General features: G+C 67.9%; 57 protein-coding genes (2 of these 57 only partly in view). 21 read left to right on the plus strand and 36 right to left on the minus strand.

The genetic code is table 11. The annotated features are described in order from the left end of the window. The 5 genes from AC1DW4_RS06535 to AC1DW4_RS06555 all read right to left on the minus strand — a co-directional run. Nucleotides 1–68 carry the 5' portion of a phasin gene (locus tag AC1DW4_RS06535; protein WP_477016441.1) on the minus strand. It extends 436 nt beyond the left edge of the window, so only the first 68 of its 504 coding nucleotides appear in the window; it begins with the start codon at nt 66–68; its stop codon lies off the left edge, out of view. Nucleotides 69–92: 24 nt separating this feature from the next. Then, nucleotides 93–845 (minus strand): creatininase family protein, encoded by a 753-nt coding sequence (locus AC1DW4_RS06540; RefSeq protein WP_477016442.1) that lies wholly within the window; start codon nt 843–845, stop codon nt 93–95. Nucleotides 846–945: 100 nt separating this feature from the next. Beyond that, the gene (locus AC1DW4_RS06545; RefSeq protein ID WP_477016443.1) at nt 946–1,542 is read right to left on the minus strand and encodes a TetR/AcrR family transcriptional regulator; all 597 of its coding nucleotides are present in this window, start codon (nt 1,540–1,542) and stop codon (nt 946–948) included. Next, a complete protein-coding gene (locus tag AC1DW4_RS06550; RefSeq protein ID WP_477016444.1) occupies nt 1,542–3,140 on the minus strand; it encodes a DHA2 family efflux MFS transporter permease subunit in 1,599 nt (532 codons plus the stop codon). The genes AC1DW4_RS06545 and AC1DW4_RS06550 overlap by 1 nt, the downstream gene beginning before the upstream one ends. Then, a complete protein-coding gene (locus tag AC1DW4_RS06555) occupies nt 3,137–4,249 on the minus strand; it encodes an HlyD family secretion protein (RefSeq protein WP_477016445.1) in 1,113 nt (370 codons plus the stop codon). Before AC1DW4_RS06555 ends, AC1DW4_RS06550 begins: the two co-directional genes overlap by 4 nt. Before the next feature lie 135 nt (nt 4,250–4,384). Here AC1DW4_RS06555 and AC1DW4_RS06560 point away from each other — a divergent pair, with 135 nt between their 5' ends. Next, nucleotides 4,385–5,674 carry a flavin monoamine oxidase family protein gene (locus AC1DW4_RS06560; RefSeq protein WP_477016446.1) on the plus strand — a complete coding sequence of 430 codons (1,290 nt, stop codon included), beginning with the start codon at nt 4,385–4,387 and terminating at the stop codon, nt 5,672–5,674. 41 nt (nt 5,675–5,715) lie between these two features. Further along, nucleotides 5,716–6,468 (plus strand): endonuclease III, encoded by a 753-nt coding sequence (gene nth / locus AC1DW4_RS06565; RefSeq protein WP_477016916.1) that lies wholly within the window; start codon nt 5,716–5,718, stop codon nt 6,466–6,468. Here nth and AC1DW4_RS06570 read toward each other — a convergent pair. After that, entirely contained in the window at nt 6,399–7,205 is an 807-nt protein-coding gene (locus tag AC1DW4_RS06570; protein ID WP_477016447.1) for an ATP-grasp domain-containing protein, read from the minus strand. The genes nth and AC1DW4_RS06570 overlap by 70 nt on opposite strands. Before the next feature lie 62 nt (nt 7,206–7,267). Next, complete coding sequence (locus AC1DW4_RS06575; protein ID WP_477016448.1) at nt 7,268–7,972, minus strand: DUF3108 domain-containing protein; 705 nt, start codon at nt 7,970–7,972, stop codon at nt 7,268–7,270. A 110-nt stretch (nt 7,973–8,082) separates the two neighbouring features. Between AC1DW4_RS06575 and AC1DW4_RS06580 the strand changes: the two genes are divergently transcribed. Then, nucleotides 8,083–9,090 (plus strand): adenosine kinase, encoded by a 1,008-nt coding sequence (locus AC1DW4_RS06580; RefSeq protein WP_477016449.1) that lies wholly within the window; start codon nt 8,083–8,085, stop codon nt 9,088–9,090. Here AC1DW4_RS06580 and AC1DW4_RS06585 read toward each other — a convergent pair. From AC1DW4_RS06585 to AC1DW4_RS06600, 4 genes are all read right to left on the minus strand, one after another. Then, a complete protein-coding gene (locus AC1DW4_RS06585) occupies nt 9,087–9,665 on the minus strand; it encodes a Smr/MutS family protein (protein ID WP_477016450.1) in 579 nt (192 codons plus the stop codon). The genes AC1DW4_RS06580 and AC1DW4_RS06585 overlap by 4 nt on opposite strands. A 4-nt stretch (nt 9,666–9,669) precedes the next feature. After that, nucleotides 9,670–9,909, minus strand: coding sequence for a helix-turn-helix domain-containing protein (locus AC1DW4_RS06590; protein ID WP_477016451.1), 240 nt, complete (start codon nt 9,907–9,909; stop codon nt 9,670–9,672). Between the two features lie 114 nt (nt 9,910–10,023). Continuing rightward, nucleotides 10,024–10,584: a DUF2975 domain-containing protein gene (locus tag AC1DW4_RS06595; RefSeq protein ID WP_477016452.1), complete on the minus strand. Its 561-nt coding sequence runs from the start codon at nt 10,582–10,584 to the stop codon at nt 10,024–10,026. Between the two features lie 58 nt (nt 10,585–10,642). Then, nucleotides 10,643–10,780 carry a hypothetical protein gene (locus tag AC1DW4_RS06600; RefSeq protein WP_477016453.1) on the minus strand — a complete coding sequence of 46 codons (138 nt, stop codon included), beginning with the start codon at nt 10,778–10,780 and terminating at the stop codon, nt 10,643–10,645. 490 nt (nt 10,781–11,270) lie between these two features. Here AC1DW4_RS06600 and rdgB point away from each other — a divergent pair, with 490 nt between their 5' ends. From rdgB to AC1DW4_RS06625, 5 genes are read left to right on the plus strand one after another with little or no spacing between them, the layout of a single operon-like run. After that, on the plus strand, nt 11,271–11,873 hold the full coding sequence (rdgB, locus tag AC1DW4_RS06605) for an RdgB/HAM1 family non-canonical purine NTP pyrophosphatase (RefSeq protein ID WP_477016454.1): 603 nt from the start codon (nt 11,271–11,273) through the stop codon (nt 11,871–11,873). Then, nucleotides 11,866–13,017, plus strand: a complete 1,152-nt coding sequence (gene hemW, locus AC1DW4_RS06610; RefSeq protein ID WP_477016455.1) for a radical SAM family heme chaperone HemW — start codon at nt 11,866–11,868, stop codon at nt 13,015–13,017. The genes rdgB and hemW overlap by 8 nt, the downstream gene beginning before the upstream one ends. 43 nt (nt 13,018–13,060) lie before the next feature. Next, nucleotides 13,061–13,936, plus strand: coding sequence for a 16S rRNA (cytidine(1402)-2'-O)-methyltransferase (gene rsmI, locus AC1DW4_RS06615; protein ID WP_477016456.1), 876 nt, complete (start codon nt 13,061–13,063; stop codon nt 13,934–13,936). Continuing rightward, the gene (locus tag AC1DW4_RS06620) at nt 13,933–14,340 is read left to right on the plus strand and encodes a YraN family protein (protein WP_477016457.1); all 408 of its coding nucleotides are present in this window, start codon (nt 13,933–13,935) and stop codon (nt 14,338–14,340) included. The genes rsmI and AC1DW4_RS06620 overlap by 4 nt, the downstream gene beginning before the upstream one ends. Before the next feature lie 38 nt (nt 14,341–14,378). Further along, the gene (locus AC1DW4_RS06625) at nt 14,379–15,194 is read left to right on the plus strand and encodes a SirB1 family protein (RefSeq protein ID WP_477016458.1); all 816 of its coding nucleotides are present in this window, start codon (nt 14,379–14,381) and stop codon (nt 15,192–15,194) included. A 4-nt stretch (nt 15,195–15,198) separates the two neighbouring features. On the opposite strand, the gene AC1DW4_RS06630 is transcribed toward AC1DW4_RS06625, so the two are convergent. From AC1DW4_RS06630 to sdhC, 6 genes are read right to left on the minus strand one after another with little or no spacing between them, the layout of a single operon-like run. After that, nucleotides 15,199–15,525: a PilZ domain-containing protein gene (locus AC1DW4_RS06630; protein WP_477016459.1), complete on the minus strand. Its 327-nt coding sequence runs from the start codon at nt 15,523–15,525 to the stop codon at nt 15,199–15,201. A gap of 53 nt (nt 15,526–15,578) precedes the next feature. Next, nucleotides 15,579–15,899, minus strand: coding sequence for a 2Fe-2S iron-sulfur cluster-binding protein (locus AC1DW4_RS06635; RefSeq protein WP_477016460.1), 321 nt, complete (start codon nt 15,897–15,899; stop codon nt 15,579–15,581). Nucleotide 15,900: 1 nt separating this feature from the next. Further along, nucleotides 15,901–16,698 carry a succinate dehydrogenase iron-sulfur subunit gene (locus tag AC1DW4_RS06640; protein WP_477016461.1) on the minus strand — a complete coding sequence of 266 codons (798 nt, stop codon included), beginning with the start codon at nt 16,696–16,698 and terminating at the stop codon, nt 15,901–15,903. Between the two features lie 7 nt (nt 16,699–16,705). After that, nucleotides 16,706–18,490, minus strand: a complete 1,785-nt coding sequence (gene sdhA / locus AC1DW4_RS06645; protein ID WP_477016462.1) for a succinate dehydrogenase flavoprotein subunit — start codon at nt 18,488–18,490, stop codon at nt 16,706–16,708. Between the two features lie 6 nt (nt 18,491–18,496). After that, the gene (sdhD, locus tag AC1DW4_RS06650) at nt 18,497–18,901 is read right to left on the minus strand and encodes a succinate dehydrogenase, hydrophobic membrane anchor protein (RefSeq protein WP_477016463.1); all 405 of its coding nucleotides are present in this window, start codon (nt 18,899–18,901) and stop codon (nt 18,497–18,499) included. Continuing rightward, a complete protein-coding gene (gene sdhC, locus AC1DW4_RS06655) occupies nt 18,898–19,332 on the minus strand; it encodes a succinate dehydrogenase, cytochrome b556 subunit (protein ID WP_477016464.1) in 435 nt (144 codons plus the stop codon). Before sdhC ends, sdhD begins: the two co-directional genes overlap by 4 nt. Before the next feature lie 212 nt (nt 19,333–19,544). Between sdhC and AC1DW4_RS06660 the strand changes: the two genes are divergently transcribed. Continuing rightward, on the plus strand, nt 19,545–20,108 hold the full coding sequence (locus tag AC1DW4_RS06660) for a hypothetical protein (protein ID WP_477016465.1): 564 nt from the start codon (nt 19,545–19,547) through the stop codon (nt 20,106–20,108). Here AC1DW4_RS06660 and AC1DW4_RS06665 read toward each other — a convergent pair. Beyond that, complete coding sequence (locus AC1DW4_RS06665) at nt 20,105–20,518, minus strand: HIT domain-containing protein (RefSeq protein ID WP_477016466.1); 414 nt, start codon at nt 20,516–20,518, stop codon at nt 20,105–20,107. The two genes, AC1DW4_RS06660 and AC1DW4_RS06665, sit on opposite strands and share 4 nt — an antisense overlap. A gap of 1 nt (nt 20,519) precedes the next feature. Then, nucleotides 20,520–21,422 carry an SIMPL domain-containing protein gene (locus tag AC1DW4_RS06670; protein WP_477016467.1) on the minus strand — a complete coding sequence of 301 codons (903 nt, stop codon included), beginning with the start codon at nt 21,420–21,422 and terminating at the stop codon, nt 20,520–20,522. 189 nt (nt 21,423–21,611) lie between these two features. Between AC1DW4_RS06670 and mdh the strand changes: the two genes are divergently transcribed. Beyond that, nucleotides 21,612–22,574, plus strand: coding sequence for a malate dehydrogenase (mdh, locus tag AC1DW4_RS06675; RefSeq protein WP_477016468.1), 963 nt, complete (start codon nt 21,612–21,614; stop codon nt 22,572–22,574). Between the two features lie 87 nt (nt 22,575–22,661). Here mdh and AC1DW4_RS06680 read toward each other — a convergent pair whose 3' ends face one another. Together AC1DW4_RS06680 and zapE are read right to left on the minus strand one after the other, a co-directional pair. Then, a complete protein-coding gene (locus tag AC1DW4_RS06680; protein WP_477016469.1) occupies nt 22,662–23,183 on the minus strand; it encodes a YbjN domain-containing protein in 522 nt (173 codons plus the stop codon). Nucleotides 23,184–23,242: 59 nt separating this feature from the next. Continuing rightward, nucleotides 23,243–24,349 carry a cell division protein ZapE gene (zapE, locus tag AC1DW4_RS06685; RefSeq protein WP_477016470.1) on the minus strand — a complete coding sequence of 369 codons (1,107 nt, stop codon included), beginning with the start codon at nt 24,347–24,349 and terminating at the stop codon, nt 23,243–23,245. A 219-nt stretch (nt 24,350–24,568) separates the two neighbouring features. Between zapE and AC1DW4_RS06690 the strand changes: the two genes are divergently transcribed. From AC1DW4_RS06690 to AC1DW4_RS06700, 3 genes are read left to right on the plus strand one after another with little or no spacing between them, the layout of a single operon-like run. Next, nucleotides 24,569–25,615, plus strand: coding sequence for an aspartate-semialdehyde dehydrogenase (locus AC1DW4_RS06690; RefSeq protein ID WP_477016471.1), 1,047 nt, complete (start codon nt 24,569–24,571; stop codon nt 25,613–25,615). Nucleotides 25,616–25,619: 4 nt separating this feature from the next. Continuing rightward, a complete protein-coding gene (rarD, locus tag AC1DW4_RS06695; protein ID WP_477016472.1) occupies nt 25,620–26,540 on the plus strand; it encodes an EamA family transporter RarD in 921 nt (306 codons plus the stop codon). Nucleotides 26,541–26,550: 10 nt separating this feature from the next. Next, entirely contained in the window at nt 26,551–28,020 is a 1,470-nt protein-coding gene (locus AC1DW4_RS06700; protein WP_477016473.1) for an MFS transporter, read from the plus strand. Here the strand turns inward: AC1DW4_RS06700 and AC1DW4_RS06705 are convergent. Further along, nucleotides 28,005–29,153, minus strand: a complete 1,149-nt coding sequence (locus AC1DW4_RS06705) for a serine hydrolase domain-containing protein (RefSeq protein ID WP_477016474.1) — start codon at nt 29,151–29,153, stop codon at nt 28,005–28,007. The two genes, AC1DW4_RS06700 and AC1DW4_RS06705, sit on opposite strands and share 16 nt — an antisense overlap. After that, on the minus strand, nt 29,150–30,385 hold the full coding sequence (locus AC1DW4_RS06710; RefSeq protein WP_477016475.1) for a BaiN/RdsA family NAD(P)/FAD-dependent oxidoreductase: 1,236 nt from the start codon (nt 30,383–30,385) through the stop codon (nt 29,150–29,152). The genes AC1DW4_RS06705 and AC1DW4_RS06710 overlap by 4 nt, the downstream gene beginning before the upstream one ends. A gap of 65 nt (nt 30,386–30,450) precedes the next feature. Here AC1DW4_RS06710 and greA point away from each other — a divergent pair, with 65 nt between their 5' ends. Then, on the plus strand, nt 30,451–30,927 hold the full coding sequence (gene greA, locus AC1DW4_RS06715) for a transcription elongation factor GreA (protein WP_477016476.1): 477 nt from the start codon (nt 30,451–30,453) through the stop codon (nt 30,925–30,927). A 105-nt stretch (nt 30,928–31,032) separates the two neighbouring features. Next, nucleotides 31,033–31,197 (plus strand): hypothetical protein, encoded by a 165-nt coding sequence (locus tag AC1DW4_RS06720; RefSeq protein ID WP_477016477.1) that lies wholly within the window; start codon nt 31,033–31,035, stop codon nt 31,195–31,197. Between the two features lie 12 nt (nt 31,198–31,209). On the opposite strand, the gene AC1DW4_RS06725 is transcribed toward AC1DW4_RS06720, so the two are convergent. The 6 genes from AC1DW4_RS06725 to AC1DW4_RS06750 form a co-directional block, all read right to left on the minus strand. Continuing rightward, on the minus strand, nt 31,210–31,887 hold the full coding sequence (locus AC1DW4_RS06725; RefSeq protein WP_477016478.1) for a hypothetical protein: 678 nt from the start codon (nt 31,885–31,887) through the stop codon (nt 31,210–31,212). 145 nt (nt 31,888–32,032) lie between these two features. Beyond that, nucleotides 32,033–32,785 carry a DUF1223 domain-containing protein gene (locus tag AC1DW4_RS06730; RefSeq protein WP_477016479.1) on the minus strand — a complete coding sequence of 251 codons (753 nt, stop codon included), beginning with the start codon at nt 32,783–32,785 and terminating at the stop codon, nt 32,033–32,035. A gap of 55 nt (nt 32,786–32,840) precedes the next feature. Then, on the minus strand, nt 32,841–35,009 hold the full coding sequence (locus AC1DW4_RS06735; protein WP_477016480.1) for a prolyl oligopeptidase family serine peptidase: 2,169 nt from the start codon (nt 35,007–35,009) through the stop codon (nt 32,841–32,843). Nucleotides 35,010–35,015: 6 nt separating this feature from the next. Next, entirely contained in the window at nt 35,016–37,193 is a 2,178-nt protein-coding gene (locus AC1DW4_RS06740) for a prolyl oligopeptidase family serine peptidase (protein WP_477016481.1), read from the minus strand. Nucleotides 37,194–37,262: 69 nt separating this feature from the next. Continuing rightward, complete coding sequence (locus AC1DW4_RS06745) at nt 37,263–38,054, minus strand: potassium channel family protein (protein WP_477016482.1); 792 nt, start codon at nt 38,052–38,054, stop codon at nt 37,263–37,265. A gap of 57 nt (nt 38,055–38,111) precedes the next feature. After that, nucleotides 38,112–38,510 carry a host attachment family protein gene (locus AC1DW4_RS06750; RefSeq protein WP_477016483.1) on the minus strand — a complete coding sequence of 133 codons (399 nt, stop codon included), beginning with the start codon at nt 38,508–38,510 and terminating at the stop codon, nt 38,112–38,114. A gap of 111 nt (nt 38,511–38,621) precedes the next feature. On the opposite strand from AC1DW4_RS06750, the gene dapF reads away from it, so the two are divergent. Then, a complete protein-coding gene (gene dapF, locus AC1DW4_RS06755; RefSeq protein ID WP_477016484.1) occupies nt 38,622–39,455 on the plus strand; it encodes a diaminopimelate epimerase in 834 nt (277 codons plus the stop codon). 47 nt (nt 39,456–39,502) lie between these two features. On the opposite strand, the gene AC1DW4_RS06760 is transcribed toward dapF, so the two are convergent. Continuing rightward, nucleotides 39,503–39,724 (minus strand): DUF1674 domain-containing protein, encoded by a 222-nt coding sequence (locus AC1DW4_RS06760; protein ID WP_477016485.1) that lies wholly within the window; start codon nt 39,722–39,724, stop codon nt 39,503–39,505. 150 nt (nt 39,725–39,874) lie between these two features. Here AC1DW4_RS06760 and AC1DW4_RS06765 point away from each other — a divergent pair, with 150 nt between their 5' ends. The 5 genes from AC1DW4_RS06765 to AC1DW4_RS06785 all read left to right on the plus strand — a co-directional run bounded on the left by AC1DW4_RS06765 (nt 39,875) and on the right by AC1DW4_RS06785 (nt 43,756). Continuing rightward, complete coding sequence (locus AC1DW4_RS06765; protein WP_477016486.1) at nt 39,875–41,110, plus strand: argininosuccinate synthase; 1,236 nt, start codon at nt 39,875–39,877, stop codon at nt 41,108–41,110. 70 nt (nt 41,111–41,180) lie between these two features. Then, complete coding sequence (locus tag AC1DW4_RS06770; protein WP_477016487.1) at nt 41,181–41,642, plus strand: hypothetical protein; 462 nt, start codon at nt 41,181–41,183, stop codon at nt 41,640–41,642. 79 nt (nt 41,643–41,721) lie between these two features. Next, nucleotides 41,722–42,249 carry a hypothetical protein gene (locus AC1DW4_RS06775; protein WP_477016488.1) on the plus strand — a complete coding sequence of 176 codons (528 nt, stop codon included), beginning with the start codon at nt 41,722–41,724 and terminating at the stop codon, nt 42,247–42,249. Nucleotides 42,250–42,299: 50 nt separating this feature from the next. Then, on the plus strand, nt 42,300–42,566 hold the full coding sequence (locus AC1DW4_RS06780) for a DUF6356 family protein (RefSeq protein ID WP_477016489.1): 267 nt from the start codon (nt 42,300–42,302) through the stop codon (nt 42,564–42,566). An 8-nt stretch (nt 42,567–42,574) separates the two neighbouring features. Beyond that, nucleotides 42,575–43,756: a CaiB/BaiF CoA transferase family protein gene (locus AC1DW4_RS06785; protein WP_477016490.1), complete on the plus strand. Its 1,182-nt coding sequence runs from the start codon at nt 42,575–42,577 to the stop codon at nt 43,754–43,756. Here the strand turns inward: AC1DW4_RS06785 and odhB are convergent. From odhB to AC1DW4_RS06815, 6 genes are all read right to left on the minus strand, one after another. After that, nucleotides 43,753–45,009, minus strand: a complete 1,257-nt coding sequence (gene odhB, locus AC1DW4_RS06790) for a 2-oxoglutarate dehydrogenase complex dihydrolipoyllysine-residue succinyltransferase (protein ID WP_477016491.1) — start codon at nt 45,007–45,009, stop codon at nt 43,753–43,755. The genes AC1DW4_RS06785 and odhB overlap by 4 nt on opposite strands. 104 nt (nt 45,010–45,113) lie before the next feature. Beyond that, entirely contained in the window at nt 45,114–48,107 is a 2,994-nt protein-coding gene (locus AC1DW4_RS06795; RefSeq protein WP_477016492.1) for a 2-oxoglutarate dehydrogenase E1 component, read from the minus strand. 292 nt (nt 48,108–48,399) lie between these two features. Then, nucleotides 48,400–49,302, minus strand: a complete 903-nt coding sequence (sucD, locus tag AC1DW4_RS06800) for a succinate--CoA ligase subunit alpha (protein ID WP_477016493.1) — start codon at nt 49,300–49,302, stop codon at nt 48,400–48,402. A gap of 58 nt (nt 49,303–49,360) precedes the next feature. Continuing rightward, on the minus strand, nt 49,361–50,551 hold the full coding sequence (sucC, locus tag AC1DW4_RS06805) for an ADP-forming succinate--CoA ligase subunit beta (protein ID WP_477016494.1): 1,191 nt from the start codon (nt 50,549–50,551) through the stop codon (nt 49,361–49,363). 78 nt (nt 50,552–50,629) lie between these two features. Beyond that, nucleotides 50,630–51,955 carry a spinster family MFS transporter gene (locus AC1DW4_RS06810; RefSeq protein ID WP_477016495.1) on the minus strand — a complete coding sequence of 442 codons (1,326 nt, stop codon included), beginning with the start codon at nt 51,953–51,955 and terminating at the stop codon, nt 50,630–50,632. Nucleotides 51,956–52,113: 158 nt separating this feature from the next. Continuing rightward, a protein-coding gene (locus AC1DW4_RS06815; RefSeq protein WP_477016496.1) for a TonB-dependent receptor crosses the window boundary here: on the minus strand, nt 52,114–54,174 show its 3' portion. It continues 192 nt past the right edge of the window; only the last 2,061 of its 2,253 coding nucleotides appear in the window; the start codon falls outside the window, past its right edge — the gene reads right to left on this strand; it ends in the stop codon at nt 52,114–52,116.

Consider the following 54,174-nt stretch of genomic DNA (forward strand, 5'->3'; position numbering starts at 1 on the left):
TCACCGGCCGAACGGGCATTGCTGGCCGCGTGCTTGCCGTCGCGGATGGTTTTGTCGAGCAGGGTCATGGGGACGGGATTGGGCCGGTTTCGTCAGGCGGGCAAGGGTTCATTAGCGAAGGCGGCGACGTCCTTCAGCAGGGCGGGGATGGCCGCGTCGATGATCCGCCGGCCCTTTTCGGGGCTGGCCTGACCGGGATCCGAGCCGATGCGGCCGTCGGGGAAGCGGGCGCGATAGTCGGCGGCGTCGCGGATGGGGCCGGATGGGGCGATCCTGGGCGAATATTCGGCCGTCTTGATGCGGTCGGGATAGGCGGCCTGGGTCACCGCGATCTCGGACGGGGTGGCGTGCATGCCGTGGCCGGTCGGGAACAGGCCGTTGCAGACGCCCATGACGCCGGGAAGGTCCCACCAGTTCCTGAGCTTCAGCACATAGGGGCACGGTTCGTCGAGGAAGCTCCACTCCGCATAGAGCTCCGAGAACGTCGCCTCGATCGTGGCGACGTTCCCGCCGTGGCCGTTCAGGAAATAGATCCGCTCGAAGCCATGGCGGCTGAGCGAACTGACCCAGTCGGTGATCGCGGCCATGAAGGTCGAGGGACGCAGGGAGATCGTGCCGGCAAAGGCCAGATGGTGCTGGGCCATGCCGATGTTGAAGGTGGGCGCGACGACCAGGCCGTCGTCGGTCTTTTCGGCGGCGTGGGCGATGATCTCGGGGCACAGCCAATCGGTGCCGAGCAGGCCGGTCGGGCCATGTTGCTCGTTCGAGCCGATGGGGATGACGACGGTCTTCGTCGACTTCAGGCGCGCGTCGATCTCGGGCCAGGCGGAAAAGGCGATCAGCATGAAGACGTCCTTGTATGGCGCTATCGCTCGCGCCGCGGGCGCTCGCTGCTTGAGCGCGGCGTGTCACGGGATTCTAGCGCGACGGCGAGGCGTGGAGAAGTCAGACCGCGAAAGCCCGCAGGAAGCGCTGGGCCGTCTCGCGGGCACGGGCCGGGATGTCGATCGGACGGGGCTCGTCGATGCCCAGGATGCCGCGCAGGTGACCGTGGCCCATGGTCATGCCGCTGAACATCTCGGCCGCGCCCTCGGGGTCGGGTACGCGGATCAGGCCCAGCCGGTCCTGCTCGGCCAGCCACAGCGCCAGGCGGCGCAGGCTCTCGCCCGGACCGGCGTGATAGACGGCGTCGGCCAGGTCGGGCGCGTGCGGCGACATCAGGGCCACGCCCCGCATGGAACTTCGGCCGTCGGCGGTGCACAGCTTGTTCAGCATCGCCTCGGCCAGGGCGGTCAGCACGGTCTGGGGATCGCCCCCCGCACGCAGCGGCGCGGTGATCAGGTCCGATCGCCGCTCGGCCAGAGCCCGGCCAATGTCCACCTTGGAGCCGTAGCGGTTGTAGAGCGTCTGTTTCGACACGCCCGCCCGCCGCGCGATCGCGTCCATGGAGGCGGCCCCACCCCTTTCGGCGAACAGGTCCGAAGCGGCGTCCAGAATGGCCTCGGACTTGCGTTCGTCGATCTGGCCGGCGACCCGGGCCATCAGTGGGCGTCCGCCGGCGGCGGCGTGCCGGTGCCGGGCTTCACCGGCTTGGACAACAGGGTGACGCAGGCGGCGAGCGCGCATCCCATGGCCAGAATGGTGAAGGCATCGCCGAAGGCCAGAGTCGTCGCCTGGCGATGCAGGATCCCATACATCGCCTTCATCGCCGCGCCCTCCGGGTCGATCGAACCAGACATGCGCGCGGCGATGCCCGTCAGCATGTCCTGCATGCCGGTGCTGGTCACGCTGATCCGGCTGGTCAGCTCGCCCATGTGAATGGCGGTGTTGGTGGTCAGGGACGTGTTCAGATAGGCCAGGCCGAAGGCGCCGCCGACGTTCCGGAACAGATTCACCAGGCCCGACGCGTTCTTCACCATGTGCGGCGGCATGGTCGACATGGTCACCTGCTGGGCCGCGATCATGGCCAGCATGACACCCGAGCCGCGCAGGGCCTGGACGCCCGCGAACTGCCAGAAGCCCCATTCGGTGGTGACGGCATGCGCCTCCCACATGCCCCAGGCGGCCATCATGAAGCCGCCGAACATCAGGATGCGCAGATCCAGCACGCGCACCAGCCGGCCGGCGAAGGGACCCGTGGCGAACATGGCCAGGCCCGACACGACCATGGTGGTGCCCACCTCGGCCGGCGAATAGTCCCGCACCCGCGCCAGGAACAGCGGAAGCAGGAAGGTGCCGCCGAACAGGGCCGCGCCCACTGTGAAGGTCATGAAGGTGCCGACCAGGAAGTTCCGGTTGTTGAAGGCCCGAAGCTCGACCACCGGATTGTAGTAGCTGAGCGAGCGCCAGACGAACGCAGGGCCGCACAGCGCCGCCACCACCGTCAGCAGCAGGATCTGGTCATCGGCGAACCAGCTGTTCTTGGAACCTTCCTCGAGCACGAACTGCATGCTCATCAGGAAGGTGGCCATCAGGCCCAGGCCCAGCCAGTCGAAGCCCTTTGACAGGCTGGGGTCGCCCTTGTCGAAGTTGGCGTAGCGCCAGACCAGGAAGAAGGACAAAAGGCCGAACGGCACGTTGATGAAGAACAGCCAGCGCCAGCTCAGCGCCTCGGTCAGGTGTCCGCCCAGCGTCGGCCCGATGGTGGGGGCCAGGGTCACGATCAGGCCGATGAAGACCGAGGCGGTGACGCGCTTGGACGGCGGAAAGGCGGTGAAGGCGACCGCGAAGACGGTCGGGATCATGGCCCCGCCGACGAAGCCCTGAATGGCCCGGAACAGGATCATCACCTCGACCGAGGAGGACAATCCGGTCGCCACGCTCATGATGACGAAGCCGCCGCAGCTGATCAGGAAGACCCTCTGGGTGCCCCACAGACGCGACAGGTATCCCGACAGCGGGATCATCACGACCTCGGGAATCAGATAGGCGGTCTGGATCCAGCTGATCTCGTCGGCGGATGCGCCGATGCCGGACTGGATCTGGGGCAGGGAGGCCGAGACGATCTGGATGTCCAGAATGGCCATGAACTGGCCGATCACCATCCCGGCGAACCCCAGGATCAGGAAGGTCCAGTTGACCTTCGGCTCCGCCGTAGCGGGCGCGGCCAGCCGGGCGCCGTCCAATGCGGCGGCGGTCATCGGGCGACCGTGGTTCCGGCGTCGGCAAGCCGCGTGGGCCCCGAAGCGGCCTCTGCGAAGCTGACGCCGCCCGCGCTCTTCAGATCGACCTTGACCTCGACCGACAGGCCGGGGCGAAGCGCGGCGCCGCCGTTGGCGCGCGACACCAGGATGCGGACCGGGACGCGCTGGGTGATCTTGGTGAAGTTGCCGGTTGCGTTCTCGACCGGGATCAGGGCGAACTCGGCACCCGTGGCGGGCGCGAAGCTCTCGATGCGGCCGGTCAGGTCCTGATCGGGGAAGGCGTCGGCCGAGATATGGACGGTCTGGCCCAGACGCAGGCGACCCAGCTGGGTCTCCTTGAAGTTGGCGACGACATAGGTATCGCCCAGCGGCACCAGCGACAGCATCTGGCCGCCGGGACGGACATACTGGCCAGCGCGCACGCCGCGCGCGCCGACGACCCCGGCGACGGGCGCGCGGATGATGGTGCGATCCAGATTGGTGCGGGCCAGCTCGACGGCTGCGCGGGCCTGTTCGACTGCGGCCAGGCTCTGGCTACGGGTCGAGCCGAGCACGCCGGCGGTGCGCTGTTCGGCGACCAGTGCGGCCTGGGCCTCCGCGACGGACGCGGCGGCGGTCTGCGCCCCGGCCCGTTCGGTCTCGATGCGCTGCTGCGACACCCAGCCCTGACTCTGAAGGGTCGAATATCGCTGGACCTGCGCCTGGGCCAGATTGGCCTGGGCGCGGGCCTGGGCGACCCCGGCGGCGCGCGAGGCGATCATGGCCTGTTCCTGGGCCGCGCGCGCATCGACATTGTCGACCGCCGCCAGCAGGGCCGCCAGATTGGCCTCGGCCTGGGCCAGCTTGGCCTTGGCGTCCGCGTCATCCAGCCGCACGAGGACCTGACCCTGCTCGACTCGCTGGTTGTCCGTGACCAGCACCTCGGACACATAGCCGTCGATCTGGGGGCTGACGAGGGTGGTGTCGGCCTGGACGAAGGCGTTGTCGGTGGTTTCCCACCGCTGCTTGTTGGTCCACCACAGACCGCCGCCGATGACCAGACCGACGACCACGACGGCCCCCAGGATCAGAGGCAGGCGTTTCTTGATGCTGGGGGCGAGGGCCATGGAGCGATATCTCTGAACGGACGGACGAAAACGTGTTCGGGGAGGAACGGGCGTAAAATGGACTGTATCGTCCAAAAATCAATAAGCGGTTGTCGTGTTCCGTGAACACGTCATGTTTCCGGGCATTCCAGCCCCATGAGGTCTCCCATCCGCCTGCCATCCTCCATCGACGTCGCCGTGATCGGCGCGGGTCCGGCCGGGCTGTCGACGGCGCGCCGTCTGACGGCCGCCGGGGTCGAATGCGTGGTGCTGGAAGCCCGCGACCGGATTGGCGGGCGGGCGCATACGGTCCAGCGCGAGGGCCATGGCCTGGACCTCGGCTGCGGCTGGCTGCATTCGGCGGACGCGAACGTGCTGGCGGCAAAGGGTCGCGCCCTGGGCTTCACCATCGACGAGACGCCGCCGCCCTGGCGCCAGCAGGCCTTCAACCTGGGCCTGACGCCCGACGAGCAGAAACAGTTCGGAGAGGCCTATGCCGCCTTCGACGAGCGGGTCGCGCGCGCGGCCGAGGGCGGCCAGGACCGCCCGGCCTCGGACCTGTTCGTCCCCGGAGAGCGCTGGAACGGCCGGATGGATGCGATCTCTGGCGCGCTAAACGGGGCGAAGTTCGCCGAGGTCTCGACCCTCGACTACGACGCCTACGAGGACACGGGCGTGAATTGGCGGGTGGTCGAGGGCTACGGCACCCTGGTCGCCGCGCTGGGGGCAGACGTGCCCGTGGTGATGAACTGCCCGGTCGAGCGGATCGACCGGTCGGGGCCCCTGCTGAAGATCGACACGGCGCGCGGGCGGATCGAGGCGAGGGCGGTGATCCTGACCCTGCCGACCTCGGTGATCGCCTCCGAGGCGGTGCGGTTCGATCCGCCCCTGCCCGACCTGATCGAGGCGGCGGCGGGGGCACCCCTGGGGCTGGCGTCCAAGCTGCACATGGCGGTGGACGGGGCCGACGATTTTCCCAAGGACAGCCAGTTGTGGGGCAGGACCGACACGTCCCAGACCGGCGGCTACCACCTGCGCCCCTTCGGCCGGCCGATGATCGAGGGCTATTTCGGCGGTGACCTCGCCTGGGGGCTGGAGGCCGAGGGGCCGGAAGCCTTTTTCGACTTCGCCGCGACCGAACTGGCCGACCTGCTGGGCTCCAGCTTCCGGCGGCGGTTGACCCCGCTGGCGACCTCGATGTGGGGGGCCGAGCCGTTCTCGATGGGGGCCTATTCCCACGTCCTGCCGGGCCAAGGCGATCCCGAGACCGGCGCGCGGGCCCGGCTGCGCCAGCCGATCGAGAACCGCATTTTCATTGCGGGCGAGGCGACGTCGCGGGGCTTCTACGGCACCGCCCACGGGGCCTGGGAAGAGGGGGAGCGCGCGGCGGTAGAGGCGATGACGGCCCTGGGGATCGACCCGCGTCTGTCCGGCGAGGCTGCGTGAAGGCACCCGTCCGCCCGTCCGCCCGAAAGCCCGGCGGCATCATGACCGGCGCGCCGATCCCCGTCTTCGCCTGGCCGCCGGACGAAGACCGGGTCGAAGCCATCTTCGAGCGCCTGGCCAGGGTCATGCCGGAGCCGAAGACCGAACTGACGTTTCAGGACCCCTTCACCCTGGTGGTCGCCGTCGCCCTGTCGGCCCAGGCCACGGACGTATCGGTCAACAAGGCCACCGAAAAGCTGTTCGCCGTCGCCGACACGCCCGCGAAGATGCTGGCGCTGGGAGAGGAGGGGCTGGTCCCCTACATCGCCTCGATCGGCCTGTATCGCGGCAAGGCCCGGAACGTCATCGCCCTGTCCCGGCTCATCCTGGAGCAGCACGGCGGGGTGACGCCGCTGAACCGCGCGGACCTGCAGGCCCTGCCGGGGGTGGGGCGAAAGACGGCCAGCGTGGTGCTGAACGAACTGGGGATCGAGCCCGCCATCGCGGTGGACACCCATGTGTTTCGCGTCTCGCACCGGCTGGGCCTGGCCAACGCCGCGACGGCCGACAAGGTCGAGGACCAGCTGCACAAGATCGTGCCCGAAGCCTTCCTGCCCAAGGCTCACCACTGGCTGATCCTGCACGGCCGCTATGCCTGCACGGCCAGGAAGCCGGACTGCGCCGGGTGCGTGATCTCGGACCTGTGCCCCGCGCGGGGTCTGATGGCCGCGACCGGCGAGGCGGCTCAGCCGTCCAGCCGCGCCCGCACCGCCTCGGCGAAGCGCAAACCCCGGTCGGGGGCTTCGGACAGGTAGAAGTCCGGTTCGATCAGCTCGGCCTCCATCAGCAGCCACTGCCCCGCGTGCTCGACCACGTCGATGCGGGCGTAGAGCAGCGGCTCCTCGATCGCCGTCAGCACACGGTCGGCCAGAGCCAGGGCCTGGACCGGAGGATGGGCGATCACCTCGTAGCGGCCGCCGAACTGGGACTGGATGCGGAAGTCGCCGGGCGCGGCGGTCTTCAGCACGGCGTGGCTCAGCTGTCTGCCGAAGAACAGCAGCGACAGCTCGCCCCCCGTGGCGAGGTCGGGCAGGAAGGGCTGGATCATGGCGGAGCCCTGCGGCGCATCGACCAGAGGTTCGCCGCGACCGATCTTCAACGTCCTCCACGCCCCGCCGGAAACCGTCGGCTTGACGATCAGAGTGTCGGTCGCGAAGCGATCGAAGGCGGCTTCGACCTCGGTCTGGTTGACGCGGTCGGTCCAGGCCGTCGGCGGGATGGCGATGCCCACCGCCTCCAGACGCCGCAGATAGGCCTTGTCGGAGTTCCACCTGAGGACGCTGGCCGGATTGGCCAGACGCACGGCCGCCTCGGCCCAGGTCGTGGTCGCTTCAAGCCACAGATCGTGATGCTGGTGATAGCCCCAGGCCAGCAGCGGCAAGACCAGGGGGTAATCGCACAGCCCCGAACCATCCCGAGCATGATCGGGCCAGGCCATCGGGCGCGTCGTGACCCCCTTCAGCGCCAGGGCGGCGGACAGCCGCTCCAGCACCAGGGGCCAGTGCGGGCCATAGGTGCCGTCGTCGGCGGCGGGGGTCAGGACGGCGATTTCGGTCAGGGCGTGGTTTCCAGCGAGGAGCAGTCCCCGCCCAATACCTGCGACCCCGGCCCGGCGCGATAGCCCAGTTCGCGATTGCCGGATGTCGAAATCAGATAGGTCACACGGCTTTGCTCGTCGGGGCCCGCATCGACCGTCCAGGCCGGGATGTCGCCGTCCGGCGTCCGGACTGTCTCGCGGCCGGTAACGCGGATCGTGAAGGTGCCGAACCCCTTGTCGTATTGCCAGTACGGCAGCGTAAAGGACGCCCCCTCGGCCAGGGGCAGGGCCGCGAAGGTCAGACCGAACAGATTGCCCTCCCACACCGGCCCGGTCAGAGGCACGTCGATGGGGGTGGAGACGCCGTTCTCGATCGTCTCGCCCGTGATCCGCTCGGGGCCATAGGTCGCGCGCACATGCACCTGGCCCTGGCGGGTGTTGACCAGCGAGATCGGACGCAGATCGACCGCGTCCAGCACGAAAGCGTCCTTCATGTCGAAGCGGCCGCCGTTGACGGACTGATGCACGACCACCCTCAGGACCGCTCGCCCATCGATCGTGTCCCGTTCGGTGGTCTGCCAGGTCACGCCGATGGGGGTCGGCGTGCCGTCACGGTTCAGGCTCAGGGTGTAGCATTTGGCCTCCTCGCTCAGCCGCCCACCGTCGGGCAGGGCCGTTGGAAGTGCGGTCTGAAGCGCGAGGGCGGCGACGAGGCTGAGCATGGCGATCTCCTGCGGGGACGCAATGTCTTGCCAGAGGCGACGGGCGGGACAAGTGAACCTTCGGTAACCAGCCTCTGGCGCAGCGACGTTCGGCCCGCTAAGGGGCCGTCATGACCCAGAATGCCTCCACCTATGACGTCTGCGCCGTCGGTAACGCCATCGTCGATGTCCTCAGCCCCTGCGACGACGCCTTCCTGGCTGCGCAATCATTGACGCCGGGCTCGATGCAGCTGGTCGACGAGACCCAGAGCGCGGCCCTGTACGATGCCATGGCGGCGGGGGTGGAGGCCTCGGGCGGTTCGGCCGGCAATACGGTCGCGGGTGTCGGCAGCTACGGCGGGCGTGCGGCCTATGTCGGCAAGGTCGCCCCGGACACCCTGGGCCAGGTTTTCAGCCACGACATCCGGGCGGCGGGTGTTCATTTCGACACCCCGGTGCTGGAAGGCGGCGCGGGAACCGGTCGCTGCCTGATCAACGTCACGCCCGACGGCCAGCGCACCATGTGCACCTTTCTGGGGGCGGCGAACCAGCTGGGGGTCGAGGACATCGACGCCGACCTGATCGGTTCCAGCGCCATCGTCTATCTGGAGGGCTATCTGTTCGACCCGGCCCCGGCCCGCGCGGCGTTCGAAGCCGCCGCCGCCGCCGCGCACAAGGCGGGTCGCAAGGTCGCCATCACCCTGTCGGACACCTTCGTCGTCGCCCGCTGGCGCGCCGAACTGCTGGCCTTCATCGAAACGTCCGCCGACATCGTCCTGGCCAACGAAGGCGAGCTGGCCGCTCTGTTCGAGACGGACGATTTCGACGCCGCGTCTGCAAAGCTCGCGTCCATGGTCGAGATCGCGGCCATCACGCGCGGCGAGCACGGCTCGATGATCCTGTCGGGCGACGACCGGGTGGCTGTCGCCGCCTATCCCGTCGCCAAGGTCGTCGACACAACGGGTGCCGGCGATCAATACGCCGCCGGCTTCCTGCTGGGCGTCGCGCGCGGCCTGACGCTGGAGCAGTCCGGCAAGCTGGGCTCGCTGGCAGCATCGGAAGTCATCGCCCACTGGGGCCCGCGCCCGATGGTCGTGCTGGCCGATCTGGCGACCGAGCATGGCCTCAAACTGAATTAGCGGCGTTTCAGCGTCACATAGATGGCCCCGTCGCCCCCGTGGCGGCGGTGGGCCATGGCGAAGCCGGAGACGATGCCCCTGAGCGCGTGACCCTGCAGCCATTCGTGGATCGAGGCGCGGATGACGCCCCCGCCGCGCCGGCCCTGACCCGTGACCACGAGCACGGCCCGCAGGCCGCGTGCCTGTGATCCCATCAGGAAGGCGCGCAGCTGGTCCTCGGCCTCGAACCGGGAAAAGCCGTGCAGGTCGATGGAGGCCTCGATCGGGTCGCGCTCTCGCGACAGGCGGCGCTGGCGGCGGGGTTCCAGTTCTTCGGGAACAGAACGCGGGGCGGCGGGTGGCGGCTTGGGCGCGGCCGACGGCGTGGTCCGGATCCTCGCCGGAGCCTGCGATCTGGCTGGGGTAAGCGGCTTCGGAGCCTTGATCGTCTCTGGCTTCAGCGGCTCGTCCGGCAGAATGGCGCCGGGTGTCACGCGCGCCGCCTTTCGCGTCCGGGGGGGCGTGACCGTCCCGGAGACCCGGGCCCAGATGCGGCGGTCTTCCAGGGTCAGGTCGGGGGGCGGTCGGCGCGCCACCGGCTCAGTCGTCTTCGCCGTCGGCGTCCGGCTCCGGCGGGCCAGGCTCATAGACCAGCAGGTCCCCCGGCTGACAGTCCAGCTCGCGGCACAGGGCATACAGGGTGGAGAACCGGACCGCCCGCGCCTTGCCGGTCTTCAGGATCGACAGATTGGCCAGGGTGACGCCCACCCGATCGGCCAGCTCGGTCAGCGACATCCGCCGCTCGACCAGGATTTTGTCCAGCTGAACGCGAATCGCCATTCTAGCGGCCCTTCGGAGCGCTGACGCTCGGCCCCCGGTCCGATCTTCGATCGGCCGGAGGACAGGCTCTGCGGTCGCTCGCTGCTCGAGCGCGTTCGGCGTGGGTTGCAGGCATCAGATCGTCAACTCCGCCTCGCGTCTGAGCCGGGCCCCTTCGCGGAACACCTCGGCCAGGACGAAGACCACCAGAACCGAAAAGATCGGCGTCAGAAGTTCGCCCAGGCCTTGAGAATCCATCACGCCGGGGGCCAGCCGCGCGGCGACCATGCCCTGGGCCAGCCACACGCCGGCGGTGACGACCGCCAGGATCAGTCCCACCTGACGCAGGCGGCGGACGTTGTCCGGCTGGAAGGGGTCGCCCAGGGTCAGGGTGCGAAAGATCATCCGCAGATTTCTCAGGATCAGCAGGAAACCGCCGAAATAGGCGGAAAACGCCCCGACGCCGAACAGAACCAGCGCGCGCGTCAACGGTTGCTGGGTGCCGCCGTCGTCATTGGTGAAGGTGATGTTGTACTGGCTGACCGGAATGAACAGCGCCGCCACGAACAGCAGCAAAAGCACGGCCGTGATCAGCATGAGCAGCACATAGGCCACGTCCAGCGCGATCTTCAGCAGGCTGGAGACGGACCCCGGACCCAGGGTCTTGAAGGGCGTCTTGAATGTCTGGAAGGGCATGGCGAACGGCGCGCGAATTCCCGCAGGGGGCGGTTTCGGCAGGCTTCGTTCGGGCCGCTCAGAAGGCATGGGAGAACTCGGCCGGAACGATCAGGGCGCGATGGCCGCGCGGGGTCCGGCGAACCCCGACGCGGTTGTCTTCATCGCGTTCTTCATCACTGGCGTCAAAGCTCTCTTTTTTGAAGAGTGTCGCCAACGCTCGGCTCGCGGAGCCTTGCTGCTGGAGCGACAGAGTTCCGGATTGCTCTGGCCCGGCTCGTGGAGCCACGCTATTCGAGCGACCCGATCGTTCGCAATCGTCGCTCAAGTCGGGAGCGACCGCGTCGCGACCATAGCGACACGTCGTGCTGGCGACCCTTCTTAGAAAGCCTGGACCAGAATGGCGACCAGGGCGGTCGGCAGGGCGGCGAGGAGGGCGGCGTTCACCAGGACGGTGCCGACCTTGTCCATCATCAGCGAGGCGTTCAACGTGTTCATCGTCTTGTTCTTTCGATCCTGAAGCGGGTCATTTGTTGCCCGCATTCCTTAACCACAGGCTTCGATTTGCTCATTTCGACCAAACCGGGGAACGTCGTGGCTGCCGTTCTTGAGATCATAGATAGGACGTGCGTGCCTTCCAGTCACGTTACATATCGTTTAACGATATTAAACTTAGGCAATGAATTGTTACGGCCAGCGGAGTTCGTATGAAGTTGAAGCTTATCAAGGGGATGCGGTTGGTGGCCGCCACCCACAACGCGGGCAAGGCGCGCGAAATCCACGCTCTTCTGGATGGACATTACACGGTGGTCACCGCGACGGAGGTGAATCTGCCCGAACCGGCTGAAACCGAGACCACTTTTGTCGGCAACGCCATGCTGAAGGCGCGTCATGCGGCGGCTTTCTGCGGCGAAGTCTGCCTGGCCGACGATTCCGGCCTGTCGGTCGCGGCGCTGGACGGGGCACCGGGGATATTCTCCGCACGCTGGGGCGGGCCACAAAGGGATTTCAACCTGGCCATGGACAAGATCGAGACGCGGCTGGAGGAACTGGGCGCGCGCGACCGGACCGCCTGGTTCACCTCGGCCCTGGCCGTGGCATGGCCCGACGGACCCTGCGTGGTCGTCGAGGGGCGGGTCGACGGCGTGGTGACCTTTCCACGGCGGGGCGACCGGGGCTTCGGCTATGATCCCATCTTTATTCCCGACGGCTACACGCAGACCTTCGGCGAGATGGAGCCGGAGTTGAAGGACAGCCTCAGCCACCGGACCCGGGCCTTCGAGAAGCTGAAGGCCGCGCTCATTGACTGAGGGTACCGGCCCGGTCGCCGTCTATGTTCACTGGCCGTACTGCGCGCGCATCTGCCCCTATTGCGACTTCAATGTCGTGCGCGACCGGGGTTGGCGCGACGAGCAGGCCGTCCTGGTCGAGGCGATCCTGACCGACCTGTCGGCGCAGGGTGCGCTTCTGGACGGGCGACCCCTGGCCTCGATCTTCTTCGGCGGCGGAACGCCGTCCCTGATGCGGCCCACCGACGTCGCGCGTGTGGTCGAGCGAGCGCGTGGTCTGTTTCCGGGCGGTGGCGAGGTCGAGATCACCCTCGAGGCCAATCCGACCGACGCGGAGGCGGCCCATTTCGCGGCGCTGCGGGACGCGGGCGTCAACCGGCTGTCGCTGGGCGTTCAGTCACTGGACGATGCGGCATTGGGCTTTCTGGGTCGCAATCACTCGGCGGGGGAGGCGCGCCGCGCGATCGAGGTCGCGGGAGCGGTGTTCGGGCGGCTGTCGATCGACCTGATCTATGCCCTGCCGGGACAGACGGTTCGGGTCTGGACCCAGGCGCTGACCGAAGCCGTCGCGATGGGGTTCGAACACGTCTCTCCCTATCAGCTGACCATCGAGGCCACGACCGCCTTCGGGCGGGCCTTGGAGCGCGGCACCCTCGTGCCGCCGGACGAAGACCGGGCGGCGGATCTTTACGAGGCGACACAGGCGGTTCTGGGTGGCGCGGGCTTCGAAGCCTATGAGGTATCCAATCACGCGCGTGGCCTGGCCGCCCGGTCGGCGCACAATCTGCACGTCTGGCGCGGAGGCGACTACGTCGGTGTCGGCCCGGGCGCGCATGGGCGGCTTACACTGGATGGCGTGCGCACCGTGACGGTCGCCGAGCGCAGGATCGGGCCCTATGTCGAGGGCGTCGCCTTGGGCACGCCATGGTCGGAGACGTCGCGTCTGGACGTGCGGGGGGCGGCCGAGGAGCGGGTTCTGCTGGGTCTGCGGACGGTCGAGGGCGTGAGGTTGAGCGATCTGTCCGTTCTGGGTCTGCATGAGGAGCCCGGCCCCGTCGCGGCGCTTGTCGAGGACGGCTTTGTCCAGGTCGCCGATGGCCGGCTGGCGGCGACGGCGCGCGGGCGGCCGGTACTGGACGCGGTGTTGAAAGCCTTGCTGACATGAGGCGGCCATTGCCCCGCATCGCCCCGGCTGGCACGGTCGGACGATGAACGAGCCCAGCCCTTTTCCACCGACCGCCCCGCCGCCCCGGCCGGTGGCGGCGGGGCTGTATCTGGTCTCCACCCCGATCGGAAACCTGCGCGACATGACGCTGCGGGCGCTGGACGTGCTGGCGGCGGCCGATCTGGTGCTGGCCGAGGATACGCGGGTCTCGGCGAAGCTGCTCGGTGCCTATGGGCTGAAGGCGAAGCTGGAACGCTGCGACGACCATGCCTCCGCCCACGCGGCGGAACTGGCCATCCAGCGGATCGGCGAGGGAGCGGTGGTGGCCCTGGTGTCGGACGCGGGCACGCCGGTGATTTCCGACCCCGGCTTCGTCGTGGCGCGCGCGGTGATCGCGGCGGGCTTGCCCGTGTATCCCATCCCCGGGGCGTCCAGCCTGCTGGCGGCGCTGGTCCTGTCCGGACTTCCGGCCGACCGGGTGATGTTCGCGGGTTTCCTGCCGCCCAAGTCGGCGGGTCGGCAGGCGATGCTGGCCGATCTGAAAGGCGCGCGCCAGACCCTGGTCTTCTTCGAGAGCGGACCCCGTCTGAGGGCCAGTCTGACCGACATGGCGGCGGTGCTGGGACCCCGTCCGGCGGCGGTCTGCCGCGAGCTGACCAAACTCTACGAAACCTGCGTGCGGGGCCCGCTGGACGCGCTGGCGAACGATCCGGCGCTGGATGGACCGAAGGGCGAGATCGTCGTGGTCGTCGGACCGGGAGAGACCGAGACCGCCAGCGCCGCCGATGCAGACGCGGCCCTGATCGAGGCGCTGGCGCGCCTGGCTCCCGGCGAAGCGGCGTCGGAGGTGTCGCGCGCGCTCGATCTGCCCCGAAAGGCGCTCTATCGCCGGGCGCTGGAGCTGCAGGGGCGGGGATGAGACCCGTGCGCGTCCGGCGACCGGTCCAGCCCGCGCGCACCGCCTCGGAGCAGCGCCGGAACAGGGGTGGGCGAGCGTTCGCCGAGGGGCATGGAGCGGAATGGATCGCCGCGCTGTGGCTGATGCTGAAGGGCTACCAAATCCTCGGCTTTCGGCTGAAGACCCCCGGCGCAGAGATCGATATCCTGGCCCGCAAGGGCCGCGTGCTGGCCGTGGTGGAGGTCAAGCGCCGCGTGACGCGCGAGGCGGCGCTGACGGCGCTCAGGCCTGCGCAACTGGAGCGACTGCGCGCAGCCGGTCAGGCGGTGTTGCGCCAAAGACCCGGTCTGAAAGGATTGTCGCTGAGGGTCGACACTGTGACGCTGGCGTCCGGGGATATTCCGCGCCATCGTCGAGGCCTGTAGTTCCAAGGGGTTGGGACGCGTCGTCGGGGGACGTCGCCATGACACGAAACGATGCAGAGCGTGTGCTCGCCGAGGCCGGGCTGGCCGAGGACGAGGCGTTTCCGTTGCTTGAGGCCGCGATCGCCTGTGCGATCCACGACTATCCGTTTCGCGATCCGGAACCGGTACGGCGGCTGGCCGAGGCGGCGCGCGAGCGACTGGCCGAGCGGATCTCCGGCGAAAGCCCGGACGACGCCCTGGCCGAGACCATGGCGTCGGACCTGCGATTGAATGGTGACCTGCTGGACTACGACGACTCGTCGAACACCGATGTGATCGCCATCGCGGAGCGGCGTCGGGGTCTCTCGGCCGCCCTGGCGATATTCTATCTGGACGCGGCCCGGGCGACGGGCTTGAAGGCGGCCGGGGTGGACTTCCCCAACCACTTCCTGCTTCGGGTCGAGACCGCGGCCGGACCGGTGGCTCTGGACCCGTTCAGCCAGGGACGGGTCGTGATGCCGTCGGAACTGACCCGGCGGGCGCTGCGGGCCGGGCTGACGCCGCATGTGGCGGATCGACTGGACCTGCTGATGGCCCCCGTGACGGACAAGGAGGCGCTGATCCGCCTGCAGAACGTCCAGTTCAGCCGCGCCATCCGGGCAGAGGACTATATCGGCGCGGAACGATCGGCCGTGCGCCGGGCCCTGCTCGATCCAGAGGATCATCGACCCTGGCTGGATGTCGCGGCCGCTCGTGAAAAACAGGGGGCCTTGACGGGTGCGCTGGATGCCCTGGAAAGGGCGCGGAGCATCTCGGGCCTGGACGGTCCGGTGCATCAGGTCAGCATGGATCGACTGCGGATGCGGCTGAACTGACGGTTCAGCGGGCGCAGGCGCGGACCCAGGCCTGACGCGCCGATGCCAGGCGGGACGGGACCAGACCGCGAACGCTGGTTCCCCGTTCGATCTTCAAGCCGGCCTCGATGCCCTTCTGCCAGGCGACCGTGGCTTCGGACGCCGTCGCGCGAGCCACGTCGACCAGGATGACGTCTCGAGGCAGGGTCGTGGCGCGATCGAGGCGCAACCGCATCCCGCCATCGGACGTGTCGACGATCAAGCACGCCAGTTCGCGGCCTTCGACGATCACGACGCCTGGGGCGCTGACGGGGTTGCGCGCCTGTAGGCGGCGATCCTGGGAACTGGACATGGACACTGTACTGAAACGCGCGAAGGCCGCTCCGGCCTCAAGCCGGTCGGTTGTCAGTGCTGGTTGGCCGGAAGGCGGACGATCAGGCCGTTCAGCCCGTCGCTGACGCGGATCTGGCAGGACAGGCGCGAGTTCGGCTCGACCTCTTCGGCGAAGTCCAGCATGGACTCCTCCATGGCCGAGGCCTTGCCCGCCTTGTCGCGCCAGGCCTCGTCGACATAGACGTGGCAGGTGGCGCAGGCGCAGGCACCGCCGCAGTCCGCGTCGATGCCGGGGACATTGTTGCGCACGGCCCCCTCCATGACGGACAGGCCCGATTTGACCTCAACGACGTGCTCGCGGCCGTCGTGCTCGATGTAGGTGATGCGGGCCAATCTAGGCGGCCTGCTTCTTGCGATCCGGGGCGATCATCAGCTTCTTGGTTTCGGCGATGGCCTTGGCCGGGTTCAGACCCTTGGGGCAGACCTGGGCGCAGTTCATGATGGTGTGGCAGCGGTACAGCTTGAACGGGTCCTCCAGGTCGTCGAGGCGGGCCTGGGTCTTGTCGTCACGGCTGTCGGAAATCCAGCGGTAGGACTGAAGCAGTGCGGCCGGGCCCAGGTATTCCGTCTGGTTCCACCAGTAGCTGGGGCAGGAGGTCGAGCAGCAGGCGCACAGGATGCACTCGTAAAGGCCGTCCAGCCTGGCGCGGTCCTCCGGCGACTGCAGGCGTTCGGTGGTCGGGTCCGGATCATCGGACTGCAAGTAAGGCTTGATCGAGTCGTACTGGGCGTAGAACAGCGTCAGGTCGGTCACCAGGTCCTTGACCACCGGCTGGTGGGGCAACGGATTGATGGCGATGGTCGAGGAGGAGCACTCTTCCCAGCCCTTGGTGCAGGCCAGGGTGTTGCGCCCGTCGATGTTCATGGAGCAGGAGCCGCAGATGCCCTCGCGGCACGAGCGGCGGAAGGCGAGCGTCGGGTCGATGGTCGACTTGATGTGGATCAGGGCGTCCAGCAGCATCGGGCCGTGGTCGTCGGCCGAGACCTCGTAAACATCCCAGCGCGGGTCGGCGTCGACCTCGGGGTCGTAGCGATAGACCTTGTAGGTCTTGACGTTCTTGGCCCCGGCGGGGGCCTTGTGGACCTTGCCGGCCGTGGGCTTGGAGCCCCTGGGGAGGGTGAGCTGGACCATCGGTTCCTCAGTAAACCCGCGCCTTGGGTTTGATGTATTCGATGTCCGAGGACATCGTGTATTCGTGCACCGGGCGGTAGTCGATGACGACGCCCTCGCCCGGCCTCTTCCAGGCCAGGGTGTGCTTCATCCACTCTTCGTCGTGGCGATCGGGGAAGTCCTCGCGGGCGTGGGCGCCGCGGCTTTCCTTGCGGTTGGCGGCGCTTTCGATCGTGACCAGGGCCTGATCGATCAGGTTGTCGTACTCCAGCGTCTCGACCAGGTCGGTGTTCCAGATCATGCCGCGATCGGTGGTCCGGATGTCTGCGCCCCGCGCATGGATGTCGCGCAGCTTGGCCACGCCCTCGTCCAGGGTTTCGCCGGTGCGGAACACCGCCGCGTCGGACTGCATCGCCCGCTGCATCTCGCCGCGCAGCTTGGACGTCGGGGTCGAGCCCGAGGCATGACGGAAGCGGTCGAGCCGGGCCAGGTGAGCTTCCGTGTGGGCGGCGGTCGCGGTCGGGACGGCCGAGGTCTTGTCGACCACCTCGCCGGCCCGAAGACCGGCGGCGCGACCGAACACGACCAGGTCGGTCAGGGAGTTGGAGCCCAGGCGGTTGGCGCCGTGAACGCTGACGCAGGCCGCCTCGCCCACAGCCATCAGGCCGGGGACGACGGTGTCGGCATTGCCGCCGACCTTGGTCAGGACCTCGCCGTGATAGTTCGTGGGGATGCCGCCCATGTTGTAGTGGACGGTCGGGATGACCGGGATCGGCTCCCTGGTCACATCGACGCCGGCGAAGATCTTGGCCGATTCCGAGATGCCCGGCAGGCGTTCGTGCAGCACGGCCGGGTCCAGGTGATCCAGGTGCAGGTTGATGTGGTCCTTGTTCGGACCCACGCCGCGACCCTCGCGGATTTCCATGGTCATGGAGCGGCTGACGACGTCGCGCGACGCCAGATCCTTGGCCGAGGGGGCGTAGCGTTCCATGAACCGCTCGCCTTCGGAGTTGGTCAGATAGCCGCCCTCGCCCCGCGCGCCCTCGGTGATCAGGCAGCCGGCGCCGTAGATGCCGGTCGGGTGGAACTGGACGAACTCCATGTCCTGCAGCGGGAGGCCCGCGCGCAGGACCATGGCGTTGCCGTCGCCGGTGCAGGTGTGGGCGGAGGTGGCGGAGAAATAGGCGCGGCCGTAGCCGCCGGTCGCCAGGATCACGAGCTTGGCGTTGAAGCGGTGCAGGGTGCCGTCGTCCAGCTTCCAGGCGGTGACGCCCTGGCAGGCCCCGTCGTTCATGATCAGGTCGAGGGCGAAATACTCGATGAAGAACTCGACCTCGCGCCGGACCGACTGGCCATACAGGGTGTGCAGGATGGCGTGGCCCGTGCGGTCGGCGGCGGCGCAGGTGCGCTGGACCGGGCCCTCGCCATAGTTTCTGGTCATGCCGCCGAAGGCGCGCTGATAGATCTTGCCCTCGTCCGTGCGCGAAAACGGCACGCCCCAGTGTTCCAGCTCGTAGACGGCCTTGGGGGCTTCGCGGACCAGATATTCGATGGCGTCCTGGTCGCCCAGCCAGTCCGACCCCTTGACGGTGTCGTACATATGCCAGCGCCAGTCGTCCTCGCCCATGTTGCCGAGCGATGCGGAAATGCCGCCCTGCGCCGCCACGGTGTGGGAACGGGTCGGAAAGACCTTGGTCACGCAGGCGACCTTCAGCCCTTGCTGGGCGGCACCGAGCGCGGCGCGAAGGCCGGAGCCCCCGGCGCCGACGACGACGACGTCATAGGCGTGATCGACGAATTCGTAGGAAGCCATCAGTCGTCAGATCCCGAAACCGGCCGGCAGCGGCGCCGACCCCAGCGCCAGCCGCACGATGAAGAAAACGCTCGCCGCCGCCGCTGCGAGACAGATCAGGTTCACCAGGCCGATCAGCAAGGCCTTGGTGCCTGCGACATGGATGTAGTCCTCGATGATCACCTTCCACGCCAGGCTGGAATAACCGAAGACGATCAGGGCGGTGGCGGCCAGCAGGCCGGCGTTCACCGGGCTGGCGAACCACTGCAGGACGGCGTCATAGCCCTGGCCAGACAGAGTGAAGGCCGTCGAGGCGACCCAGACGCCCAGCGGCATCAGGGCGGCCAGCAGGATCTTCTCCAGCGTCCACTCGCCGGCGCCGTGCCGTTCGGAAACGCGGACGCCGTTCCGGTATTGGGCGGGATGGCTCACAGCGAAATCCTTCCCGAGGCGAACAGGGCGGCAAAGAAGGCGATCGCCAGCGGGATGGGCGCATAGACAGCGATGTTGGACAGCAGGTCGGCCGACTTGATCGTCAGACCGCGCCCCGTGTCATTGATCAGGTGGCGCCCGCCGTTCAGCAGTAGGGAGAACAGCACGACCGTCAGGCCGAAACCGATGAACAGTCCCAGGGGCGATCCGGCGAAGGCCAGCGTCGTCGCATAGGCCTCGGGCCCGAACGCCAGCGTCCCCAGCCACCCTACGGCGATCAGGGCCCCGACGCTGATGGCCCCGATGGTGAACCGGAACAGAATCGAGGCCGTCATGGTGATATGCCAGCGCCAGGTCTGCAGGTGCGGCGAAAGCGGACGGGGGCGGCCGTTGGGCTGGATCACGATCCGATCCGGCGGAGCGTTCGACATGCGGAGGGTTCTCAAAAACCAGGAAGGTCGAGCAGAAGCGCGATGGGCCATGGCTTTAAGGACCGGCGGGGGCGGGGTCAACGCGATGCTGCGCTGCAAACAGCCGCACAGGCGACCTCTTCGCCAACGGAGCGGGAACCGATCACGATTTCGCGTGTTGACCGTAAAGGCTGGCCACGCGCGCCGACTGGAGACAGTCTGCGGGGATGTTGGTGATCGCCCTGTTTTCCCTCGCCCTTTCTCCGCTTCAGGACAGCGCCGTGGCCTATGGCGCGCAGGTCTATGCGCCGCCGGTGGTCAGGCCGTTCGAGCCGCCGTCCAACTTCGGGCGCATCATGGCCGAGGGTGACGGAGGTGGCGACGTGACGCGGCGTCCGATCGTTCGACCGGTCGCCGTCGAGGCCTATCGCGGTAGCTACGAATACGCGCCGAGCACGGCCGAGGACGCGTACAACCGCGGGGTGGCCCAGGCCGAACGCAGCATGGATGCGCGGATGGGTCCGCTGGATGGAGTGTGGCGGGTCAGGGACGCTTCCGGCAACACGCTGATCTCCCTGGCGCTGACGGATTCCGGGAGCGGGCGACCGCTGGAGGGCGCCTGGCGCAAGGACGGTGGCGCGGCCGAACTGGGCGTGATCGAGCAGGTCGAGCGTTCGGACGCGGGCGTGATCCTGTCCTGGTCGCAGGGCCGGCTGATGCTGCGGCCCGGCGGTCCGGGCTGGACCGGGGAGCTCACGCTGGATGGGCGTGCCGTCCCGGTCACGATCTCGCGCTAGCCCAGGCCCAGGCTCTCGATCGCGGCCCGGAGCCGGGCCGCGTAGGGATCCGAGGGTCCTCGCCCCCAGACAGGGTCAGGCCAAAGCCCGTCGTCACGACGGCGGCCGACCACATGGACATGCAGCTGGGCCGTGACATTGCCGATGGCCGCGACGTTCAACTTTTCGACGGGCCGACCCGTCGCCTGGCCGAGGGCGCGCACCCGGGAACCTGCCGCGACGATCTCGGCCATCAGACGCACCCGGTCCGCTTCCGAAAGATCGTCCAGTTCCGTCGCGTCGACGGCGCGCGGGATCAGGATCAGCCAGGGAAAGCGGGCATCGTCCTGCAGCCGGACGTGGCACAGGTCCCAGTCGGCGACGAAGACAGACCCGGCCGCGAAGGCCGGGTCGACGGTGAAACGGCCCACCTCAGTTCAGGCCATAGACCACGCAGGCCTGATCGGTCAGGGTCTGCAAGGGCGGCTGCAGCGCCAGTCGCGCCGCCTCGATCTGGGCTTCCGAGGGGGTCTGGCCCGCGATGGGGGCGGGCGGCGGTGGCGGTGGCGCGAAAGCAACGCGGTCCTCGCGTCGGCTGGCTGTGACCACGATGTCGTCGGAGTTTACCGTCGTGGCCTGGCTTGCTCCCGAACCATAGGACGGCCATCCAGCCAGCACGTCGGTCTGGCAGGCGCGCCCAGTCGGATCGATCACGCGCGCCGAGCCTAGTGTCGCCCCGGCGTTCTGGGCCGCCGCCTCGGCGCGGGTGCGGGCGTCCCGCATGGCGGCCCCGGCCAGATTGGTCTTGGCGACGTTGTCGGGTTCCAGGTTGAAATAGACCTGGCTGATGGAGTTGGGCTGGGACGCGACGACCGTGGCGTAGATCCGCTCCAGCAGGGAGACGTCACGCACGGAAAGGCTGACCGTCGCCTGGGCCTGGTAGCGTTCGATCCGGTCGGCGCGTGTATTGTCGCGCAGGACGCCGTTCTCGTCACGGTACTGGTCATACAGCGGCTGGGTCGACAGGCTGGTCTCGACGCGGACCTTTTCGACGCCATAAGCCGCCAGAGTCTGGCTCAGCGCCCGAACCTGATCGGCGGCCTTCCTCGAGGCGTCGGCCACGCTGCGGTCCACGACCTGGAAGGTGGCGGAAAAGCCCGCGCGGTTGGCCTGAAGCTCCACCCGCACATAGCCGATGGAGGCAATCACCGGATCGCGCATCCACCAGGGGGCCGGAACGTACTGCTGGCCGATCGTGGCCGGGGGCGTCTGGGCCAGGACAGGTCCCGCGATCGCGGACAAAAGCAGGGCGGCGGCGAAGGGTGCGCGCGTCATGTCGGCTCCTCGTCAATGGGGCGGCAAGCGTCGCAGGACGCGCCACCCGGGTAAACCCCCGCTTCCCCGCTTGCGAGCATGCCTTGCCGGGTCTAGACCGCCGCCCGACGATTTCTGACATCGCACAACAACAACCCACGCCAACCGGCCTCAAGTCGCGCGACGCGATAGGCCAAAAAAGGAATCCCCATGGCCAGAGCGAAGATCGCCCTCATCGGCGCCGGAATGATCGGCGGCACCCTGGCGCATGTGGCGGCGCGCGAGGCGCTGGGCGACGTGATCCTGTTCGATATCGCCGAGGGCACGCCCCAGGGCAAGGCGCTGGACATCGCCGAGGCCACCGCCGTGATCGGCTCGGACGTCTCGCTGAAGGGCGCCAACGCCTATGCCGACATCGCGGGCGCCGACGTCTGCATCGTCACCGCCGGCGTGCCGCGCAAGGACGGCATGAGCCGCGACGATCTGGTCTCCATCAACCTGAAGGTCATGAAGGCCGTCGGCGAGGGCATCAAGGCCCACGCCCCGAACGCCTTCGTCATCTGCATCACCAACCCGCTCGACGCCATGGTCTGGGCCCTGCAGAAATTCTCTGGCCTCCCCCACGAGAAGGTCGTTGGCATGGCCGGCGTGCTCGACTCGGCCCGCTTCGCCTATTTCCTGTCGGAGAAGACCGGCGTCTCGGTTCAGGACATCCACGCCTGGACCCTGGGCGGTCACGGCGACGACATGGTGCCGATGGTGCGCCACTCGACCATCGGCGGCCTGCCCCTGCCCGACGCCGTCGCGGCGGGCTTCCTGTCGCAGGGCGATCTGGACGCCATCGTCACGCGCACCCGCAAGGGAGGCGGCGAGATCGTGGCGCTGCTGAAGACCGGTTCGGCCTTCTACGCCCCGGCCGAGAGCGCCATCGCCATGGCCAAGTCCTATCTGCTGGATCAGAAGCGCGTCCTGCCCTGTGCCGTCTGGCTCAGCGGGCAATACGGTCTGTCGGACCTGTATGTCGGCGTCCCCGCCCTGATCGGTGCCGGCGGCGTCGAAAAAGTGGTCGAGTTTTCCACCAATGACGACGAAAAGGCCATGTTCGAGAAGTCGGTCGCCTCGGTCCAGGGCCTGATCCAGTCCTGCAAGGACCTCGAACCTTCGCTGGCTTGACGTCGCACAACGCGGCGATGCGCTGATCGATCGCAAAGTTTGGGAGGGCCGCGGAGCGATCCGCGGCCCTGTCGCATTCCGGGCTCCCTACTGGCCCGGGGGGACGGCGGGCGCAGCGGTCGCGGCCACCGTCACCGTGCGACCCAGGTCGTTGGACAGGCTGCGCCAGACCTGAATAGGGTCTTCCATCTGGGCCGGACCGATCACGGGGCTGAACAGCACGTCGTACTGCGCCACGGCCTGGCCCTCGTTCGCCTCGGTGGAATACGCGTAGAAGGCCTTCACGAAGCGGCGCTCGGCGTTCCAGCGCGCGACGATATCGGGCGTCGCCTGCGGGCCGGAGAAGGCCGCGGTGAACTGCACATCGGGGCAGGCTCCGTCGGTGCAGGAGAACAACGTCACCACCGACTTCACCGCGCCGTCCGTGATGGGGATGTAGACGCGGTCGCCCTCGATCTGGGGTGCGTCCACGGTCAGGCCGGACGCGGTCAACTGGCCGGTGACCTCGGCGACGGTCAAGCCCTTCCAGGTCCCGACCGGGAGCGCGGTCTGGGACCAGGCGGGGGCGGCGATCAGGGCAAGGGCGCTCAGCAGGACGAGGCGTTTCATAGGCGGGTTCCCAGAGGTCAGGCCCCATCCTTAGCGCGGATTGCGGCGCGCTGGCGACCTCAGGATGGGTTCGCCGCCTGATCCGCCGCCTCCAGCCAGCCCGCGCTCGACATTTCGTTCAGTCGCGAGACCGTTCGTTCGAATTCGAACGCGCCATCACCCGTGCGATAGAGGGCTTCCGGCGGGCCGGCGGCAAGGGCGACCAGCCGGGTCCGGGCCTCGTACAAGGCATCGATCAGGGTAACGAACCGACGCGCCGCCTGGCGTCGGTCGGGGGTCAGCACGGGAATGTCCGCGATGAAGAGGGTGTGAAACCGCGCGGCGATGGCCAGATAGTCCTGGGGGCCCAGGGGCCGGTCGCACAGCTCGTCGAACGTGGCGCGGGCCAGGCCCCCGGCGGTGCGTTCGATGACCACGTCACGCCCCAGGACCTCCAGGCGGGCCGGGCATTCCGGCATTCCGCCGCGCAGATCCTCCCAGAGCTGCTCGAAGCCCGCCCGGTCCCCCGCCTCATGCCAGACGCTCGAGGCCTTCAGCCGGTCCAGCCGCCAGTCGCGGGCACCGGACAGTTCGACGACCTCGCAGCGTTCGACGATGCGGTCGATGAAGGGCGTGAACAGGGGCCGGTTGATCCCGCCCCTGTAGAGCTGGTCGGGGGCGCGGTTGGAGGTGATGCAGACGACGACCTTTTTTTCGAACAGGGCGTCGAACAGCCGTCCCAGGATCATGGCGTCGGCGATGTCGGTGACCTGAAGCTCGTCGAAGCACAGCAGGCGCGCCTCCGACGCGATCAGGGCGGCGACGGGGGCGATGGGGTCGTCGCCCCTGTGCGCGCCGAAAACGGCTTGCCGGGATTTCCGGTCACCCTCGCGCCACTGGCGGATCAGGTCGTGGACCCGCGCCATGAAGGCATGGAAATGGGCCCGCGTCTTTCGCGGCTCGGGCGCGCAGACGAAGAACAGGTCCATCAGGATGGATTTGCCCCGACCGGGCGGACCCCACAGATAGACGCCCTGAACCTCGGGCACGCCGCCGAACAGCTTTCGCTTCCCCAGGTCGATCTCCAGACGCGAAAGGGCCGCGACGGCGGTCTTCTGCGCGGGATCGCGGGTCAGCAGCCCCTGTTTCAGGCGGTTTTCATAAGCACGGGCGATGCGGGAGGGCATGGCACCGGGGCATAGACGGGCCTGCCCACGCTGAAAAGGCGTTGCTTCGCAGACGCGAAGGGCTACATGCGAGGATAGAGGTTCGCCGACCTCGATATCTCCTCTCCGCGCTCAAGCAGCGAGGCTCCGCGAGCCGAGCGTGAGCGCCCCTAACCAAGATGCGCCCAAGCCGCAGGCGACCGCGTCGCGAGCGTCAGCGCGTCCGAAGGACCGACCAAGATGGGCTATAATATCGCGATCGTGGGCGCCACCGGCAATGTCGGGCGCGAGATGCTGACCATCCTCGAGGAACTGGAGTTCCCCGTCGATGAAATGCACGCGGTCGCCTCGCGCAAATCCAAGGGGATCGAGGTCGCCTGGGGCGACAAGACGATCAAGTGCGAGGTCATCGACAGCTTCGACTTCTCCAACGTGGACATCGTCCTGATGTCGGCGGGCGGGGACGTATCGCGCGAATGGTCCGAGAAGATCGGCAAGATGGGCCCGATCGTGATCGACAACTCGTCCGCCTTCCGCAAGGACCCGGACGTGCCCCTGATCGTGCCCGAGGTGAACCCCGACGCGATCAAGCTGGCCACCAAGAAGAACATCATCGCCAACCCGAACTGCTCGACGGCCCAGCTGGTCGTCGCGCTGAAGCCTCTGCACGACGCGGCCAAGGCCAAGCGGGTGGTGGTCTCGACCTATCAGTCCGTCTCGGGCGCCGGGAAGGAAGGCATGGACGAGCTGTGGAACCAGACCAAGGCCATCTATGGCCTGGGCGACGCCAAGCCGAAGAAATTCCCCAAGCAGATCGCCTTCAACGTCATCCCCTACATCGGGTCCTTCAACGAGGATGGCTATACCGACGAGGAGGCCAAGATGTGGGCCGAGACCCACAAGATGCTGGATCCGAACATCAAGCTGACGGTGACCTGTGTCCGCGTGCCGGTCTTCGTGGGTCACTCCGAGGCCGTGACGGTCGAGTTCGAGCGGCCTATCAGCCCCGACGAGGCGCGCGCCATCCTGCGCGAGGCGCCGGGCGTTCAGGTCATCGATAAGCAGGAGCACGACGGCTACATCACGCCCGTCGACGCCGCCGGCGAGCACGCCGTCTACGTCAGCCGCATCAGGAAGGACCACACGGTCGAGAACGGACTGGTGTTCTGGGTGGTGTCGGACAACCTGAGGAAGGGCGCGGCGCTGAACGCGGTCCAGATCGCCCAGCTGCTGGACGAGACCGGCACGATCAAGCCCAGAAGCGGGTATCGGTCGATAACGGTCTGAGGCCGTGACGCCGACGAGCCCCACCCGCGCCGCCTTCACCTCGGCGATCGGCTGCTACGTCATCTGGGGGTTCATGCCCCTGTTGTTTATCGGCCAGGCGGCGATCGGGTTCTCCGCGGCGGAGATCCTGTCGCATCGCGCCCTATGGTCGGTGCTGTTCGCAGGCGGACTGGTGCTGCTGGCCGGGCAGTCGAACCAGGTGCGCGCAGCGCTCGGCCAACCTCGGACGCTGGGCTGGCTGGCGCTGGCCACGGTGCTGATCGCCATCAACTGGGGTCTCTACGTTTGGGCCACGACCCACCATTCGACGCTGGAAGCCAGCCTCGGCTACTACATCAACCCCCTGCTCAACATGATCGTGGGGCTGTGGCTGTTCCGCGAGCGGATCGACCGCTGGGGTTGGGTCGCTATCGGCCTGGCCGCGATCGGGGTGCTGTTCCAGGCCCTGGCCCTGGGGCGGCCGCCGTGGATTTCCATCGCCCTGGCGCTGAGTTTCGGGGCCTATGGCGTCATCAAGAAGCGCGTGCCGGTGGAGGCGCAGGCGGGCCTGTTCATCGAATGCCTGCTGCTGCTGCCGTTCGGGGTCGTGTTTGTGACCTGGCTGCAGATTCACGGGCTGGGGCATGGGTTCGCGACGCCCGAGGGGTTCGGCTGGGCCCTTCTCAACGGGCCGATGACGGTCCTGCCACTGGCCCTGTTCGCGTTCGCCGCCCGGCGAATGCCGCTATCGACCATGGGGTTCATCCAGTTCCTGGCACCGACCCTGCAGTTCGGCATAGGCGTGGCGATGGGCGAGGCGTTCACACCGCTCAGGGCGGTGTCCTTCGCCTTCATCTGGTTGGGTGCCGGGGTCTTCGCGGCGGCTGCGGCCTTGCGTGCACGCGCGACCCGGCGAGCGATGGTCGATTCGGTGGAACCGGTCTAGCGTCGGCTTCATGAGCGCGGAACATCCCGACCTGTCCAAGGGCCAGAAGCGCTGGATCCTGGTGGCGACGGTGCTGGGGTCGGCGCTGACCTTCATCGACGGCTCGGCGCTCGGCGTGGCCCTGCCCTCGATCCAGCGCGACCTGGATGCGGGCCCGGCGGCGGCGCAATGGATTTCCAACGCCTATCTGCTGACGCTGGGTGCGCTGGTCCTGATCGGCGGGGCGGCGGGCGACCGGTTCGGGCGCAGGCGAGTGTTCCTGATCGGGGTCGTCCTGTTCGCCCTGTCCTCGATCGCCTGTGGTCTGGCCCCGACGGCGTCGCTGCTGATCGCCGGACGGGCGGTGCAGGGCATCGGCGCGGCATTGCTGACGCCGGGGGCCCTGGCACTGATCGGCGCGACCTTTCCGGCCAGCGAGCGCGGCGCGGCCTTCGGCACCTGGGCCGGCGCGGGGGCCCTGTTCGGCATGGTCGGGCCCCTGGTCGGCGGCTGGCTGGCCGACCATGCGGATTGGCGCTTCATCTTCTGGATCAACGTACCGCTGGCGATCGGCACGGTGGCCGTGGCGCTACGGGCGGTACCCGAGAGCCGCGACGACAGCGCCAGGGGGCTGGACTGGCTGGGCGCGCTGCTGGCCATCGGCGGGCTGGGCGCGCTGATCTGGGGGCTGACGGCAGCGCCGGATCTGGGCTGGATGCATCCGGGGGTGATCGGCGGGCTTGCGGGCGGGGCCGGGTTGCTGGCGGGCTTCCTGCTGGCAGAGGCGCGCGAGACGCATCCGATGATGCCGCTGGGCCTGTTCCGGTCGCGGGTCTTCTCGGGGATCAATCTGCTGACCCTGCTGCTGTATTTCGCGCTGGGCGGGGCGATGTTCTTCCTGCCGTTCGAGTTGATCCGAGTGCACGGGTGGTCGGCCACCGGGGCGGGGTCGGCCATGCTGCCGTTCGCGGTGATCATGAGCCTGTTCTCGGGGGCGGCGGGAAAGTTGGCCGACCGGTTCGGGCCGAAGCTGTCGCTCAGCGTCGGGCCGATGCTGGCCGGGGTCGGATTGGCGTTGCTGGCGATGATGGCGCCCGACGCGGGCTATGTCGCCGGGCCGCTGGCGGGGATGACGGTGATGGCGATCGGGATGACCCTGGCGGTCGGACCGCTGACGGCGGCGGTCATGGGAGCGGTGGCGGAGGGGCACACCGGCGTGGCCTCGGGCGTCAACAATGCGGTGGCGCGGATCGCGGGTCTGCTGGCCATCGCCCTGCTGGGGGTGCTGCTGTCGGCGGTGTTCGTGTCGGGCGTCGATGCGCCGGATGCGCGCCAGCAACTCGGCGCCGTCATGGCGGGCGACGGCGGCCTTTCGGATGGCGCGGTGAGCGCGTTCCACACGGCCTTCCGCACCGTGATGATCGCCTGCGCCGTTTGTGCGGTTCTGGCCGGGGTCATCGGCCTGCTGACCGCGCCCGGCAAGCCTCAGAAGGCGGCGTAGAGCGCCTCGATCAATCGTTGCGCGCGGGGGTCGCCGATCAGGTGCGGCGACTGGCGTGTCATGACATAGGCGGCCGACAGTCTGGCGGCGGGATCGGCGAAGGCGCAGCTGCCGCCCCAGCCGCAATGGCCCAGGGCCTCCGGGTTGGGTCCGAAGATGTTCAGACCTGCGTTGCGCATCAGGCCCGCGGCCCAGCTGATGACATAGGGCAGGACCAGATCCGGGCCGTGGATCCGTTCCCGTTTCGCCTGGGCCAGAACGCCGGGCGACAGGACGGCGCGGCCGTCCAGCATGCCGTCGTCGGCGACGATGCCCATGATGCGCGCCAGATCCAGCGCCGTTCCGTGCAGATTGGCCGACGGGATCTCGATCGTGCGCCACTCGGCCGAGCCGCGTCCCCCGGGAGCCGACCCCTTGTCGAGGAAGGCGGCCGTCTTGATCGCATCGATCGGTCCCAGGCTGGCGGCCGACGACGGCTTCCGAAGGGCCGCGACGCGGTCGTGCTCGGCCTCCGGCAGCCCGATCCACAGATCGAGACCGAACGGTTCGGAGAAATCCTGACGCAACGCCTGTCCCAGGGATCGACCGTCGGCGAGGCGGTGAACCTCGTTGGCGAGAAAGCCGACGGTGATCGGGTGATAGCCGGAGGCGGTTCCCGGTGGCCACATCGGTGCCTGGGCCGCCAGCCGATCCAGAACCGCCCTCTGGTCGAACCAGATCGCAGGGTCGGCGGGTGTGTCGAAGCCGGGCAGTCCGTCCTGATGCGACAGCATCTGGGCGATGGTGACCTCGCCCTTGCCATTGGCCCCATAGGCCGGCCACAGGCTGGCGACTTTCTCCTCGTAGGCCAGCTTGCCGCGCTGGACGGCCGAGGCCATCAGCAGGGCCATGATGGCCTTGCCGGTCGAGAAGACGGGGGTCAGGGTCCGGTCGGTGAACGGGGTCTGCTGGCGCGGATCGGCGTGTCCGGCCCACAGGTCGACGACGGTCTCGCCCGCGACCACGACCGAGAACCGGGCCGCCTGCTCGTTCAGGCCTTCGGGCGCCTCGGTGAAGTTCAGCGCGAAGGCGTCCTTCACGGCGGCGAAGCGCGGCGGGCACAGGCCGGAGATGTCGGGCGGGGTCGGGGTCATGCGGGCGTCTTATCCGACGACGATGACACGAGCCACCGCAGGACGCCGTTCGCGGCGACGACGCCCGAGGCCAGGCTGGCCTGAAGAAGATAGCCGCCGGTCGGGGCTTCCCAGTCCAGCATCTCTCCAGCCGCGAAGACGCCGGGCCGTGCGGTCAGCATCGATGATGGATCGAGGCCCGCCAGTCGGACCCCACCGGCCGTCGAAATGGCCCGCTCCAGACCCTGGATGCCGGTCAGCTTCAGCCGCACGGCCTTGATCCGCTTGGCCAGCTTGTCGAACCCCGGCGGGATGTCGCCGATTTCGCGCAAGGTCGCGATGGCGGCGGCGGACAGACCGCCGGCCTTGCGCAGATGGTTGGTCATGCTGTCCTTGCCCCGTGGCCGGGCAAGGCGTTCGGACAGCGCAGCCTCCGACAGGTCGGGCCGCAGATCGAGCGTCACCGTGGCGGTCCCCTCCGCCGCGATCGCGTCGCGCAGGAACGACGACAGGGCATAGATCGCCCCGCCCTCCAGGCCATAGCGGGTCAGCAGGACCTCCCCGCGTACCGATCTGTCGCCGAAAGACACGGTGACCGGCTTCAGGACCGCCCCGGCGAACCGGTCGATCAGCACCTCCGACCAGGTGACGTCGAAGCCGGCGTTGGCGGGAACCAGAGGCGCGACCTCAATGCCCTCGGCTTCGAGCCAGGGCCGCCAGGCTCCGTCCGACCCGAGCCTGGGCCAGCTGGCCCCGCCCAGGGCCAGGATCGTGGCGGCCGGATGCTCGATCCGTTCGCCCTCGGGCGTCTCGAACACCAGCGCCTCTCCCCGCCATCCGATCCAGCGCGATCGGGTTCGCATCTCGACGCCCAGGCCGTGCAGCCGACCCAGCCAGGAGCGCAGCAGGGGCGAGGCCTTCATCGCGCGCGGAAAGACACGTCCGCTGGATCCAACGAAGGTCGTCTGATCCAGACCGTGAGCCCAGGCGAGCAGGTCGTCGGGCGAAAAGACATCCAGCCAGTCGGCGACAGCGGGCGCGGCGGCCCCGTAACGGGAGAGGAAGGCCGTCTGATCCTCCGAGTGGGTCAGGTTCAGCCCGCCGCGACCGGCCATCAGCAGCTTGCGGCCGACCGAGGGCATCCGGTCGTGCACGACGACGCGTCGGCCCGCCCTGGCAAGGCTTTCGGCCGCCATCAGTCCGGCGGGTCCGGCTCCGATGACGTGGACGGCGGGTTCGGCGGGGTCGGTCATGGCCGTCCTCTAGCCTGCCGGGGCTTGCGGAGGAACGTCCGTGTCCCGCATACGCTAGAACGATCATGAGCGTCGCCTTCACTCGCGAGGAGGATCTGGAGGCCACAGCCGCCGATCTGCCGGATCGCCCCATCTCTCCGCACGCCAATCTGGTGACGCCCGAAGGGCTCGTCTCGATCGAACGGGCCCTGGCGGAGGCGCGCGCGGCCTATGGCGCGGCGCAGGCGTCGGGCTCGATCGAGGCGGACCGGACGGCCATGGCCCGGGCGACGCGCGACCTTCGCTACTGGTCGGCGCGGAGGGCCAACGCCCAGGTGGTGGAGACCGAACCCGACGGTCGGGTCCGCTTCGGCGGATCGGTCACCATCGCGCGCGAGGACGGCCGGACCCAGACGTGGCGTATCGTCGGCGAGGACGAGGCGGACCCTGCGAACGGCTCCGTCAGCCACGTATCTCCCCTGGCCCGCGCCCTGACCGGCAAGGCGGTCGGAGACGAGGCGATGGTCGCTGGCCAGGCCGTGGACATCATCGCAGTGGACTGAACGGCCGGTCCGCCCCACATTGATCATGACAGGCGCCCACCGGCGTCCCCGCCGCGACTCACCGACCGGGTCGGTCGCGTCAGCACCATTTCAAGAAGGACTTTCATGGCCCGCAAACCCAACTATGGCTTCGAACGGATGGAGCGCGAAAAGGCCGAGGCCGAAAAGGCCGCGCGCAAGGCGGCCGCCAAACAGGCCAAGAAGGACGCCAAGGCGCGGGGCGAGGACGTCGATCACCCCGACTGGGCCCCGCCGTCCGACGACGCCTGACGACGCCGGAGGTCAGTTGGTCAGGATCTGGACGCGTGACCAGACGCCGCCACGATTGACGACCTCGACCCGAAGCAGACCGGGCTGGGGTCGGTTCAGGGTGCAGACGGGATAGTGGTCGCGCGATCCGTCGGTGCACATGACGGCTCCCTGGGCGTCGCGGACCGTCAGGTCGATGTTGGTGTCGCCGTCCCCGATGGCGGCGACGCGCAGGATCTCGTTGCGCCGGGCCTCGACCGTGAAGCTGTAGGTCTCGCGCGCGCGCAGGCGACGAACCAGTACGATAGGACCCGGGCCGAAGGGCGAGGAACGGACCCCCTTGTCGGGCGAGCGCAGGCGCTGGATCTTCTCGAGGATATAGGGGGCGTCGGCGGCCAGGACCTCAGCCTCGTCCAGCAGGGTGGAAGAGGTCACGAAGGGCTCGTCGCCGTTCTCCGCCCGGCTGTGGATTTCAGCCATCATCCGCGACGCCACCAGCATGGCCTCGGCGTCGCCCCGCTGGCGCGCCCAGTCGGCGACCTCGGCGGCCGTCACGATCTGGGTGATGGCGCGGGCCTCGGCGTCCGGATCGGGCGTATGGCCTTGCCCCGACCGGTTCTGGGACCCGGCCGGGGCGGCGATCAGAGCGGCACCCAGGACGACGGCGAACGCGGCGGACCGACCCACAGTCCCCCGGGCGGATCGATGCATGCGCTGTCCCATCTTCGCCTTCCCCCAAAAGCGATGCCCGAGCGGCGACCGTGTTCGGATTGCGCCGTTCGAACGACGGCGGACAGTGACCGAAACTGATGGATTCGCCAAGGCTTAGCTGTCTTGGACCTAAGAGGGCGGCGATCTAATCCTGGCGCTGGGCCGCCGAGAGAATTCTGCGGTCGGCTCGTGCCTGAACGAGGACGACCGTGCGATCTTCCGCTTCGGTCGGTGTGGGCAGCGCCAGCAGGATCGGCTGGCCGCGCCAGGCACCCAGCCGGGTCAGGCTGCGCACCACATTGACCGACCCGACGACCCGACCTCGATTGTCGCCGCCGGACACGCTGACGTCCTGACGGCCGGGGCGATAGGTGATGGCCCAGACGTCAGCGCCACCGGTTGGAACCTGGCCGCTGCCGACGCCAACGGCATCGCCATCCTCGCGGAACTGGACCTCCGGCGGGAAGATCCGGCGGGTGGCCTCTTCATCGACGGCGTCCTGAACGGCGTCCGCGTCGGCCCCGGAGACCTGGCGTCGACCGTCGATCACGACCTGGGGGGTGTAGACGCCGCGCAGCCGCAGCGCCGACTGATAGGCTCTTTGTCGCTGGGCGAACTCGGGGCGCGCGAAGGTGTCGGCCCAGCCCAGGTAATCCCAGTAATCGACCGACCAGGTCAGGGCGATCACGCCGGGGGCGTCGGCCAATGCCTCCACGACCCGGTTGGCCTCCATGCAGCCCGCGCAGCCCTGAGCGGTGAACAGTTCGACCACCACCGGCTCGACCGGTCGGACGTTGCGGGTCGCGACGCGAGAGGCGGCGGGCTGGGCGGCCGATCCGACCGCGCCCGCGCCGATCAGGGCGACGACAGTCGCGATGAGCAAGCCCCGTGCGTTCATGGCGCGGAGTCCTAGCCGGAACCGTGGCGGACCGCGCCTCATAATCGCGTGAACCTCAGTCCATCAGCTGCTGGCTCAGATAGACATAGTGCCGGGCCCAGCGACGGGCGTTGGCGACCGGGTCGGCGTCGTTGGAGTGACCGCCACTGGTCTCCTCATAATAGAGATGGTCGTGGCCCTGGTCGGCCAGCCGCGCGGCGAACTTGCGCGCATGACCCGGGTGGACCCGGTCGTCGCGGGTGTTGGTGGTGATGTAGACGCGGGGATAGTCCACCTCGGGCCGCAGCTGCTGATAGGCCGAATAGCGGGCGATGAAGGCCGCGTCGCCAGGGATGCGCGGGTCACCGTATTCGCCGATCCAGGACGCGCCCGCCGGCAGGTCCTGATAGCGCAGCATGTCGATCAGGGGGCTTTCGATCACCGCCGCATTGAACAGCTCCGGGTGCTGGGTGATCGAGACACTGGTCAGGACGCCGCCGTTGGATCGGCCGTAGATGCCCAGATGCCGGGCCGAGGCGATGCCGCGCGCCGACAGATCGCGGGCCACGGCGGCGAAGTCGTCGAAGGCCCTCTGGCGGTTTTCACGCAGGGCGGCCTGGTGCCATTCGGGTCCGAACTCGCCCCCGCCCCGGATGTTGGCGACGACATAGGCCCCGCCGTTCTCCAGCCACAGCTTGCCCAGCTCCGGCTTGTAGGCGGGCGGATAGCTGACCTGGAAACCGCCGTAGCCGAACATGACGGTCGGGGTGGAGCCGTCGGTCGGCGCGTCCTTCGGCCGGACGACGAAATAGGGGATCATGGTGCCGTCGCTGGACGCGGCCTCGAACTGTTCGACGACGTGGGTCGAGGCATCGAACTGGGCGGGAGCCTGTTTGACCTGAGCCAGATCGCCGCTCGCCACGTTCGCCAGGCTCAGCGTCGGCGGGGTCAGGAAGCCCTGGCTCGACACGAATACCTCGCCGCGCGAGCGCGAACTGTCCCCGAGCGCCACCGCGCTGTTGGCGGGCACGGCGATGTCGTTCGTCCGCCATGTGACGTGAGCCCGCGCCGTCGTCTCGGGCGCGAATGTCTTCAACGTTCCGACGACGTTGTCCGACACCACGGCGACGATGCGGTCGGACATGACGGCGACGTCCTGCAGGGACTGACGCGGACCCGGACGGAAGATGACCTGAGGGTCGTTGTCGCTGACCACGGGGTCGGCCTGTTGCAGCATCGTCAGCGAAGCGATCACCAGATCGCCGGAGGCCAGCGAACCGCTGCCGACCGTCCAGGGCTCCTCCAGCGAGAAGACCAGTCGGCTGCCCATCGTGCCCTGTACGGCCACGCGTTCGGGTAGGGCGAGGCGCATGGCGCGGCCGTCGACCCACTGCCAGGTCTGGGCCCGGAAGGTGTCCAGCGGCCGACTGAACAGGACCGCTTCCACGACCCCGTCCTTGTCGCGATAGACGGCCGGACTGACGCCATACCCGCCATCGCCCTGTTCGCCGCGATAGACCTCGGTCGCCTCGGCCAGGGCCTGGCCGCGCGCCAGGGATTTGACGATGTAGGGATAGCCGCTCTCGGTCAGGGTTCCGGGGCCGAAATCGGTGGCGATCAGCAGGGTGTCGCGGTCCAGCCAGCTGAGCCGGTGCTTGCCCTCGGGCAGGACGAAGCCGCCGTCGACGAAGGTCTTGGTCGTCGTGTCGAACTCGCGCACGACCACCGCGTCCTTGCCGCCCTCGGACAGGGAGATCAGGCAGCGCGTTTCGTCCGGCGCCAGGCAGTTCGCGCCCTTCCAGACCCAGTCCTTGCCCTCGGCGCGCGACAGGGCGTCGATGTCGATCAGCGTCTCCCAGACCGGCCTCTCGGTGCGGTAGCTGTCCAGCGACGTCCGCCGCCATAGGCCTTTGGGGTTGGCCGCGTCCTGCCAGAAGTTGCCGATGCCCTCGCCCAGAAAGGACGGGCCGGGGATGCGGGCCGTGGACGACAGGATGTCGAACGCCTCGGACCGGAAGGTCTCGTAGCGCGGATCGCCCGTCAGGACCGCGAGGGACCGTTCGTTCTCGGCCCGCACGAAGGCCATGGCCTCGGTGCCCTCGACCTCCTCCAGCGCCAGATGGTCGTCGGCGGCGCGGACGCCGGCGGGGGACAGGTCGGCTGGGAAATGGGGCGGGGGGGTCTGGGCGACGGCGGGGGCGGAGATGGCCAGAACCGCGGAGCCAAGCAGCATCATACGAAACATGGTCGTCTACTCCTGGGCCGGCTGATCCATCAGCCGGCGGGTCAGATAGGTGTATTCCAGGGCGATCCGGCGGGCGGTTTCCTGCAGGTTCGCCCCCGCCGCGTGGCCGCCGTCGGTGTTCTCGTAGAACAGGACCGGATAGCCCAGCTCTTCCAGACGCGCGGCCGCCTTCCGGGCATGGCCCGGGTGGACGCGGTCGTCCTTGGTCGAGGTGTGGATGAAGACCTCCGGATAGGGCTGGCCCGCCCGCAGGTTCTGGTAGGGCGAATAGGCCTGGATCCAGGCGCGCTCGGCCGGGATGTCCGGGTTGCCGTATTCGGCGATCCAGCTGGCGCCCGCCAGCAGGCGGTGGAAGCGCAGCATGTCGAACAGGGGCACCTGGATGACCGCCGCGTTGATCAGGTCCGGGCGCTGGGTCAGCATGGCCCCCATGAACAGCCCGCCCTGCGACCCGCCCATGATGCCGAGGCGAGGCTGGGAGGTGATGTTGCGGGCGATCAGGTCGAGCGCTACGGCCTGGAAATCCTCGTGCGCCCGCTGGCGGTTCTCCTGCAGGGCCGCGTCATGCCAGTTGGGACCGAACTCGCCGCCGCCGCGCGTGTTGGCCACGACATAGACGCCGCCGCGCTCCAGCCACAGCTTGCCGACGGTCGGCGAATAGCCGGGCAGCAGCGAGCTCTGGAAGCCGCCGTAGCCGTAGAGCAGCGTGGGGTTCGATCCGTCCGTGGCGATATCGGTTTTGTGGACGACGAAATAGGGGATCATCGTGCCATCCGCTGAAGCGGCTTCGAACTGATCCACCGTCATGCCGGCCGCGTCGAACTTGGCGGGCAGGGCCTTGACGGGGGCGACATCGCCGCTGGCCGCGTCGGCCAGATACAGGCTCTGGGGCGTCAGATAGCCGGAGACGTTCACGAAGACCCGGTCGTCGATCTCCGACGCCGATCCCAGGCCGATGGTGGCGTTCTGCGGCAGATCGAGACGGCTGCGGGCCCAGTCGCCGCCGGGGTTGGGTGTGTAGACATAGGCCGCGCCGCGCACGTTCTCGAACAGGCCGACGATCAGGTGGTTGCGGGTGGCGGTGATGGCCTCCACCGCCTCTCGCGGTCCGGGGCGGATGATGAGCCGGGCCTGGGTCATCGGGTCGGTCAGCCAATCGGTCAGCGGCCAGGCCACCACGTCGCCGGTCTGGAAGCTCTGGCCGGACGGGGCCGTCCAGTCCTGCTTGATCGTCACGACCAGCTGGCCCTGGACCAGGGCGTCGATGTCGGACTTGGCGGGCAGGGCCAGCTGGGTGGTGGTGCCGTCCGCGTTCAGGCGATGGGTCTCGCCCTCATAGAAGCTGACGCCGCGATTGATCAGGACGACCTGGACCGTGCCGTCGGCATCGCGCAGGGTGTAGCCGCTGACGGACACGTCCGACGGCTGGCCGGTGAAGACGGTTTCGGCCTGATCGATCGTCTGACCGCGCCTCAGTCGCTTGACGATCATCGGATAGCCCGAGGTCGTCAGGGTGCCGGGACCGAAGTCGCGCGAGATCAGCAGGGTGTCGGCATCGACCCAGGACGCGCCACCCTTGGATTCGGCCAGTTCGAAGCCGCCGTCGACGAAGGCGCGGGTCTCGGAATCGAACTCGCGGACGACGACCGCGTCCTTGCCGCCGTCGGACAGGGAAATCAGGCACAGCCGTTCGTCGGGGGGCAGGCAGCTGGAGCCCTTGTAGACCCAGTTCTTGCCCTCGGCCGCCGACAGGGCGTCGATGTCGAGGATGGTCTGCCACTCGGGCGCATCCGTGCGGTAGCTGTCCAGCGTCGTGCGCCGCCAGAGGCCGCGCACGTGGTCGGCGTCCTGCCAGAAGTTGTCGATCATACCCGCGTGAGTGAAGCCGGGCGCCGGGATGCGGTCGCGGGCCTGGACCAGGGCCAGGGCCTGGTCGTGCAGGCCCTCGTAGCGCGGGTCGCCCTGGAGCACGCCCAGCGACCGGGTATTGTGTTCGTTCACCCAGGCCATGGCGCGCTCGCCGTCGACCTCTTCCAGCCACAGATAGGGGTCGGTCTCGTCCGAGGTGGCGAAGGCTCCGGGCGCGAGCGGAGGATTGGGCGGAGGAGTCTGGGCCATGGTGCTCGATGCGAAGGACAGGAGGGGCATGAGGGCGGCGAGCAGGATGCCGGACGATCGACGCATGCGGGGCGCTCCGTTGAGGATGGCGCACCTTAGCGGCAGGGGCCTGCGCGGCAAGGCGGCGCGGTGCGGCTATTCGTGGTTGGGGATGCACAGGGTCGTGCCGCAGGCCTTGCAGTGGACGGCATCGGGGTCGTGTTTCTGCAGCCCGCAGGTCGGGCAGGGGAAGTGCACCTTCCTCGGCTTCAGCAGGGTCTGGCCCAGCCGGACGAACAGGGTGATCCCCACCAGCATGACGGAGATCGACAGCAACCGCCCCCAGACGCCGGGCAGGGTGATGTCGCCGAACCCCGTCGTCGTCAGGGTCGCGACGGTGAAATAGAGTGCGTCGACGTAGCCGGTGATCCCCTCGTGCCGGCCCCGGAAGGTCGAATAGACAAAGCCGGTGACGATGAAGACGAAGGTGACCAGCGCCGCGACCGCACGCGTGACCTCCTCGACCCGGGTGTCGTCGAAGCGTCGGCCTATGGTGCGCCAGAACAGGTCGGAGTTCAGCAGAGTCCACAGCCGCAGGATTCTCAGAAAGCCCAGATTGAAGGCCCAGGCCGGGATCAGAAGCGTGGCCAGCACCAGAAGGTCGATCCAGTTGATCGGCCGCTTGAACCAGTCTTTCCAGTCCGAATAGGCGGTGATGCGAGCCGCCAGGTCGACCACCAGCAAGGCTGCGATGGCATAGTCGATGACATAGAAGGTCCGCCCCATGTCGCGCAGGACCGGTGCCGCGACGAAGAAGGCGATGATGACCAGGTCGATCACGATCACCGCCAGCCGGAACCGGACCGCAGTGATCGTCTCGCCATGATAGAGATAACGCAGTCGCGCCTTCAGGCTGTGGTGGCGGCTTTGGCGGGGCGGCGACGTCATGGCCGAGGCTTAGCGGGCGGGGCGACCCGCGTCACGCGGGCGGGTCGCCCCAACGCCTCAAGCCTTCTGGATCGCGGCGGCGATCTGATCGGTCGAATGGCCGGTCAGGTCCTTGGCGATCTCGCCGACCAGCTTGGCCGAGAGTTCCTTGTGCCAGTGCTTGCGCAGCTCACCCAGGGTCTTGGGCGCGGCGATGACCAACAGGTGATCGAACTTGCCGGCGATTGCCCGTTTGTTCAGCACCTCGGCGACGCCCATGGCGAAGCCGTCTTCGGCCTGGGTATCGTTGTCGGGATTGGCTCCGCTGGAGGCGCGACCCGGTGCGCCGACGACGCGCTCTTCGATCGAGGGGTTGGGCTGGGCCGTCAGGGCGACGTCCTGGCCGCCGGTGTTCTTGAACAGAGCCACCTTCTCGCCGTCGACCACGGCCACCATCGCGTCCTTGGGAAGGTTCATAGGAAAAGGCCTCGTTCTCTGTTGGGGAAGATTCAGCTAACGGGCGGGCGGCCGGGGCGTTGCGTCGTCGATGGCTTGGGCGCGAACCGTGAGCGTGCCTATATGCGGCCCATGCAGGCCTCTACCCCCTTCGTGAAGATGAACGGCGCCGGCAACGACTTCGTCGTCGTCAACGCGCTGGAGACCCCGTTCACCCCGGACGGGGATCGGGTGCGGGCGCTGGCGAACCGGCAGACGGGCGAAGGCTTCGACCAGTTGATCGCCATCGAACCGTCCGACCGGGCCGACGCCTTCATGCGGGTGTGGAACGCGGACGGCGGTGTGGTCGAGACCTGCGGCAATGCCCTGCGCTGCGTCGGCTGGATGCTGATGCAGGCCAACGGCACCGACAGCGCGACCATCGACACTCTGGGCGGCCCCACGATCGCGCGGCGTGCCGGGCCGGAGAGGGTCACCGTGGACATGGGCACGCCCCGGCTGGACTGGACTGAAATTCCCCTCGCCGAGGCGATGGACACGCGCGGCATCGAGCTTCAGATCGGCCCGATCGACGATCCGGTCATCCATACGCCCGGGGCCGTCAGCATGGGCAACCCCCACGTGGTCTTCGTCACGGACCGGCTGGACGACGTGTTCGTGACCGGCGCGGGGTCGATGATCGAGCACCACCCGCTGTTTCCTCAAGGCGTGAACGTCGGCTTCGCCCATGTGCTGGCGGCGGACCGCATCCGCCTGCGGGTCTGGGAGCGCGGCGCGGGACTGACGAAAGCCTGCGGAACCGGGGCGTGCGCGGCTCTGGTGGCGGCTTCGCGACGCGGCCTGACGGGACGCAGCGCGACGGTGGTCGTCGATGGCGGCGAACTGCAGATCGACTGGGACGAGGTCACGGGCCACGTCCTGATGACCGGGCCGGTCGAGATCGAGCGGACGGGCCGGCTGGGCTGACGCGGGCGTTCAGAATAGCCCTTCTCCCATGAAGAAGGGGCAAGGGCTTAAAAGTCGATCGCCAGCCCTTTTTTCTCCCAGTCGCCATATCGGGTAGGTTCCGGCCCGTCGCGGCCGCCATGTTCAACGGCCAGCGCCAGTGCCTCGGCCGTTGCGCGGCGTTCTGCGGCCTCAGCCAAGGCCCGCCGGGCGGCGTCGGACAGGACGCGCGGCGTCGCTTCCACAGGCGCGTCGTCGTTTTCGGCGGGAAATGACGGGGTATGGGTCACGGCGGCATCCGGTGGCTGTATCCGTCAGATAGTGTCCGCCGTGCCCGCCGCCACCGGACCCGGCCACAATCGCGCCCTTGCATCGTGGGTCGCGAGGCCCTTTAAGCGCCGCCAATCCCCGCCTCGCATCGTTCTTTCAAGGATCCCGTCATGGCCAAGGCCTCCGAAAAGCCCGTCAAGAAGGTCGTGCTGGCCTATTCCGGCGGCCTGGACACATCGATCATCCTGAAGTGGCTCCAGACGGAGTACAACGCCGAGGTCGTGACCTTCACCGCCGACCTGGGCCAAGGCGAGGAACTGGCCCCGGCGCGGGAGAAGGCCCTGAAGATGGGCATCAAGCCCGAGAACATCTTCATCGACGACCTGCGCGAGGAGTTCGTGCGCGACTTCGTCTTCCCGATGTTCCGCGCGAACGCCCTGTACGAGGGCCAGTATCTGCTGGGCACCTCGATCGCCCGGCCGCTGATCGCCAAGCGCCAGATCGAGATCGCCCGCATGGTCGGCGCCGACGCCGTCTGTCACGGCGCGACCGGCAAGGGCAACGACCAGGTCCGGTTCGAACTCGGCTACTACGCCCTGGAGCCCGACATTCGCGTCATCGCCCCCTGGCGCGAGTGGGAATACCGCAGCCGCGAGGCCCTGCTGGACTTCGCCGAGAAGAACCAGATCCCGATCGCCAAGGACAAGCGCGGCGAGGCGCCGTTCAGCGTGGACGCCAACCTGTTGCACTCCTCGTCCGAGGGCAAGGTGCTGGAGGACCCGGCGCTCGAGGCCCCCGAGTTCGTGCACCAGCGCACGATCAGCCCGGAGGATGCACCGGACACGCCGCACGTCTTCACCATGACCTTCGAGAAGGGGGACGCGGTCGCCATCGACGGTGTGGCCATGTCGCCGGCGACCCTGCTGACGAAACTCAATGAACTCGGCCACGACAACGGCGTCGGCCGTCTGGATCTGGTCGAGAACCGCTACGTCGGCATGAAGTCGAGGGGGGTCTATGAGACGCCGGGCGGCACCATCCTGCTGGCCGCTCACCGGGGCATCGAGTCCATCACGCTGGATCGTGGGGCCATGCACCTCAAGGACGAGCTGGCGGTCAAATACGCCCAGATGATCTACAACGGCTTCTGGTTCGCGCCCGAGCGCGAGATGCTGCAGGCCGCCATCGACCACAGCCAGCAGAAGGTCTCCGGGACCGTCCGCATCAAGCTGTACAAGGGCAATGTCTCGGTGATCGGCCGCGAGAGCGCCAACAGCCTTTACGACCAGGATCTGGTCACCTTCGAGGAAGGCGTTCAGGCCTACGATCACAACGACGCCGCCGGCTTCATCAAGCTGAACGCCCTTCGCCTGCGCGTGCTAGCCAAGCGCGATCGCCGAAGCTGAGCCGCAGTTTGCGCTTGAGCCACGGCGCATTCCGTTGGACGCTTCGCCACCCCTTTCTCAGAGATTTTCCATGATCCGCTTTCTGTCCGTCGCCGCCGCCCTGATGCTGGCCACCCCCGGTCTCGCCCAGACGGCGCCTGCGCCCGCGCCCGCTCAGGCTGCACCGGCCGAAGCCCCGCCTTCGCCCGAGGAGGCGGCGTTCGAGGCGCGATCCGAAGCCTTCAGCGGTCGCATCCAGACCATGGCGCAGGAAATGCAGGACGCGGTGACGGCGGCGGGGACCGACACGGCCAAGCGATCGTCCGACCTCGACGCCATCGAGGCGCGCTACCAGCCCGAAGTCGACGCCTTCATCACCGATCTCCAAGCCTTCATCGAGACCCAGGCGGGTGCGCTTTCGCCCGATCAGGCCGCCCAGATGCGGGCCGGCGTCGCGGCGGCCCTGCCCCAGATTCAAGGCATCACGCATCAGGTTCGCGGCCAGATCGAACAAGGCGCGGCGACGGCGGCCGCGCCGCCCGCCGCCCAGTAGCGCCGCCTTACCGCGATTTCACTTGAGCCCGGGCGGCGACGGGCGGAGGTTGCGGCATCTCATCCGAGGAGCCGCCGCCATGATCCGTGCCCTTTCCCTCGCCGCCGCCCTCGCCGTGCTGCCGCTGTCCAGCGCCCTGGCCGGGGAAAGGCCGGGCGATGCCCAAAGCGCGTCCGAAGCCGCCATCGAGGCCGCCGCCTCGGCGTTCGAGGCCCGCATGGAGGCCTTCGGCGAGCGCGCCGAGGCCGTGTCGTCCGACGAGGCATTGAGCGCCGATCAACGCGAGACGCGGATCGCGGCGATCTGGGCCGAATACGCGCCGGAGGTCTCGGCCTTCACCGCCGAGATCACCCGACATGCCGGCACGATCGCCCAGGAGGCCCTGGCCGATATCGACGTGGAGGCCCTGGTCGCCGACGCCATGAACGACCCGGAGGTCCAGGGGGCCCTCGCCGCCGCGCCGGTCATGGCCACCAGCGGAGCCTGGGCCGCCAACGATCCGGAACAGATCGTCACCTATGGCCTGATCGCCCAGTACGCGCTGGACCAGGCCGCCGAAGCGGTGTCCGAGGACGATGCGGACGTGATCGTCTCCCCCGAGGACTGACCATGGAGCGCGGGGTAGAGGGACGGCTTGCGTCACGCTAGGGTGACCGGATGATCCGGCCCCTGACCCGCCTGTTCGTCGATCACCCCCGCGAAGTCGGCGAGACCTATCTTCACCACGCGGCCGCCGCCTCGCGCTTCGGGTTCCGGCTCGCGGGTTTGTCGGGCGCGGCCTTTCTTCATGCCCTGGTGCCGGGCATGCACAAGACGACGGTCTCGACCGAGATCAAACGAATGGCCGACGACCTCGGTTATCGCGCCGAGGTCGCGCGCGAGACGCGCATGGCCGAGGCCGGTGCCTTCGATCCGGGCCTGTGAGCGCGAGCGTGACGCAGACTCAAGCCCTGGCGGGTGTCCGCATCCTGGACCTGTCGCGCGTGCTGGCGGGGCCATGGGCGACCCAGCTGCTGGCCGACCTGGGAGCCGAGGTCATCAAGGTCGAACGACCCGGTGTCGGCGACGACACCCGCGCCTGGGGCCCGCCCTTCACGACGAAGACCGACGGCTCGCGCGGCGACGCCGCCTACTTCATGTGCGCCAACCGGGGCAAGAAATCCGTCGAACTGGACATGGCCAGCCCGGAAGGGGCCGAGACGATCCGGCGTCTGGCCGCCACCTGCGACGTCGTGGTCGAAAACTTCAAGGTCGGCGGACTGGCCAAATACGGTCTGGACTATGCCGCCCTGTCGAAGGATCGGCCGGGCCTGGTCTATTGCTCCATCACCGGCTTCGGCCAGACCGGCCCGCGCGCCCAGCAGGCGGGCTACGACTACATGATCCAGGCCATGGGCGGGTTGATGAGCATCACCGGTCAGGCCGACGGATCGCCGGGGGCCGAGCCAATGAAGGTGGGGGTCGCCGTGGTCGATCTGGCCACCGGCCTCTATGCCTCCAACGCCATCCTGGCCGCCCTGCTGCATGCCCGGGCGACCGGTCAGGGCCAGCACATCGACATCGCCCTGTTCGACGTCCAGGCCGCCATGCTGGCCAATCAGGCGACGAACTATTTCGTGTCCGGCGTCGCGCCGACCCGCATGGGCAATGCCCATCCGAACCTGGTGCCCTATCAGCCCTTTCCGTGCACGGACGGTATGGTCGTCATCGCCGTCGGCAACGACGGGCAGTTCCGGACGCTGTGCGGTGTGCTCGGTGCCGAGGCGCTGGCGGGCGACGGCCGCTATGCCACGAACGCGGGCCGGATCGAGCACCGTGCTGAACTGGTCGCCGCGCTCTCGGCTATCACCAGCGCGATGACCATGGCCGAGCTGATGGCGACGCTGGAACCCGCCGGCGTCCCCTGCGGCCCGGTCAACACCATCGACCAGGTCTTCGACGAACCGCTGGCGAAGCATAGGGGATTGGAGGTCGAGCAGTCGCGCGCCGACCTGTCGGCTGTGGTGCGAACCGTCGCGTCGCCGATCCGCATGTCCCAGACGCCCGCCCGCTACGACACTGCGCCGCCCGCGCTGGGGCAGGATACGGACGCGGTGCTTTCCAGCCTGACCTAGAGGTCCAGCAGGGCCCGCGCCGGGTCTTCCAGCAGCTGTTTGATCCGGACCAGGAAGGTCACCGCCTCCTTGCCGTCGACGATGCGGTGGTCGTAGCTGAGGGCCAGATACATCATCGGTCGGATCTCGACCTGGCCGTTCATGGCCATCGGGCGCTGGACGATGTTGTGCATGCCCAGGATGCCCGACTGGGGCGCGTTCAGGATCGGCGTGGACATCAGCGAGCCGTAGGTGCCGCCGTTGGTGATGGTGAAGGTGCCGCCCTGCAGCTGGTCCAGCGTCAGGTCGCCGTCGCGCGCCGCCTTGCCCAGGGCCGCGATGCCCTTCTCGATGCCCGCCAGCGACAGGGTGTCGGCGTCGCGCAGCACCGGCACGACCAGGCCCTTTTCGGTGCCGACGGCGACGCCGATGTCATAGTGGTTCTTGTAGATGATGTCGGTGCCGTCGATCTCGGCGTTGACGGCCGGGATCTCCTTCAGCGCCTGGACGACCGCGCGGGTGAAGAAGCTCATGAAGCCCAGCTTCACGCCATGCGCCTTTTCGAAGGCGTCCTTGTACTGGGTCCGCAGGGCCATGACCGTGGTCATATCCACCTCGTTGAAGGTGGTCAGCTGGGCGGCGGTGTTCTGCGATTCCTTCAGCCGGCGCGCGATGGTCTGGCGCAACCGGGTCATCTTGACCCGCTCCTCGCGCGGCTGGTCGGCGCGCGGCGCCACGGCGACAGCCGGGGCGGGCGTCGGAGCGGCAGCGGTCGGAGCCGGGGCGGCCGCGGCCGCCAGGGCGTCGCCCTTGGTGATGTTGCCCTTGGGACCCGTCGGCGCGATGGCCGAGGCGTCCAGCTTATTCTCAGTCACGATGCGCTGGACCGACGGCGACAGGGTGGTGTCGGCGGCCGGAGCCTTGAAAGCGGCCGATCCGCTGTTGGCCGAACCACCCGAAGGCGCGGCAGCCGGTGCCGGTATCGGAGCGGGTGCTGTGGCCGGAGCAGGTGCAGGCTCGGCCGGTTTGGCGGCGGCGGCCCCTTCGGTCACGGCCCCCAGGATCGCGCCCGGGGTCACGGTGTCACCCTCGGCGAAGTTGATCGCGCCCAGCGTCCCGTCGGACGGCGAGACGACCTCCAGCGAGACCTTGTCGGTCTCCAGCTCGACCAGCATCTCGTCCTTCTTCACCGCGTCGCCGACCTTCTTGGACCATTTGGCGATGGTCGCCTCGGAGACGGATTCACCGAGGGTGGGGGTCAGGATGTCGGCCATGGGGAGGGTTCCGGTCGTTTCGTCAGCGTCAGGGCGTGGCGGTCATATAGGCGATAACGGCGTCGGGCGGGAGGGACCCGACGGCAGAGATCAAGCGAGGGCGGTCAGGCGAGGGCCTCGGAGGTGAAGGCCTCGAGTTCCTTGAGGTGGCGGCTCATCAGGCCGGCGGCCGTCGAGGCCGAGGCGGGCCGTCCGACATAGCGGGCGCGTTTGGACTTCACGTCCAGCTTGTCCAGCGTCAGCTCCAGCCAGGGATCGACGAAGGTCCAGCCGCCCATGTTCTTGGGCTCTTCCTGGCACCAGACCAGCTCCGCGTTGGGGAAGCGGCTGAGCTCGGTCGACAGCGACTTGATCGGCCACGGATAGAACTGCTCCAGCCGCATCAGATAGACGTCGGTGACGCCCTTCTTCTCGCGCGCGTCCAGCAGGTCGTAATAGACCTTGCCCGAGCACAGGACGACGCGACGGATGTCCTTGTCGCCCTTGATAGTGATGCCCGACACCTCGGGACGCGTCTGGGCGTCGTCGTGCAGCACGCGGTGGAAGGACGAACCCTCGGCCATGTCCTTGAGGGTCGAGACCGCCTTCTTGTGCCGCAGCAGGCTCTTGGGCGTCATGATGATCAGGGGCTTCCTGAACGGCCGGTGCATCTGGCGGCGCAGGATGTGGAAATAGTTGGCCGGGGTGGTGCAGTTGGCGACCTGCATATTGTCCTCGGCGCATTGCTGCAGGAACCGCTCCAGACGGGCCGAGGAATGTTCCGGACCCTGACCTTCGTAGCCGTGCGGCAGCAGCATGGTCAGGCCGCACATCCGCAGCCACTTGCGTTCGCCGGAGGAGATGAACTGGTCGATCACCACCTGGGCCCCGTTCACGAAGTCGCCGAACTGGGCCTCCCACATCACCAGGGTGTTGGGATCGCTGAGGGCATAACCGTATTCGAAGCCCAGCACCGCCTCTTCCGACAGGGCGGAATCGATGACCTCGAAATGCTGGTAGTCGCCGCCCAGGTTGTTCAGGGGAACATAGCGTTCCTCCGTGGTCTGATCGACGATGCCCGAGTGACGCTGGCTGAAGGTGCCGCGCACCGAATCCTGGCCCGACAGGCGCACCGGGAAGCCTTCGGTGAGTAGTGAGGCGAAGGCCAGGCTCTCGGCCGTCGCCCAGTCGATGTCCGCACCCTTGTCGATCGTCGCGCGACGCGCCTCGACGACGCGCCTCAGGGTCTTGTGGATGTCGACCTGGTTCGGGATGGTCGTCAGCCGGTGACCGAGGTCCTTCAGCTTGGCTTCCGGCACCGCCGTATCGCCGCGCCGCTCCTCGCCGTCGGGCAGGCCCACGCCTTTCCACTGGCCGTCCAGCCAGTCGGCCTTGTCGGCGACGAAGGTCTTGCCGGCCTCGAACTGCTCGTCCAGATACTGTTCGAAGCGGCTGATCTCGGCATCGACTTCGGCCTGGGTCAGCACCCCTTCCTCGACCAGACGCTTCGAATAGATCTCGCGCGTCGAGGGCAGGCTGCGGATTTTCGAATACATCACCGGCTGGGTGAAGGTCGGATCGTCGCCCTCGTTGTGGCCGAAGCGGCGGTAGCAGAACATGTCCACCACCACGTCCTTCTTGAACTTCTGGCGGAACTCGGTGGCGACCTTGGCGGCGAAGACGACGCTTTCCGGGTCGTCCCCGTTGACGTGCAGGATCGGCGCCTGAACCATCAGGGCCACGTCGGACGGATAGGGGCTGGACCGGCTGTTCCGCGGGCTGGTGGTGAAGCCGATCTGGTTGTTGATGACGAAATGCATCGTCCCGCCGGTACGGTAGCCCTTCAGACCCATCAGGGCGAAGCATTCGGCCACGACCCCCTGGCCGGCGAACGCCGCGTCGCCATGGATCAGCAGCGGCATGACCTTGGACCGGTCCAGCGCCCACTGGCTTTCCGGCAGGCCGGCGTTGGCCTCGCGGATGTCGAACGCCTGTTTCGCCCGCGCCTTGCCCAGCACGACGGGGTTGACGATCTCCAGGTGCGACGGGTTGGCGGTCAGCGACAGGTGGACGTGGTTGCCGTCGAACTCGCGGTTCGAGGACGCGCCCATGTGGTATTTGACGTCGCCCGATCCCTCGATGTCGGAAGGGACCGTCGAGCCGCCCTGGAACTCGTGGAAGATGGCGCGATAGGGCTTGCCCATCACGGCGGCCAGGGTGTTCAGACGCCCCCGGTGCGCCATGCCGATGACGATCTCGTCGACGCCCAGCGCGCCGCCGCGCTTGATCATCTGCTCCAGCGCCGGGACCATGGCCTCGCCGCCGTCCAGGCCGAACCGTTTGGTGCCCGGGAAGCGCTTGTGCAGGAACCGCTCGAAGCCCTCGGCCTCGATCAGCTTGTTCAGGATGGCGATCTTGCCTTCCCGGGTGAAACCGTTCTTCTCGAAGGCGTCCGGCCCCTCGAACCGCTGCTGGATCCAGGCCTTTTCGTCCGGCTCGGCGATATGCATGAACTGGATGCCGATATTGCCACAGTATGTCCGTTTCAGGATCGCCATGACCTCGCGGATCGTACCGGTCTGCAGGCCCAGCACGCCGTCCAGATAGATCGGCCGGTCCATGTCGGCTTCGGTGAAGCCATAGAATTCAGGCGTCAGCTCCGGGTTATTGGTGGCGGCCTCGATCCCCAGCGGGTCCAGCGTCGCCTGCAGGTGCCCGCGCACGCGGTAGCTGCGGATCAGCATCAGGACGCGGATGGAATCGTGGGCGGCGGCGCGGACCTCCTCGGCGGAGGCTCCGGTCGCGGCGGGGGATGCAGACGCGGGCGCCGACTTCGTCTTGGGGTCAGGCTTGGCGGCAGGCCAGCGGCCGTCGAACACGCCGGTCTCTTCGCTCGGTTCGGTCGCCTGGGACCGGCCCCAGCTTCCGGCGGCGGACGACGCCTGCACGGTCGCGGCCGAGTCTCTCAGCTGGTCGAAGAAGCCACGCCATTCGGCCGAGACGCTGGACGGATCGGCCGCCCACTTGTCGTGCAGTTCCTCGATGAAGGCGGCGTTGGAGCCGTACAGGAAGCTGGTCTCGGCAAAGACCTGATTCAGCCGACCGGCATCGTCCGCCATAGTATCGTCGTCCCGACTTCGGCCCCGGGGTTCATCAGCGGTCACATCCGCGTGAGGCCAGCGCGGTTGATATAGGCGCTGTTTCCTTATCGGTCATGACCGAAGGAGGGCGAAATGGGAGAAAAATGCCCTTCTCCCCTTGCGGGAGAAGGTGGCCGAGCGAAGCGAGGTCGGATGAGGGGTGACTCCCGGACTGTCCGGTCAGCACCTGCTCACCTCACCAGGTATGCATCAGCATACCCCTCATCCGCCCCTCCGGGGCACCTTCTCCCGCAAGGGGAGAAGGACATCTTCAGCCCTTCAGAACCTCGACCAGCGTCTTGCCGAGACGCGCCGGCGAGGGCGACATGGTGATGCCGGCGGCTTCCATGGCCGCGATCTTGCTCTCCGCATCGCCCTTGCCGCCTGAAACGACGGCCCCGGCGTGGCCCATGGTGCGGCCCTTGGGTGCGGTCCGACCGGCGATGAAGCCGGCCATGGGCTTCTTGCGGCCCTTCTTCGCTTCGTCGATCAGGAACTGGGCGGCCTCTTCCTCGGCACCGCCGCCGATCTCGCCGATCATGATGATCGAGGTCGTCTCGGGATCGGCCAGGAACATCTCCAGCACGTCGATGAACTCGGTGCCCTTGACCGGGTCGCCGCCGATGCCGACGGCCGTCGTCTGGCCCAGGCCCTCGTTCGTCGTCTGGAACACCGCCTCATAGGTCAGGGTGCCGGAGCGCGACAGGATGCCGACCGAGCCCTTCTGGAAGATGGAGCCCGGCATGATGCCGATCTTGCATTCGTCAGGCGTCAAGATGCCGGGGCAGTTGGGGCCCAGCAGGCGGGACTTGGAGCCTTCCAGGTGCCGCTTGACCTTGACCATGTCCAGCACGGGAATGCCTTCGGTGATGCAGGTGATGAAGGGGATTTCGGCATCGATCGCCTCGATGATCGCGGCCGCCGCGCCCGACGGCGGAACGTAGATCACGCTGGCGTCCGCGCCTGTCGCGTCCTTCGCTTCGGCCACCGAGGCGTAGATCGGCAGGCTTTCGCCGTTGGAGCCGGTCCAGTTCGTGCCGCCCTTGGTCGGGTGCACGCCCGCGACCATCTGCGTGCCGTGGTAGGCCAGCGCCTGTTCCGTATGGAACCCGCCCGTCTTGCCGGTCAGGCCCTGGACGATGATCTTGGTGTTCTTGTCGACGAGAATGGACATGGGTCTATCGATCTCTGGATGTGTCTGTCAGCAGGGCGGTGGAGACTGAGCTGAAAGCTCAGCCGACCGCCGCGACGATCTTCTGGGCGGCGTCGTCGAGGTCGTCGGCGGCCTGGATGGTCAGGCCGCTCTCGTTCAGGATTTTCTTGCCCAGTTCGGCGTTGGTGCCTTCCAGGCGAACGACCAGCGGCACTTTCAGGCCCACTTCCTTCACGGCCGCGACCACGCCCTCGGCGATGACGTCGCACTTCATGATGCCGCCGAAGATGTTGACCAGGATGCCCTGGACGTTGGGGTCGGCGGTGATGATCTTGAAGGCCGCCGCGACCTTGTCCTTGCCGGCGCCGCCGCCGACGTCGCAGAAGTTGGCGGGCTCCTTGCCGTACAGCTTGATGATGTCCATCGTCGCCATGGCCAGGCCCGCTCCGTTGACCATGCATCCGATGTTGCCGTCCAGCGAGACATAGGCGAGGTCCCATTTGGACGCCTCGATCTCCTTGGCGTCTTCCTCGGTCTCGTCGCGCAGTTCCTTCATGTCGTCATGGCGGAACAGGGCGTTGCCGTCGAAGCTGACCTTGGCGTCCAGGACGCGCAGGTGGCCGTCCTTCATGACGATCAGGGGGTTCACCTCCAGCATGTCCATGTCCTTCTCGACGAAGGCCTTGTACAGGATGGGGAACAGGCTCTTGCCGTCCTCGGCGGCCGCGCCGGAGAGGCCGTAGGCGGCGTTGATGGCGGCGATATCGGCGTCGGTCACGCCGGTTTCCGGGTCGATGACGATGGTCTGGATCTTCTCGGGCGTATCGTGGGCGACGGCCTCGATGTCCATGCCGCCTTCGGTCGAGACGACATAGGCGATGCGGCCATGGGCACGGTCGACCAGCAGCGAGCAGTACAGCTCGCGCTCGATGTCGGCCCCGTCCTCGATGTACAGGCGGTTGACCTGCTTGCCGGCCTCACCGGTCTGGGCGGTGACCAGCGTGTTGCCCAGCATTTCCCTGGCGTTCTTGACCACGTCCTCGATGGAGAAGGCCAGGCGCACGCCGCCCTTGGCGTCGGGACCCAGTTCCTTGAACTTGCCCTTGCCGCGCCCGCCGGCGTGGATCTGGGACTTCACGACATAAAGCGGCCCGGGCAGCTGACGGGCGGCCGCCTCGGCCTGGTCGGCGGAGGTGATGGCGACGCCCTCGGCGACCGGCGCGCCAAAGCCCTTCAGGACCTGCTTGGCCTGATATTCGTGGATGTTCATGGGGAGACCGCCGGGAGCTGCGCGAAAGGTGGGGCGCTTATAGGCGCTGGCCCTTCGCAGGTGCAACCGTGCGAAGCCTCAATCCACCCAGTCGCGTCGCAGCGTCCGGGCCGAGATGAACAGCAGGATGGCCGCCAGCGCATAGAACCACTGCCCGACATACAGCGAATATCGCAGCGCCTCCTCGGCGAAGCGGGGCGTCAGATAGTCCGACACCGCGCCCAAGAGATAAATGCCCAACCCGATGCCGACCAGGTTGTTGATCAAGAGGAAGCTGGCCGAGGCCGTGGAGCGCATGTGAGCAGGCACCAGGTGCTGGACCGCTGTGGTCAGCGGTCCCAACCAGGCCAGGGCCAGGGCTTGCGGTACCAGGAAGAGCGCGAACGCCGTCCACTTGTCGGGTGTGTTCATGGCGATGAAGAACAACGGCACGGCGATGATGAAGCCGACGGCGGGAACCAGCGGATAGGTCGCCTTTTTCACGCCCTTGCCCAGCTTGTCGGCCAGCCAGCCGCCCAGCCAGATGCCGGCCGTGCCGCCGATGAACGAGATGCCCGCCATATACCAGGCGCGCTCGGCCCCCTCCATGCCCAGCGACCGCTGGAAGAAGCTGGGCAACCAGAAGGCGGCACCATAGCCATAGACCGACGAACAGGCCGCCCCGAAACCGAGGAACCAGAAACTGGGTTTCTTCAGCAGGATGGCCCAGACCTCGCCGAAGGAGGCGGCCTTAATGGGGGCCAGCGGCGTCACGAAGCCGGAGGCGTCGGCAACGGGCGTCGCCCGGTCGTAGCGACCCCTCACCGGGTCCTTGACCGTCAGCTTCAGCAGCGGGGCAAGGATCACGCCCGCGATCCCGATGACGATGAAGGCCGCGCGCCAGTCTATGGCGGCCGCGATCAGCCCGCCGAACAGATAGCCCAGCGCCGTGCCGATCGAGACCCCGAACGAATAGACCGCCAAGGCCCGTGCGCGCTGCGACTTCGGGAAATAGTCGGCGACCAGGGAATAGGACGGTGCCACGCCTCCGGCCTCGCCGACGCCGACGCCCATGCGTGCCCCGAACAGGAAGGTGAAACCCGTGGCCATGCCGCACAGGGCGGTGAAGCCGGACCAGATGGCCAGCGACGTGGCGATGATCGACGTGCGGCTGACCCGGTCGGCCAGCCACGCGATCGGCAGGGCCAGAGTGGAATAGACGACCGCGAAGGCCGGCCCGCCCAGCAGCCCCAGCTGGCTGTCGGTGAACTTCATCTCGGCCTGGATGTAGGGGGCCAGGATGGCCAGCACCTGCCTGTCGATGAAGTTGAAGGTGTAGACCACCATCAGAAGCCCGAGGACGTAGAAGCGATAGGCCGGCCGCTCCAGCGGGGCGGGCGTGGCCAGGACGTCGTTGGGGCTCATGTCTGTGTATCCTCGCGGACTCATCGTTCCTTGGCCGGGACCGTAGCCGTCCGGATCAAGGCTGCAAAAGAAAAAGGGCGGCGGCCCGATCGAACCGCCGCCCCAGTTTCATCCTCTCGTCCGGGCCGCAATGGGCCGCCCGGGGAGCATCAGCGTCTCTAGTAGCGCACGGTGGCCTTGACCATCACGGTCTGGGGCGCGCCGTAGTAGGCGGTGCGGATGCCGCCCACGGACGAGAACTCCTGGGCGTCGGTCTTGTAGACCTCGTCGGTAAGGTTCTGGCCGTAGACCCCGATGGAATAGCGATCGCTCGGGTCGTTCCAGACGACGCGGGCGTCATAGAGCAGATAGCCGTCCTGGAACACGCCGGGCAGCTTGACGTCGGAGTTCACCGGCGTGTTGTCGACCGCCAGCGCCATCGAGGAGCGGTATCGGACCGCGCCGCCGAAGGTCAGGTTGGAGCCGCCATCCAGATCCCAGACGTACTGCATCCCATAGCGGACCGTCCATTTCGGCGAGAAGGCCGGGGTCTGGAAGGCGCGGCTGCCGTTGAAGGCGGTGAAGCGGCTGTCGCGGAAGGTGTCGTATTCCGCGTTCAGCAGGCCGACCTGGGCATCCATGGTGAAGGCGGGATAGGGCTGGGCGATCATTTCCAGCTCGGCGCCGTTGATCTTCAGTTCGCCGGCGTTGATCACCGACAGGACCGCGACCGGCAGGTTGGTGATCGGATCGGTATCCAGCCCCGACACGCGGGCCTGGAAGTCCTGATAGTTGGTCTGGAAGACCGTGCCGTTCAGGCGCAGGCGGCCGTCCCATGAGGTGGTCTTAACGCCGATCTCGTAGCTGTCGGCGGTTTCCGGCGAATACTCGGTCGCCTCGGCGGCCGAGTTGGCGCGACCGTTGTAGCCGCCCGACTTGAAGCCCTGGGCGAAGCGGGCATAGGCCAGCACGTCCGGCGTGATCTGATAGTCGGCCGACAGCATGATCGACGTGTCGTCGTATTTCGCCACCGGCGGCCGGAACGGGAAGGTCGCGTTGAAGGCCGGCAGGGCGCTGAAGAAGGTCGAGGTCGTGCGGACATAGTCCTTTTCCTCTTCCGTGTAGCGGACGCCGGCGGACAGACGCAGCTGGTCGGTGACCGAATAGGTCAGGTTGCCATAGGCGGCCTTGGAGGTCGTCTCCAGGCTGTCGTCGACCGTGCGCAGGAAGCCGGAGTTCAGGAACAGGGCCCCGAGCAGATCGTCGGCATAGGCCTCCTGATGGGAATCGACGTTCTCCTTCAGGTAATACAGGCCGCCGACCGCGTTGATCGGGCCGGAGTCGTAGGTCAGCTGCAGCTCCTGGCTCACCTGATCCTGATCGACGGCGACCAGGGCCGAGGTGACCTCGCGGGGCGTGGCGTCGAAGTCGATGTAATCGTCGGTGTTCAGCTTGCGATAGGCGGTGATCGACCGCAGTGTCAGGCTGTCGCTGAGGTCCCAGGCGATGTTGGCGGAAATGCCGCGCGATTCCAGGCGGGTGGAGTTCGGCAGGTCCGGATCGACCACGGTCTGGAAGTTATATTCCGGCAGGGGCGACGGCACCGCGACGATCGTCTGGCCGCTGGAGCCGACAAGGCTGTTGGTCGCCTGACCCACCGTCAGACCCGCGTCGTCATGCGAATAGTCGGCGATGATGTCGATGCGCAGATTGTCGGCCGGATCCCAGGCCAGGGTGCCGCGCACGGCCGTCGTATCCTTGTCGTTGTATTCCGCGCCGGTCACCGGGTTGGTGACATAGCCGTCGCGGGTGGAGCGCAGGGCCGACAGGCCGAACGCCAGCTGGTCGGTGATCGGGCCGGACACCGCGCCCTGGACGTCGATCATGTTGTAATCGCCATAGGCGACGGAACCGCGCGCCCGCCAGTCCTGGCCGGGACGACGCGACACCAGCTTCAGCGCGCCACCGATGGTGTTCTTGCCGTACAGCGTCCCCTGCGGTCCGCGCAGGACCTCGACCCGCTCCAGGTCTAGCAGGTCGAACTGGGTCCCGCGGATACGGCTGTAGTAGACATCATCGACATAGACGCCGACGGCCGGATCGAAGGTCTGAAGCGCGTCAGGCTGACCGATGCCGCGAATGTAGATGTTGGTCGCGTTTGACGATCCCCGGCCCTGGACGATGTTCAGGTTGGGCACCGAGCCCTGAAGGTCCAGCACGCCCGTTGCGCCGCGACGCTC

The organism is Brevundimonas sp. P2_A6 (assembly GCF_056404975.1).

What these genes read in the sequence shown, in the direction of transcription:
- AC1DW4_RS06590 (WP_477016451.1), bottom strand. Translation starts at nt 9,909, where the DNA reads ATGGCGATTCGCGTTCAGCTGGACAAAATCCTGGTCGAGCGGCGGATG.
- AC1DW4_RS06580 (WP_477016449.1), top strand. Translation starts at nt 8,083, where the DNA reads ATGACCCAGAATGCCTCCACCTATGACGTCTGCGCCGTCGGTAACGCC.
- nth (WP_477016916.1), top strand. Translation starts at nt 5,716, where the DNA reads ATGACCGGCGCGCCGATCCCCGTCTTCGCCTGGCCGCCGGACGAAGAC.
- rdgB (WP_477016454.1), top strand. Translation starts at nt 11,271, where the DNA reads ATGAAGTTGAAGCTTATCAAGGGGATGCGGTTGGTGGCCGCCACCCAC.
- AC1DW4_RS06740 (WP_477016481.1), bottom strand. Translation starts at nt 37,193, where the DNA reads ATGCGTCGATCGTCCGGCATCCTGCTCGCCGCCCTCATGCCCCTCCTG.
- AC1DW4_RS06735 (WP_477016480.1), bottom strand. Translation starts at nt 35,009, where the DNA reads ATGTTTCGTATGATGCTGCTTGGCTCCGCGGTTCTGGCCATCTCCGCC.
- AC1DW4_RS06730 (WP_477016479.1), bottom strand. Translation starts at nt 32,785, where the DNA reads ATGAACGCACGGGGCTTGCTCATCGCGACTGTCGTCGCCCTGATCGGC.
- AC1DW4_RS06550 (WP_477016444.1), bottom strand. Translation starts at nt 3,140, where the DNA reads ATGACCGCCGCCGCATTGGACGGCGCCCGGCTGGCCGCGCCCGCTACG.
- dapF (WP_477016484.1), top strand. Translation starts at nt 38,622, where the DNA reads ATGCAGGCCTCTACCCCCTTCGTGAAGATGAACGGCGCCGGCAACGAC.
- AC1DW4_RS06540 (WP_477016442.1), bottom strand. Translation starts at nt 845, where the DNA reads ATGCTGATCGCCTTTTCCGCCTGGCCCGAGATCGACGCGCGCCTGAAG.
- mdh (WP_477016468.1), top strand. Translation starts at nt 21,612, where the DNA reads ATGGCCAGAGCGAAGATCGCCCTCATCGGCGCCGGAATGATCGGCGGC.
- AC1DW4_RS06795 (WP_477016492.1), bottom strand. Translation starts at nt 48,107, where the DNA reads ATGGCGGACGATGCCGGTCGGCTGAATCAGGTCTTTGCCGAGACCAGC.
- AC1DW4_RS06560 (WP_477016446.1), top strand. Translation starts at nt 4,385, where the DNA reads ATGAGGTCTCCCATCCGCCTGCCATCCTCCATCGACGTCGCCGTGATC.
- AC1DW4_RS06745 (WP_477016482.1), bottom strand. Translation starts at nt 38,054, where the DNA reads ATGACGTCGCCGCCCCGCCAAAGCCGCCACCACAGCCTGAAGGCGCGA.
- AC1DW4_RS06720 (WP_477016477.1), top strand. Translation starts at nt 31,033, where the DNA reads ATGGCCCGCAAACCCAACTATGGCTTCGAACGGATGGAGCGCGAAAAG.
- AC1DW4_RS06810 (WP_477016495.1), bottom strand. Translation starts at nt 51,955, where the DNA reads ATGAGCCCCAACGACGTCCTGGCCACGCCCGCCCCGCTGGAGCGGCCG.
- AC1DW4_RS06775 (WP_477016488.1), top strand. Translation starts at nt 41,722, where the DNA reads ATGATCCGTGCCCTTTCCCTCGCCGCCGCCCTCGCCGTGCTGCCGCTG.
- greA (WP_477016476.1), top strand. Translation starts at nt 30,451, where the DNA reads ATGAGCGTCGCCTTCACTCGCGAGGAGGATCTGGAGGCCACAGCCGCC.
- AC1DW4_RS06630 (WP_477016459.1), bottom strand. Translation starts at nt 15,525, where the DNA reads ATGTCCAGTTCCCAGGATCGCCGCCTACAGGCGCGCAACCCCGTCAGC.
- rsmI (WP_477016456.1), top strand. Translation starts at nt 13,061, where the DNA reads ATGAACGAGCCCAGCCCTTTTCCACCGACCGCCCCGCCGCCCCGGCCG.
- AC1DW4_RS06625 (WP_477016458.1), top strand. Translation starts at nt 14,379, where the DNA reads ATGACACGAAACGATGCAGAGCGTGTGCTCGCCGAGGCCGGGCTGGCC.
- AC1DW4_RS06725 (WP_477016478.1), bottom strand. Translation starts at nt 31,887, where the DNA reads ATGCATCGATCCGCCCGGGGGACTGTGGGTCGGTCCGCCGCGTTCGCC.
- AC1DW4_RS06700 (WP_477016473.1), top strand. Translation starts at nt 26,551, where the DNA reads ATGAGCGCGGAACATCCCGACCTGTCCAAGGGCCAGAAGCGCTGGATC.
- AC1DW4_RS06770 (WP_477016487.1), top strand. Translation starts at nt 41,181, where the DNA reads ATGATCCGCTTTCTGTCCGTCGCCGCCGCCCTGATGCTGGCCACCCCC.
- AC1DW4_RS06670 (WP_477016467.1), bottom strand. Translation starts at nt 21,422, where the DNA reads ATGACGCGCGCACCCTTCGCCGCCGCCCTGCTTTTGTCCGCGATCGCG.
- zapE (WP_477016470.1), bottom strand. Translation starts at nt 24,349, where the DNA reads ATGCCCTCCCGCATCGCCCGTGCTTATGAAAACCGCCTGAAACAGGGG.
- AC1DW4_RS06620 (WP_477016457.1), top strand. Translation starts at nt 13,933, where the DNA reads ATGAGACCCGTGCGCGTCCGGCGACCGGTCCAGCCCGCGCGCACCGCC.
- AC1DW4_RS06595 (WP_477016452.1), bottom strand. Translation starts at nt 10,584, where the DNA reads ATGCCCTTCCAGACATTCAAGACGCCCTTCAAGACCCTGGGTCCGGGG.
- AC1DW4_RS06575 (WP_477016448.1), bottom strand. Translation starts at nt 7,972, where the DNA reads ATGCTCAGCCTCGTCGCCGCCCTCGCGCTTCAGACCGCACTTCCAACG.
- AC1DW4_RS06555 (WP_477016445.1), bottom strand. Translation starts at nt 4,249, where the DNA reads ATGGCCCTCGCCCCCAGCATCAAGAAACGCCTGCCTCTGATCCTGGGG.
- sucC (WP_477016494.1), bottom strand. Translation starts at nt 50,551, where the DNA reads ATGAACATCCACGAATATCAGGCCAAGCAGGTCCTGAAGGGCTTTGGC.
- AC1DW4_RS06750 (WP_477016483.1), bottom strand. Translation starts at nt 38,510, where the DNA reads ATGAACCTTCCCAAGGACGCGATGGTGGCCGTGGTCGACGGCGAGAAG.
- AC1DW4_RS06705 (WP_477016474.1), bottom strand. Translation starts at nt 29,153, where the DNA reads ATGACCCCGACCCCGCCCGACATCTCCGGCCTGTGCCCGCCGCGCTTC.
- AC1DW4_RS06545 (WP_477016443.1), bottom strand. Translation starts at nt 1,542, where the DNA reads ATGGCCCGGGTCGCCGGCCAGATCGACGAACGCAAGTCCGAGGCCATT.
- AC1DW4_RS06640 (WP_477016461.1), bottom strand. Translation starts at nt 16,698, where the DNA reads ATGGTCCAGCTCACCCTCCCCAGGGGCTCCAAGCCCACGGCCGGCAAG.
- odhB (WP_477016491.1), bottom strand. Translation starts at nt 45,009, where the DNA reads ATGGCCGACATCCTGACCCCCACCCTCGGTGAATCCGTCTCCGAGGCG.
- sdhC (WP_477016464.1), bottom strand. Translation starts at nt 19,332, where the DNA reads ATGTCGAACGCTCCGCCGGATCGGATCGTGATCCAGCCCAACGGCCGC.
- AC1DW4_RS06690 (WP_477016471.1), top strand. Translation starts at nt 24,569, where the DNA reads ATGGGCTATAATATCGCGATCGTGGGCGCCACCGGCAATGTCGGGCGC.
- sucD (WP_477016493.1), bottom strand. Translation starts at nt 49,302, where the DNA reads ATGTCCATTCTCGTCGACAAGAACACCAAGATCATCGTCCAGGGCCTG.
- AC1DW4_RS06710 (WP_477016475.1), bottom strand. Translation starts at nt 30,385, where the DNA reads ATGACCGACCCCGCCGAACCCGCCGTCCACGTCATCGGAGCCGGACCC.
- AC1DW4_RS06680 (WP_477016469.1), bottom strand. Translation starts at nt 23,183, where the DNA reads ATGAAACGCCTCGTCCTGCTGAGCGCCCTTGCCCTGATCGCCGCCCCC.
- sdhA (WP_477016462.1), bottom strand. Translation starts at nt 18,490, where the DNA reads ATGGCTTCCTACGAATTCGTCGATCACGCCTATGACGTCGTCGTCGTC.
- AC1DW4_RS06765 (WP_477016486.1), top strand. Translation starts at nt 39,875, where the DNA reads ATGGCCAAGGCCTCCGAAAAGCCCGTCAAGAAGGTCGTGCTGGCCTAT.
- AC1DW4_RS06780 (WP_477016489.1), top strand. Translation starts at nt 42,300, where the DNA reads ATGATCCGGCCCCTGACCCGCCTGTTCGTCGATCACCCCCGCGAAGTC.